The sequence below is a fragment of the Alteromonas abrolhosensis genome (assembly GCF_001953635.1).
Taxonomy (GTDB): domain Bacteria; phylum Pseudomonadota; class Gammaproteobacteria; order Enterobacterales; family Alteromonadaceae; genus Alteromonas; species Alteromonas abrolhosensis.
Genome location: NZ_MEJH01000003.1, coordinates 749,729 through 807,399, shown reverse-complemented (window position 1 = coordinate 807,399; position 57,671 = coordinate 749,729). Strand labels below are relative to the sequence as shown.

Sequence of the window (57,671 nt, the reverse complement as noted above, 5' to 3'; positions counted from 1 at the left end):
AGTTTTAGGTTCTGCACTGGCAATGGACAAAATTCATACTAAGCAAGTGTGGCAAAGTTTAGGCTTACCCACTGCAAAATATGAAATTGCTGATAAAAGGCACTTTGAAGCTGGTAAGTGCAGCGCTATAATGGATAAATTGGGGAATGAAGTCATGGTAAAACCGGCCAGAGAAGGGTCGAGTATTGGCATGGCAAGAGTGACAAGCGCTAAACAGCTCGAAACTGCCATTCAGGACGCCTTTAAATACGATAATCAAGTCCTGTTAGAGCAGTACATAGATGGCCCCGAGTTCACTGTTTCTGTATTGCAGGGACAGGCGTTGCCGTCTATTCGCATGTCTACTCCACATACATTCTATGATTATGCTGCGAAATATCAGGATAATACAACAGAATACTATTGCCCAAGCGGCTTGTCTGAAGAGCAAGAAGCACAGCTAGCAAAACTAGCATCTCGTGCTTTTGACGCTATTTCTGGCAGCGGCTGGGGTAGAATTGACGTTATGCAGGACAACCAAAGGCAATTTTATTTGCTAGAGGCGAACACAGTGCCTGGTATGACAGAAAAAAGTTTGGTGCCGAAGGCAGCCAAAGTTGCAGGACTAACATTTGACGAACTGGTACTAAGTATTCTTTCTACTAGTTTCGATGACGTTGCAAACAAGGCGTAAACGTGGCTGATACCAATACTAATCAAAAGAAGCCTGCTTCTGAAAAGGGCGGCAAAAGCAAAACGGCAGTGTGGGGCGGCGTCGCTTTCTTACTGTTTGTTATTGCAGGATTGGTATTTGGTGGACTGAAAGCAAACCAGTATTTGCAAGACGAACAGCAAATGCCGGTACAGGTTATCGATTTTTCTGGTGATTATCAGCACATCGATATTGCAAAGCTAGAGCGGTTAATACGCAAGGCGCAGCCTGGAAGCTTTTTTGCGCTTGATGTAAACGAAGTATTTGAACTTGTTGAAGCGCAGCCTTGGGTTTATCGCGCGTCAGTAAGAAAAAAATGGCCAAATACGTTAAAAATTTATTTGGTTGAGCAGCAACCTGTTGCCCAATGGAATGAAGATTTGTTGTTAAACCCCTATGGCGATACGTTTAACGACGAGGGCGTGAAGCTAGACTTACCGCGCCTTTACGGCCCGGGTGGCAGCGAAAAAACCGCCCTTGAGGGCTACAACGCCATGCATGCGCTAATTGCGACAACGGATATGACGTTAGAAGAATTATCCTTAAGCGAGCGATTTGCATGGCAAGTGCAGTTGAAAAACGGCATTAAATTGAATTTAGGACGTCAGGAGTTTATCGATAGGCTACAACGCTTTATTGATGTTTATCCGCTTCTGGCGCAACAAGAGAAGGCGGTGAAATACGTCGACCTTCGCTATGACACGGGCGTAGCAGTCGGATGGAAAGACGACAGCGCCACAGATGAAGAGAGTTAAGGAAACCATGTCAAAACCTGCTGAACGCAATTTGATTGTAGGACTAGATATCGGCACCAGCCAAGTAAAGGCCGTGGTGGGTGAATTACTAGAAGATGATCAAATCAGTATTGTTGGCGTGGGCACCCATGCATCGAAAGGCATGGATAAGGGCGGCGTTAACGATTTGAACCTGGTGGTTAAATCAGTCCAGCGTGCAGTAAACGAGATGGAGTTAATGGCAGATTGCCGTGTGTCTTCAGTTTTCATGTCTATCTCGGGACGTCACGTTAAATGCCAAAATGAAAATGGCATGGTACCGATTAATAACCAGGAAGTAACACAAGAAGACGTAGATAACGTTATTCATGCAGCGCGTAGTGTGCCGATTGCAGCAGAACGTCGTCTACTTCACGTGTTACCACAAGAATTTACCATTGATGTGCAGGAAGGGATTAAGAACCCTATCGGTATGTCAGGAGTAAGAATGGAAGCGGATGCTCACATTATTACCTGTGCCGACGATATGGCGAAAAACATGGTGAAATGTGTAGAGCGTTGTGAACTTAATGCTGATCAGCTGATCTTTTCAGCGTTGGCATCAAGTTATGCGGTACTGACTGACGACGAGCGCGAGCTTGGCGTATGTGTGGTTGATATCGGTGGTGGTACTATGGATATGGTTATCTACACTGATGGCGCTATTCGCCACACAGCGGTTATACCGGTTGCGGGTAATCAAATTACCAGCGACATCGCTAAAATATTTAGAACACCTATTAGCAATGCAGAAGAAATTAAGGTGAACTACGCCTGTGCATTGAAAGACATGGTGAGTATGGAAGACAGCATTGAAGTACCTAGCGTAGGCGGACGCCCTGCTAGAGTGATGTCTCGTCATACATTAGCTGAGGTAATTGAACCTCGCTACCAAGAACTTTTTGAGCTGGTACATGACGAAATTCGTGCCAGCGGTCTGGAAGAGCAAATCGCTGCAGGCCTTGTGCTTACAGGCGGGACCGCTAAGATGGAAGGTGCCGTGGAATTTGCCGAAGAACTTTTCCAGATGCCCGTGCGCGTGGGCAAACCCATCAACGTAAAAGGCTTGTCTGAATATGTTGATGACGCTGGATTTGCGACAGTCGTAGGACTGCTGCAATATGGCAAAGTACAATCTGATAATAAGAAGTCCAGTACGCAGAAGACCGGTGAAAGCTTATTTCATCGAGTGCAAAGCTGGTTTAAAGGTGAATTTTAATTTTATTTGGGGGCGCTATAGCTACGGCATTAAGGCTAGCAGGAAGCAATTAGCCTGAGGGAATGACCTGGCGTAGTGTTGAAAAAGACGTACAACCGGAGAGTAAGTATGTTCGAATTAATGGATAGTCACGGCGAAGAAGCCGTAATTAAAGTCATCGGTGTCGGTGGCGGCGGCGGCAATGCGGTTGAGCACATGGTGTCTCAAAGTATTGAAGGCGTAGAATTTATTGCAGTTAACACCGATGCACAGGTGCTTCGTAGCTCAAGTGCTGACGTTACACTTCAAATTGGCTCAAGTGTAACCAAAGGGTTAGGTGCGGGCGCCGATCCAAACATTGGTCGTGAAGCAGCCCAGGAAGATAGAGAAACTATTCGTCAGGCGCTAGACGGTGCTGATATGGTTTTCATCACTGCCGGTATGGGCGGTGGTACAGGTACGGGCGCCGCGCCAGAAGTGGCGAAGATCGCACGTGAAATGGGTATTCTTACGGTAGCTGTAGTAACTAAGCCGTTCCCATTTGAAGGCAAAAAGCGTACCTCTTTTGCGGAACAGGGCATTGTCGAGCTGTCGAACAACGTTGACTCGCTGATTACTATTCCAAACGAAAAACTACTTAAAGTAATGGGTCCAGGCACACCGCTTCTTCAAGCGTTTAGCGCAGCAAATGACGTATTACGCGGTGCTGTTCAAGGTATTGCAGAACTGATTACCCGTCCTGGTCTAATCAACGTCGACTTTGCAGACGTACGTACTGTTATGTCTGAGATGGGTAAAGCTATGATGGGTAGCGGCGCAGCAAGCGGTCCTGACCGTGCTGAAGAAGCTGCTGAAGCTGCGATTGCTAGCCCGCTTCTTGAAGATATCGACTTGTCAGGTGCGCGCGGTATTCTTGTGAATATCACAGCGGGTCCAGATTTCGCTATCGACGAGTTTGAAACTGTAGGTAACGCTGTTAAAGCGTTCGCATCAGAAAATGCGACCGTGGTTGTGGGTACAGTTATTGATATGGAAATGACAGATGAGCTTCGCGTGACGGTTGTTGCAACCGGTATTGGCGCAGAGCGCAAGCCTGACATTTCGCTAGTAAGCTCTGAAGGTTCTCGTCTTACTACACCAGCAAAAGAGTACGGCAGCACACACTCAAGTGAGCCACGTTCTGCAGTTGGTGGTACAGAAGGCAACCAAGCGCTGAAAGCAGACGACAGTGCGCAGCCAGAAAATGATTTGGAATATTTGGATATTCCTGCATTTCTTCGTAAGCAGGCAGATTAATTTAGCTGCCTGAAACGGAAGGGAATTATTTCGCGTTTGTGATGTCTTACTTAGTAAGGTGTACTTACACGACGTGAAAAATTCGCGTGAATGGGTTAACAAAATACGTAATCTGACAGAGTAAAATCCGTCAGATCGGGTGTTTTTTGACATGTGAGTAATAACTCACTATAATTCGCGCCCGCTTTTTTTAATAGGTAAAAGCTTAAGCAGATGATTAGACAACGTACAATCAAGCAATCGGTCCAAGAGACCGGAATTGGGCTTCATAAAGGGGAAAAGGTCACAATGACTCTCCGACCTGCGCCAGCAAACACGGGTATCGTGTTTAGGCGTGTTGACCTTGAACCACATGTTGACATACCTTCGCGTGCGAACGCGGTAGGTAATACCATGCTGTGTACGTGCCTAAATAACGAAGACGGTGTAACTATCCAAACGGTAGAACATTTAGCGTCTGCGCTTGCAGGTTTAGGTATCGATAACATTATTGTTGAAGTAGACAGTAACGAGCTGCCAATTATGGACGGAAGTGCTAGCCCGTTCGTATTCTTGCTTCAATCTGCTGGTATTGAAGAACTAAACGCGCCTAAGCAATTTATTCGTATTAAAAAGCCAGTTCGCGTTGAAGATGGCGATAAGTGGGCCGAATTAGTGCCTTACGACGGTTTCCGCGTTGATTTCCAAATTGACTTTGATCATCCTGTGATCAGTCAAACTCGTCAGCATATGGTGATGGATTTCGATTCATGCTCATATGTTAACGAAGTAAGTCGTGCACGTACTTTCGGTTTTATGCGCGACTTAGAGTACATGAATGCTAATAACCTAGCGTTAGGTGGCAGCATGGAAAACGCGGTGGCGCTAGACGAATTCCGCGTACTTAACCCAGAAGGGTTGCGCTATGACGATGAGTTCTTGAAGCATAAGATTTTGGATGCTATTGGTGATTTATACCTTGGCGGTCATAGTCTGATTGGTGAATTGCGTGCGTACAAAACAGGTCACGGCCTGAATAACAAGCTATTAAATGCTGTACTTGCGCAAAAAGAGTGTTGGGAGTTCGTGACCTACGACTCACAAGAAACAGCGCCAATTCGTTATGCTCAACCCGTGCTAGCGTAAGATTTTCAAAAAGCCGCCTTACGGGCGGCTTTTTTTCATATGGCAATTACTGAAATAAATGATACAGTAGCCGAATAATTAATATAAATTTCACCCATGTGACATAAAAACGATAGGTCGAAGGTTGTCGCCTTTGGCTAAAAACACATTCATCGTGGTATGAAGTGGTATGAAAAGAGTGGCGTGAAACAGCAATTTTCTTCGTGGTATGAAACTAACTATTACACTAGCAGGTAAAAATAAACGCTATAGGCACAGCATTAGTGTCCGTACGCTTGTGAGCGCAACCGTGCTCTCCTCTATTTTTATGCTAGTGTCGAGCCGTTCAACTGAATCGGTGTCAGAAGATATTGCCCGCGTTCGTTTGGCGCAAACTGAAGTCAATGAACGACAAAAAGACGTTGAAGCACTAAAAGAGCAAACAACGGTTAAATTACAAGCTTTGCTTTCTCACGTCGCAGAGTTATCTGCGCAGGCTACATTGCTGGACGAGAAAGGTAAGCAAATCGCAACAGAATTAGGTATGTCAGCGGCTGACCTGGACGCTTTCGTACCGGTATCGATACCGGATAACCTTCAAGACGATCCCATCCTTTACGAAATAGCCAAACTAGAGCAATCACTCGATTTGAAGTCTCAACAGTTGTCTATGCTTGAAAGTTTGGTCAGGGGTCACCATATCCACGAACAGAGCCAATTATCTGGTCGTCCGATAGAGTCGGGGTGGTTGTCTTCTTATTATGGTATGCGGGCCGACCCGTTTACTGGCGAACCTACCATGCACAAAGGGCTAGATTTCGCAGGTAAAGCAGGGGAAAACGTGGTGGCGACTGCAGCAGGTATTGTTACCTGGGCGGGTGAGCGCTACGGTTATGGCCAACTAGTAGAAATTGATCACGGTGATGGTTTTGTTACCCGCTATGGGCATAACGATACCCTAACTGTTTCAATAGGTGATGTGGTAACCAAAGGGGAACCTATCGCCAAAATGGGCAATACGGGGCGCTCTACTGGCGTTCATGTTCACTACGAAGTAATGAGAAACGGAAAACAAGTCGATCCTCTACCTTTCGTCTATAAAAAGTAGCGTAGGTAGCAGCCAGGTAATTCTCGTTGATAGTGAATTTATTAACTAAAGTCACCTAAAACGAAGAAGCATAATTTTAGAACATCGCAAAACACAACGCGCTTATCGTTGTGTTTTATACGTTTAATTTAGCTGTGCACGTTGTGCGGCGCCTCGACAAGTAGTGGAATAAAAAAGCTAATGTTTTCAAGCATCCTTCGAAAAGTATTCGGTAGTAGAAACGACCGATTATTAAAAAAATTACGCAAAAACGTAGATGCCATTAATGCACTGGAAGCAGAATTTGAAAAGCTTTCTGATGAGGCGCTAAAGGCTAAGACCGACGAATTCAAAGCGCGCATTGAAAAGGGTGAAACCCTTGACGATATTCTTGTTGAAGCTTTCGCTACTGTGCGCGAAGCGAGTAAACGCGTATACGGCATGCGTCACTTCGACGTTCAGATGCTAGGTGGTCAAGTACTTCACCAAGGTAAAATTTCAGAAATGCGTACGGGTGAAGGTAAGACGCTTACCGCTACCTTGCCAACTTACCTTAACGCCTTGTCAGGCAAAGGGGTTCACGTTGTGACCGTGAACGACTACCTTGCCCGCCGTGACGCTGAGTGGAGTAACCAGTTATTTACTTACCTAGGCATGCGCGTTGGCTGTAACGTGCCTGGCATGTCGCCACAGCAAAAACGTGAAGCTTACCAAGCAGACGTAACCTATGGTACGAACAACGAATTTGGTTTTGACTACCTTCGTGACAATATGGCATTTAGCCCACAAGACCGCGTACAGCGCCCGCTTAACTATGCGGTAGTGGATGAAGTTGACTCAATTCTTATCGACGAAGCACGTACACCACTTATTATCTCTGGTCAGGCTGAAGATAGCTCAGAGCTGTATCGCCGTATCAACACTATTATTCCTAAACTTGTTCAGCAAGAAAAAGAAGACGAAGAAGGCCAAGAGGGTGACGGTGATTACACGATTGACCTTAAAGCCAAACAAATTCACCTTACCGAGCGCGGTCAAATTCACGTTGAAGAAATCCTTCAGCAAGAAGGTATGTTACCTGAAGGTGAGTCTTTGTTTGCCGCTGGCAATATTTCACTGCTTCACCATATTAACGCTGCACTTCGTGCGCACAAGTTGTTTGCCAAAGACGTAGACTACATTGTAAAAGATGACCAAATTGTAATTGTTGACGAGCACACCGGCCGTACGATGGAAGGCCGTCGCTGGTCTGAAGGTCTGCATCAGGCAGTTGAAGCTAAAGAAGGGGTTCGTATTCAGAACGAAAACCAAACCCTTGCGTCAATTACCTTCCAGAACTACTTCCGCTTGTATAACAAGCTTGCGGGTATGACAGGTACAGCAGATACAGAAGCCTTCGAATTTAATCATATTTACGGCCTGGAAACGGTAGTTATCCCAACAAACCGTCCTATGCAGCGTAAAGACATGGCTGACCTCATCTACCTAACGGCAGAAGAAAAATACGAAGCCATTGTTGAAGACATTAAAGAGTGCGTTAAACGCGGTCAACCTACGCTTGTGGGTACTGTGTCTATCGAGAACTCAGAGCTCATTTCTCGCATTCTTAAGAAGTCGAAAATTCCTCATAAAGTGCTTAACGCTAAGTTCCACGAACACGAGGCTGATATCGTTGCTCAGGCTGGTAAGCCAGGCGCCGTAACGATTGCAACTAACATGGCGGGTCGTGGTACTGATATCGTGCTAGGCGGTAACTGGCAGGCAGAAGTTGAGAAGCTCGAAAATCCAACTGAAGAGCAAATTAAAAAGATTAAGGCTGAGTGGAAAGAAAGACACGATGCCGTGCTTGCATCAGGTGGCTTACATATTATTGGTACAGAGCGTCACGAGTCTCGTCGTATTGATAACCAGCTTCGCGGTCGTTCAGGTCGTCAGGGTGACCCGGGTTCAAGCCGTTTCTACCTGTCATTAGACGATGCACTTATGCGTATCTTTGCCTCTGAAAAAATGGGCAACATGATGAAGCGTTTAGGTATGGAGCGCGGTGAAGCCATTGAGCATCCGTGGGTAACTCGCGCCATTGAGAATGCACAGCGCAAAGTAGAAGGTCGTAACTTCGACATTCGTAAGCAATTGCTTGAATACGATGATGTGGCCAACGACCAGCGTAAAGTTATCTACGAACAGCGCAATGAGCTTCTTGATGAAGGTGATATTAGCGAGACTATCGCGGCCATTCGTGAAGATGTTATTTCAAGTGTTGTGGATGAGTACATTCCGCCACAATCTCTTGAAGAAATGTGGGACGTTAATGGGCTTGAAGAGCGTATGCGTGCAGACTTTGCCGTAGACCTGCCGATAAAAACCTGGCTTGAAAATGACGACAAGCTTTACGAAGAGAAGCTTCGCGAGCGCATTCTTGGTGAAGTAGTGGATGCCTATAAGCAAAAAGAAGCGGTAGTGGGCGAGCAGGTATTACGCCAGTTTGAAAAAGCGGTAATGCTACAAAACTTAGACAGCCACTGGAAAGAGCATTTGGCAGCGATGGACCATCTGCGCCAAGGTATTCATTTACGCGGCTATGCGCAGAAGAATCCTAAGCAAGAATACAAGCGTGAGTCGTTTGCCTTGTTCTCTCAAATGCTAGAAGCGCTTAAAGTTGAAGTGATCACCATTCTTGCGCGTGTAAAAGTACAAGCTGAAGAAGACGTGCAAAAAGTAGAAGAGCAACGTCGTCAAGCTGACGATGTACCTAAGAACTTCGAGCACGAAGAAGCGAGTGCAACACCAGAAGAAGCTAGCGACAGAGTGCGTACGCAAGTGCGCGAAGGCGCGAAAGTAGGCCGTAACGACCCATGTCCATGTGGTTCGGGTAAAAAGTATAAGCAGTGTCACGGTAAACTTAAGTAATGAAAGTGGTACATGTTGCTGTGGGCGTTATCGCCCGCGGCGATGATATATTTATTACGCTTCGCCCCGACGACGTCCATCAAGGCGGGAAATGGGAATTTCCCGGCGGTAAAGTGGAAGAGGGTGAAACCGTTCTTCAGGCGTTAAGGCGAGAGCTTGCTGAAGAAGTGGGAATTACCGTTAATCACAGCGAGCCTGTGATTGTCATTACCCACGACTACGGCGACAAGCAAGTTAAGCTAGATGTACACCGTGTGAATCATTTCACTGGTGAGCCCCATGGCAAAGAAGGACAGGCATCGCGCTGGATTAATGTGAAGTCACTCAACGCCAATGACTTTCCCGAAGCGAATATACCCATCATTAGCGCTTTACAGTAATTTCGCCCTACACACCTGACTAGTCCTGAAATAGGTTGACACTTATTTCGGTTAAAACGCCCGATGTATTTCATCGGGCGTTTTGTATTTAAGGGCCAGATGTGGCCTCCTACCATTATAGATAGCTACTGACTCTGCAACCATCTTTCTCGCTTCTTCTAAATCTCTTGGCTTATGGAGTAAGTATTCATTTTTAAGAATACCGTTTATCCGCTCTGCAAGGGCGTTTTGATAGCAGTCGTAGCCATCTGTCATTGAGCACTGNTGACTAGTCCTGAAATAGGTTGACACTTATTTCGGTTAAAACGCCCGATGTATTTCATCGGGCGTTTTGTATTTAAGGGCCAGATGTGGCCTCCTACCATTATAGATAGCTACTGACTCTGCAACCATCTTTCTCGCTTCTTCTAAATCTCTTGGCTTATGGAGTAAGTATTCATTTTTAAGAATACCGTTTATCCGCTCTGCAAGGGCGTTTTGATAGCAGTCGTAGCCATCTGTCATTGAGCACTGCACATTATGTTTTCTATGGAGTTTTTGATACTCTTCTGAGCAATACTGTATCCCTCTGTCAGAATGATGTACGAGTTTTTCTTTTGTACTTTTTTGTTTAAGCGCTCGAGTAAACGCTTGCTTTACTGACTGCGTTCGCATGTTATCGTCAACCTGATAGCCCACAATCTTCCGCGAATAAGCATCTGTAATGAGACTCACATAACTCTCTCCACTTCGCGTCGGCAAGTACGTGATATCCGCTACCCATAGCTGATTGGGTTTATCCGCTTTGAGCCCCGCTTTAATGAGGTTGGGATGGCAGCGGAACCGATGATGACTATTCGTTGTTTTGTGATAGGCACGCTTTGTCGGCACCAGTAGACGCCTTTCTCTTAGTAAATTAAAGAGATGATCCCTACCAATGTCTATTTTAACGAGCGCAAGAAGATACTGTAGTTTCCTAGTGCCGATGCGAGGTTGCATCATTCGCTCCTGACGTACGAACTGAATGACTCTATCCTCATGCGCTTCGCGCTTGACTGAACGAGCACAATGTTGGTAATAGGCCTGACGAGAAATATTCAGATAACGACAAGCTTTGGCTACAGAAACCCCGTCTATCACTTTTTCCTGGACGACTTTCTTTTGCGCTTTTTTACAACGCTAACTCCATAATCAGTTTCAAGAACATTCACGACGGCTTCAAAGAAATCAGCTTTCATTTTCGTATCAGCAAGCTCTTTCTCCAGAGCCTTAATACGCTGTTCTGGAGTGAGCTCTACTTTGGACTTATCCACGCAATTACCTCGTTTAAGAAACTTAGGTGTTCCATCCGTCCAATTTAGACGACCATGCTTACGAAGCCAAACTAAAACCGTTGAACACCCCTGAATTCCGTAGTGGTCTTGTGCTTGTTTATATGTGAATTCGCCTTTTTCAACTTGGTCTACAACAGCCAATTTAAAAGCGAGGGAATAATCGCGTTGAGTTCTTTTGCTATTTGATTTCATTACACTCTCCAAATTAAGTTTGAAAAGTGTCAACGCTATTTAGGATGGGTCANGAAACTTAGGTGTTCCATCCGTCCAATTTAGACGACCATGCTTACGAAGCCAAACTAAAACCGTTGAACACCCCTGAATTCCGTAGTGGTCTTGTGCTTGTTTATATGTGAATTCGCCTTTTTCAACTTGGTCTACAACAGCCAATTTAAAAGCGAGGGAATAATCGCGTTGAGTTCTTTTGCTATTTGATTTCATTACACTCTCCAAATTAAGTTTGAAAAGTGTCAACGCTATTTAGGATGGGTCAACCTCATCAATTAAAGCGGCCAAGTGCCGCTTTTTTCTTATACGTAAGTATAAGCTGCTAATTCATCAGCATTTTTTCTTAAAAATAATCTCGCCAACGAATAACCTTATTAGACTTTTGTACTTTGACAAAGTAGTAATTGTCACCTTATCCAAAGTTACGAATATAAGTTTTTGTTTTTATACTGGTATGTAAAAAAGTGTCATTTATGACATTTGTGTCATCACTGTACTGAATTTTGATTTTGCAAGACAGGCGTACCTTCTTCTATACAAACGTATCTCGTTTAATACATAAACGCGCCTCTTTCTCAACGATATTTGAATAGTGCATTAACAGCCATTCATATATCGAGGTTACTTATGGCGCTCAAAAAATCTACCGAACAAACAGTCGCACCTGCAGTGCGAGTTGATGCAAAGATGCGTAAAGAAGCGGAAGAGGAGCGCCGCAAAGCAAGAACACTCGCAAGGCAGCAGCAAGCTGCAGAACGAGTTGCTTCCGCTACCACTGAGCTTGCAAGTGGTATTAATCAGGCATCAAGCGCAACCGATCAGTTATCCACTGCAGTTAACGAAATTGCAGCAGGCGCCGAGGAATCGAGCAGTGCAAGCCAAGAAAGCTTAGCGGCTATCACTCAGATTTCAGGTGGTCTTGTTGCACAGCTTGAATTGGCAGGCTCGACAATGGACAAAACCAACGAGCTTCAAACTTACCTTGAGCGTGTGGTTGGCGATTTAAGCACCATGATGACCAGCGTTAAAACTGCGTCTGAGCATCAATCACGCTCAGTGGTCATGATGAGCGAGTTAGAGCAACAAGCATCAAACATCGGCGAAGCTGTCAAACAAGTTACCCGCATTGCCGATCAGACGAACTTGCTAGCGCTTAACGCTGCTATTGAAGCGGGACGGGCTGGTAAGCACGGAAAGGGATTTGCTGTAGTCGCCGATACGGTTCGCGCGCTCGCAGAAGTGTCAGACAAAAGTGCTGCAGATATAGCTAAGCAGATAGAGCGTATTCAACAGCAATCTAACAGTGTCTCTGATGCCGTTAAATCATCATCGCAAGCGGCGCTTGAGGAAGTGACCAAAGGCCAAGCGGTTACCGAGCAACTTATCACCATAAAATCAGACATGCAGAGCATTGCAGACGGTGCGGGTGAACTACAGGCACAAGTCAAATCGATGGATGCAGCGGCTAAAGAAATTCAAACTGGTTCAGAAGCAATATCGTGTGCTGCCGACGAGCAATCTACCGCAGCCCAAGAAGTGTCGTCTAATGTTTCTGAGCAGAGCGTGGCCTTGTCTCAAGCTGAACAGGCTGCGCAGTCATTAGAAATAATTACTGAAGAGCTGAAAAACAGTACAGACATTAACAAGAGTGCAGAAGAAGTGGCGTCTTCTGCAGAAGAGTTGTCAGCAACCCTTGAAGAAATCAATCGCTCATCCAGTGAAATCATGACGGCATTGACCCAAGTGAATAATGGCTCTCAACAAGCTGCAAGCTCTGTCGACCAAGCCGTCGGAAATATCGACTTGTTAAGAGAAGGCGTTGATAAAGCTTCTGCGCAGTGTGATGTGGCTTTAGAAAAAGGCAAAGCTATTACTGGATTACTTAAAGAAAACCGTGCGTTGATTGAGGGAATGGTTAGCGGCATAAACTTGGCCCTTGAAACAAGCAAAGAAAATGTGAGTGCCATCAGTGAGATGGAAGTCATGACGCGTCAAATAGATAAGGTTATCGATACTATCACCACGGTATCAGTAAAAACCAGCATGTTGGCAGTAAACGGAGCAGTAGAAGCGGCGCGAGCAGGTGAGTATGGCAAAGGTTTTGCGGTTGTGTCAGCAGATATTCAAAGCCTAGCAGATGAAGCGGCTGAAAATGTAGAGCAGATAAAAGACCTTATCAAAGCCATTCAAGACCAAACCATGAGTGTGAAAACAGACTTAACAAATGTTGCTGAAAGTGCGTCTAGAGAGGTCATGAAAGCGAAGCAAACTACGCAAGATGTCGAAAGAATCGCGAATGATATTACCGAAGTTGTTCAATATAACCAAGCAATGAAAGAGCGTGGCGAAGAAATTGCCGCGGGTGTTACACAGGCTCAGCGGGGGTTGGAGCAAATAGCGACGGCAAATGAGCAAGCAAGCAGTAACTGTCAACAGGCGCTCAACGCTGCAGATCAGCAGAGCAAAGGTATGGAAATCTTGGCCAAGTCAATTGAAGAGATTGCTTCAGTGGCAGACGAAATGCAAAACGGCTAATCCATAACGCTTGTGTCAAATAGAGGAGCTTGCCTCATGAGTAACGAAAAAACGAACAATGAGACCGCAAACGAAACAGAGCAAATGGCTGGTGGTGAAGAACAGTTTGTTTCTTTCATGGTCAACGACGAGCGTTTCACTTTTCCAATGCTCGCGGTGGGCGAAATCATTCGCGTACCAACGATGGTTTCTGTCCCCCTTGGTCCTGCGCAAATGATTGGCCTCGCAAACTTACGTGGAAACGTGTTGCCAGTTTACGACTTAAGCACAATTTTACTCGGTGTACGGGCACAAGTGAGTGATGTCACCCGCGTAGTTGTAGTGGAATCTGAACTTGGTAGCGTTGGCTTTCTGGTAGACAGAGTGCTACGTGTTTACAGCGTTTGTAGCGATGCTGTTATTGACAAAACCTCAATGACAGATTCCATCGCCTACGACTATATGCAAGGCATCATTAAACAGAGCGACCAGCCTGTAGAGCAAATCTTAGATGTATCTGCACTTGCAAAAGCGCAGGCTGTTGTTAAGCAAGATGGCAACACAATGCAGCTTTCGGGGATGAAGCATATTGATAATGACGCGCCTGTGGATGCTCAAGAGGAAGACCATTTACAGCAGTTAGTGTGTTTTTCGCTAGAAGACCAAGAGTTTGCATTTCATCTTCAAGACGTGGAAGAGATTGTGCGCGTTCCCTCCGAGATATCTCAATTGCCAGATAGTGCACCTTCTGTCTTGGGATTGGTCAACCTTCGCGGCCGCATTATTCCCATTGTCGATTTATCGAATTCCATTGGCATGATGCCTACTGAGATTAACGAGGCATCGCGCATTGTGGTAACACAGCACAGCGAGTTTGGTAGCGTTGGCTTTGTGGTAGCGAAAGTCAGTAATGTGGTATCCATCTCTGAGGCTGAACTGGAATCAGTACCCTCGGTATGCAATGACGGTGCGGAGTCAGGGCTACTTGAAGCCGTATATCGCAGCGATGGCGGCAAACGCCTGGTGTCTATTATCAACCTTTCCAACATCTACAGCCGGGCGCTGATGAGCGTATTAACCAGTCTTGATGCCGATATTCAGCAGGAGTCTCAAATGAATGATAGCAACGATATATCAATCGATGAGGATGATTGCGAGCAATACGTCATCTTTTGGATCAATGGGCAAGAATATGGCGTGAGCATTGATGATACTCAAGAAATTACGCGAGTACCTGAAAAACTCGAAAGTGTGCCGAGTACGCCAGATTACTTAAAGGGGATTGTTAATCTTCGGGGTACGGTATTACCGGTTATCGACTTGCGCAGCCGCTTAGGTTTGCCGTGTAGCGAAACCTCAGAACGTCAGCGCATTGTTGTACTTACTAAAGATAAACAGCGGACCGGCTTCATTGTTGATGGCGTCGCGGAAGTGAAGACTGTGGTTAGGCAGACAATCGAAGAAGCACCTTCGCTCTCTGAGATGCAATCTGAGTTCTTAAACCGTTTGATCAAGCTTAATGATGAGAAACGCATTATTCAAATCATTGAGCCAAAGGTTTTACTTGATGATAACGCTATTTCCAAAGCTCAAGCGCAGCGCTAGCTAATATTCGAGGTTATGTATGGCAGTAAAAGTACTTATCGTCGACGATTCCGCGTTAATGCGAAAGCTATTTACGCAACTTTTCGAGAAAGAAGGCTTTATTGTTCAAATAGCACGTAATGGCGAAGAAGCGCTAACGAAAGCTATCGAGTTCCAACCAGATTGTATTACGCTGGATATCAATATGCCGGTAATGGATGGCATGACGTGCCTGGCGATGCTTAAGAAACTCTATCCGTGCCCTATTATTATGGTGTCGTCACTTACACAAAAAGGTGCAACCATTACTTTAGAGGCGCTTGCCTTAGGTGCCAGTGACTTCGTGTTAAAAACGGGGGGGACAGTATCTCGGGACATTTCCGACATAGAAGTACCGTTAATAAATAAAATCCATGCTTTGGCCAAAACTGGCAAACCACAGCGCCCTACAATAAAACCGCCCCCAGTCGTGACACAAAAAGCTGTTCGCAATAAAAAGAGCATTCCCTTTGAAGTCGTGTTGATAGGCGTTTCCACTGGTGGTCCCAAAAAGCTTGAACATCTGGTAGCTAACTTAAGCCCCACATTCCCTGTTCCCATTGTTATTTCACAGCACATGCCTGCGTCTTTTACCAGTGCGCTAGCTAAACGCTTGGACGGCATTAGTCCGCTAAATGTGGTTGAGGTGAACACGAAGATGCCCATAAAGGCTGGCAATGTCTATCTTGCAAAAGGGGATGCCGACCTCGCCTTCTCAAAAATAGGTGGTGAAGTCTCAGCGCGTCCTGTGCCTTCAAGCCCAAGTTTTTTGTGGCATCCCAGTGTAGATCGTATGGTCGACAGCGCCCTCAATTGTTACAAGCCTTTGTCTATGCTTTGCGTACAGCTCACTGGAATGGGGTGTGACGGGGTTGCCGCTATGAGCAAAGCATTCAAAGAAGGGGCGACAACTATCGCAGAGAGTGAAGCGACCTCAGTTGTTTTTGGTATGCCAAAAGAGCTTATTGAGGCGGGCTGCGCCAGCTTCGTACTAGATAGTCCCAAGGTCGCATCTAAATTGAATGCGCTTTGTCGTTAAGAGGAGAAGTAATCATGGGTCTAAAGAAGAAAATAGCGCCTATCGCCGATATTTCCAATGACTTTGAGGAAAAGCGCGAACACCCTCGAACGAAAGAGCAACTTATTAGTGACCTGAGTTCTAGCGACAGTGATGTGCGCCGGTGGGCGGTAAGAGATTTGAGCGGCCAAAAAGACGCACTCGATGCTTTTATATACCGATTGCCACAAGAAGATGACCCAACTGTGATAGAGGCATTGTTTAGCGCACTTGAGCACGACATGACTCAAAGTCATGCCTCGCAAGTCATTACCATGCTTAAAAGCGAACATGTGCAGTTGCGAAATGGGGCCATTGAGCTTATGCAGCAAAATCCTGATATTTTTGCCGCGAATGTTAATTTGCTCATGCATGATGACGACCCAGATACTCGTATTTTCTGCGTAGACATCATTGGAGCAGTTGCTCATATAGATGCAGTGAACTGGTTACATCAATTTGCTTTAAATGACGACAATGAAAATGTTGTTGGAACCGCACTGGACAAACTCGCTGAAATTGCCGATGTGTCAACGTTAGATATCCTGCAAACCGTCGAAAGCCGCTTTCCTAACCATAGCTACATTCAGTTTGTGATTTCGCTAATTCGTGATCAAGTGAGAAATTCCGATGAGTAATGTAGCGCTAGAACAAATAGGTGCTGCCGATTTCGAACGGTTCCGCTCCATGTTTTACCGGAAAACCGGGATCCATTTCGAAAACTCGAAACGCTATTTTGTAGATAAACGTCTTCATGAACGCATGAAGGCTACAGGTCATACAAGTTTTAAGGGATATTTTACCTACATGCGGTTTCAAGCGTCGGGTGAAGAATTCCAGAATCTTGTGAATTCGATGACTGTCAACGAAACGTATTTCTTCCGTGAAGAATATCAATTTGAAGCGATGACAAGAGAAATAATGGATGAGTTAGACAGTTATCGTCCTGCTGGAGAGGATTTGCGCATTTGGTCAGTACCTTCAAGCACTGGCGAAGAGCCATACTCAATAGCGATATATCTTATCGAGTATTGGAAAGGGCTAGCACACAGAGATGTAGAGCTTATCTCATCTGATATTGACAGCAACGTGCTGGCATCAGCAAAAAAGGGGCTTTATTCCAAACGCTCAGTTCAGAACATTCCACTTCCCCTGGTGAAAAAGTATTTCAAAGAAATTAATGGGCAATTCCAGCTAAGTGATGACATCCGTGAGTCAGTGTCTTTTACCCTCGCAAATATATTATCGGCAAGCAATATGAAGCAATTCAGACATTTTGACCTCATTTTCTGCCGAAACTTGCTCATTTATTTTGATGATGAATCGCGTAAGAAGGCAGCGCAAGTGCTTTACGACGCCATGAAGCCAGGTGGGTACATTTTTTTAGGACACAGTGAATCGATGAGCCGTATTTCGTCCATGTTTAAGGTACGTAAGTTTGGCGATGTGATTGCTTATCAGAAGCCACTTGCAGGAGGGGCATAACATGAAGACAGTGATGATTGTTGATGATGCCTCTACGGTAAGATTGTTCCACAAAATGCTGGTGTCTTCACCAGATCGAATTATCGAAGAGGCGGAAAATGGTGTAGAAGCGCTTGAGAAGGCTATAGGAACAAGCGTGGACTTATTCCTTGTTGATGTAAACATGCCGAAGATGGATGGCTATCGGCTATGTAAGGAAATAAGGCTCAATGAAGCACTACGAGCAGTTCCTATTATCATGATAAGCACCGAGTCAGCCAATCAAGACGCCGAGCGAGCCTATCAATGTGGTGCGAATTACTACATGACAAAACCTGTCGATGCAGACACGTTAAAGTCGGTAGTAAGCGCAGCGATTGGAGGGGAAGCCAATGAGTGAATTACTCGACGTATTTATTGGCGAGTCGCGCGAGAATTTAGAGTCGGCGAGTCAGGAGCTTATAGCAATTCAGTCTTCAGGCCCAGCTTCAGAGCGTGTGGATAAAATCTTTCGCGACCTGCACACCATTAAAGGCTCCTCTGATTTATTTGATATTAAGCCGTTAACTCGCCTAGCTCACGCGGCAGAAGATTTACTTGATAGTGTAAGGTCGAATGAGGTCACCTACAGCGACGGCATAGGCGACTTGTTGCTTGAAGCCTTGGACCAAATTTCAATATGGTTCGACGAGCTTGAAGTAGGCTCGCAGGATTTAGAAAAGTGGAAACCAATATCGACTCAGCTAAGCGCTCAACTAAGACACTTTATCGACCCAACAGCACTGAGTAACATCGAAGAGAGCAACAACGCAGTCAACAATGAAGGTGTAGTTGCCGATGCGCAAGCATTAAGCGAAGAGCAAATAGCGCTGCTAGCAAGTTTCGGTGAAAATGCTGAATTACAATTACTTTGTAAGGCGACAGGTTCACACTGTTACTTCATCAACTACACACCCGATGAAGGCTGTTTCTTTCGCGGAGAAGACCCAATAAACGTTGCGGCAGCCTTGCCAGGGTTAAAAGCTCTTGAAATTGAAATCCCCGAATTAGCCGAAGATGCAGATATCTATAACTGTTTTACGTCAATTAAGGCGCTTGGCGCTGCTAGCGAAGATGCAGTTAAACAACATATGGCGTATTACGAGGGGCAGTACTCTTACGTCATCTTCTCCATTAAAGCGTTACAAGCTGCATGCGTTAATAAAATACAAAAATGCGTTAAGCATATCGACGACAACACCTTAACCCAAGCCATAAACGAAAGAGACATAGAGCAAGTTCATGCTAGCGCCGGACTATTGCTTGCCTCACTCAACTTTGATGACAGCGAAAATGCTAGCGCTAATAAGGCGGTGCTAAGCGTGTTAACTTCAGTCGACGAATTGAGTTTTCTTGATAACGAGAGCCGAGATGACGAGAGCTTGAGTACAGACATTAATACCAATGTGTCTTCTGAAGTCGATATAAGTAAGGCAAATGAAACAGGCGACTCGAAAGGAGAAGCGTCTAAGCCAAAAACCTTAGCGTTGCACGAACGAGCGATGCTGAAACAACAGCTTACGCTACTAAATTCGAATAACTATAAATCTGAATTAATGTTCCCTTCTATCGCAGGGCTGGTGGGCAATATTCTGGGCGCCTCATTTGAAAATGATGACGCGCTGGCGGAGGCCATTAGTAATGCGTTAGATGATGAAACAATTCAAGAGCAAGCAAATGATGAGCAGGCGCAACAAACATCGAGTGACGCGACAGCTGAGGTTACACAGCCCGCTAACGCACCAGAAACAACTGATGATACAGCCGCTCCTGTAAAAGCTGAACGCCAAGCGGTGAAAATGCTCAAGGTCGATCAGTCAAAAATAGACTACCTGATGGACATTGTTGGCGAGCTAACCGTTGCCAAAAATTCTCTGCCTTATCTAGCAAAGCAAGCTGAAGAAGAGGGAGGCAGCAAAAAGCTCAGTAAGCAAATCAAAGCCCATTTCTCCATTGTTAACCGACTAACTGAATCGCTTCAAAGTGCTGTACTTCAGATTCGTATGGTCCCGGTTTCTCACGTATTTCAACGCTACCCTCGCTTAGTGCGGGATTTAGCCAGAAAGCTCGATAAAAAAATCGAGTTATGTATGCAGGGTGAAGACACTGAGTTTGACAAAAATTTAATTGAATCACTATCTGAACCGCTCATTCACTTACTAAGAAATAGCATAGATCACGGCATAGAGTCTCCTGCAGAGCGACTTGCAGCAGGAAAACCTGAAGTAGGTCGAATCGACCTCATTGCAACACCGCTAGATGATAGCGTAATCATAGAAATTCGTGACGATGGTAAGGGCATCGACCCACACAAAATAAAGCTTCTGGCGTTTCAAAAAGGGATTATTAGTGAAACACAGCTTGAAACGTTGGACGACAACGAAGCGCTTCAGCTAATTTTTGCAGCGGGTTTTTCTACGTCCGAGCAAGAGTCAGATCTGTCAGGACGTGGCGTTGGAATGGATGCCGTAAAAACCATGGTTAGCCAGGCTGGTGGCACCATCGAAATGCAAAGTGAAGTGGGTGTAGGAAGTACCTTCAAATTGCTATTACCTCAAACCATGTCGGTAAATCGGGTAATGATGTTCGAAGTGAACGATCAAATGTTCGGTGTTGGGATGGATGCCGTTGTAGAAACCGTCAAAGTCCCTGCAGCCGATATTCAGCGTATTCGCAATGAACATGTACTGGTAATCCGAGAAAAGCTTATACCTCTATGTGATTTACGAGTAGCACTGGGTTTCGAACAAGCCGGGGAAAGACAAGAGCATTCAATTCTCGTGGTATCGACGCCCCAGGGAGAATTCGGGTTAATCATCGATAAGTTTCACGAAGGAATCGACGTCATTCAAAAGCCGCTTGAGGGTGTGCTCGCCGGATACGCTCACTTTTCGGGAACAGCGCTGCTAGGCGATGGGCGTGTGTTGTTGATTATCAATGTTCAAGAGGTACTAGCAAAATGCCTGTAGCTTATAAAAAGAAAGTCGCGGTCATGACCGGTCACTGTGAAATTGAAGAAGCTGAAACACTCTTTGCTTGGCTGAATGAAGAGACCTCCCGACAAGTCAATTTAAAAGCGTTAACTAGTGCACATACCGCTGTATACCAGGTGCTACTCGAAAAGAAACCAAAAGTGAGCGTGTGGCCTGAAGCCGATGCACTCTTTTGGCTGACTGAAATGATGCAACGCAATCAAAGTAGAGTGTGGTTCGAATGAGAGTGATCACGGTAGCTAATCGTAAAGGCGGTACGGCGAAGACCACCACGGTGGTAAATCTCGCTTATGGCTTCGCACAGGCGAACAAGCGGGTTATGGTGCTGGACCTGGATAATCAAGGCCATGTTATGCACGGGTTAAAGGCACTCGGATGCGTTCAACAAAACGACATAACTCAGCTGCCGCTCAACGCCTTTTTTAGAGCTATCGTGAAGTGTTCCGACAACATTTATGCAACCGATGTTGATACCTGTAATGCCAACACGACTGATGAAATTACGCTGGATGTTTTACGTAATTGGTGTGACTCGGAAGCGGTAACTGAACATTTCGATATTGTTCTTATAGATACGCCGCCAACATTGAGCCCGCAGTTGATGTCCGCGCTCTCGGCTGCGACCGATATCATTATTCCCGCCACACCGCTTCCATTGGCAAGTGATGGTGTTCAAAAGCTTCTCAATGCCTGTAGAAATGCTATGGCAGAACGAAAATTCAGAGCAACCAAACTCACTATTTTACCTGTCATGGTAGAGCAAAATCTAAAACTGCATAGACAGGAGTTAAATAACTGGTATGGGCGCTATGGACGAAGCAAAGTACTAAGCCCCATTAGAAAAAGCATCAAACTCGCCGAGGCATTTGCAGAAAATAAGCCTGTATTTGCCTACGCGCCCAATAGTCGTGGCGCACATGACTATCTTGAATTATGTAAACAGTTAATAGGCTAACACGAGAGGTAATGCAATGAGCGCAATACACTTAATAGATGACTCGGCCACCATGCTAATGAGCATGGAAATGTTATTAAAACGCGCAGGCTATACGGTCACAAAATCGGAAAGTGCGGAAGCGGCTATGACAGCCCTTGAATCAATCAGTCCTAAATTAATTATCACAGATTTGAACATGCCGGGCATGAACGGGATAGAGCTTATAAAAGCGTTAAAGCAGCAATCTAAATTTAGATTTACTCCCATGTTGATGTTGACCACAGAATCGCAACAAAGTCGTCGCGAAGAAGCAAAATCGGCAGGCGCAACAGGTTGGCTGGTTAAACCGGTTGAGCCAGAGCAATTGTTAGGTGTAGTAAAGCAGTTGGTGCCAACTGCATAAGGTTAGATTATGAAAGTACTTGAAAAAACAAAGCAGTATTATGAAATGGTACTCGCTGAGAAGTTTAAAGTGCTTAAGGATAAGACTAAGAATATACAGGACTCATTTTTGCTTTGGAGCGGTTTGGTAAGTGCGTCTGCATTTGGAATAGCAGTTTCGCTAAACGCCCCCATAGAATTATTTAGCGGGCATGCAGGCACCATTACCACAATCATTGGCTTCTTAAGTTTTATTACGTGGTATTCAAGAAGGCAAACAAGTGTCTTCACAGCCAGCTTTAATCGACAAGAAGACTACCTTCAGGAAACCTCAAAACAACTCAACGAGACACATGCTCAAGTCAGCGAATACGTAGCCATTTTAAAAGGGCAAATGGACGGCATTAGCGCTATCACCGAAGACGCCTCGATGGAGTTGATGAAGGCGCTATACGAAATTGAAAGTAGTATTCAAGACAGCATAGACAATGTCGAGTTAGGCCAAAAGAACGCGCTTAGCTGCAAAGAAAAAAGCGCCGATGAGTTTGAGCTTGCCGCGCAGCGTTTATCGAGTATTAAAGCCATGATAAGTACCCAGCGAGAGCAGCAGATTGCAGATACTGAAGCGATTCAAGGTGTAATGCGAGAAGTCGAGAACCTCAAAGAGTTGACGGAGTTAGTTAAAAATATTGCATCGCAAACTAATTTGCTAGCGCTAAACGCTGCTATCGAGGCAGCTCGAGCAGGAGAATACGGAAGAGGCTTTGCAGTGGTGGCAGAACAAGTGCGAATACTGTCTTCTCAGTCTTCAGATGCGGCTGAAAAAATTGAGTCAGGTATAAAGTCTGCTCTTGATGCCGCGCATCATCAAGGAGAGAAAATGCTTAATTCAACACGGTCAAATGATACGTGTGACTTACTAACGGGGTTTTCCGAATCGTTAGAAAACATTACCGCCCATTATCGGGTGCTAGAAGAGCTAAACCCCAAAATGCTGGCGTGTTTTTCACAGAGTGCGACAGAAGTGGCGTCTAAAGTGAGCGGGGCGATAGCTAAAATTCAATTTCAAGATATTATTCGCCAGCGCACCGAACACGTGAAGTTAGAGCAAGACACGATTGTTAGCTTGTTCGGGCAGTTTTCGTCTTACATCGATAATCGAGAACATTTCGACGAGTCGTTTAATTTAAGCACGAAAGAAATGTTTGAAAAGTACGTTATGGAAGATCAGCGCAAAATACATTTTGATATTAATGAGTCTTCCCCAGAAGGAAAAAATGAGTTTGAAGAGGCGCGAGAGCCTAAGATAGAACTCTTTTAATGACGGGCCCATAAGGGCCCAATAGGTTTTTTAGTTGATTCTTTTCACCACGCTGCTGGCGACTAACAATAACAAGGCAGTTTAAGTCTACAAGGTTATTCGCTCAGCCGTGGCAAACGCTACATCTAATTTGAAATAAGCGGCTTCATTAATGAAGTGAGGGTAGGTTTCGGTGTCGCCGTCCCACACAATGTCTTTGCCATCAAACGTCCTAAACACGGGCATGCCAGGCATGAGAGGCTTAAAATCATTGTCTTGTAGTGAATGATGAATCATGGCGGTACGTTTTCCATTAGCATCTAGCGGAAAAGACACGTTATCACCTAATCGAAAAGCCTCGCAGGCGGGCAATGCCTCGGTACTGATCTCGCCGTTGTTATACGCTGCACAAAAATCCAATATAGCTTCGGCCATGGTTTGCGTTAGAAGATAAACATCTTCTCGTAGCACGCCCTGTGGCTGCCCACCCACTTCTATCATTACCCCTTTTTTACCCGTGGTGCACAGGTAACCATGCTCAAGGTAGGGCTTTTCGTCCTCTACCAGGATGTTGGCTTCTGGCATTTGCTGCTTTACGTATCGGGCCAGTTGAATATGAAATTCATCCGCTTCCAGAATGATAAGCGTGGCACCCATTTCGCTGGTGGTGTTGTGGATATCAATCACCAAATCCGTATTCGAATTACCTTTAGGTCCAAACTTATTGTTAAGCGATTTAGCCAACACGGCTTCTTTGGCTGGATTGTCGACCGACAAACGCTCAAGCGTAAATTGTCGGTTTAAGTCTTCTTCTACAAATCGTACGTTTGCAGCAAGGGCGGCTTCATTGGCAATATTCAATGAAACATTAAGTTCATTAAATCGCGAAGGTAGGCCGAACTGTTGCCAGTTTCGAATAAGCTGAATACCACTGGTTTCGTTACCGTGAGTACCACCAACAAGCGCGATAGAATTAAACATGCATGTTCCTTTTTGTTTAGAGTGAGTATGAGGTAGGAAGGCGCAGCGAAGTATTGCTTAATATATTTGCTCAACGTCTTGATAAATCAATACGGATGAGTAGTGTACATTTACCTGTTACTTGTACCTAAAACACCTACCAATTACTTGGTTGCCAAGTAAGCAGATACTACACCACAGCGCTTGGTACGAGAATACGTCTAAACGGAATTTACTTAAATACTGGTGCTAGTCAGATTCTAGATAGTAGCAGGGCGCAACTAGTGCTTAAAGAAGTCATCAGATTGCTGCGCTAACATAGCCTCTATCTCTTCAACATCGATATGCTTAGGTGTTGCGTCTTCTGCAGGCTTACCCGCAATTTTTCTGTCTTCTGCTGCCCATTCACCTAAATCGATAAGCTGGCATTTTTTACTGCAAAAAGGGCGGTATTCGCTTGTAGGTGCCCAAACAACTTGTTTGGCACAAATGGGACATTTCACTTCCATACTTTACTCCAGTGAAATACGTCTTAACGGCGTAGTTTGTAGAACCTAAACTTTACCGTAGACGGGAAATAAAAAACTGACGGTTAGTTTAACAGGCAGCTAAACGAAACTGAATACTGCTTTCCACAGCGCCAGTTTGTCCTTCCTGAGGAGAAAACAGCATAAAACGAAGTGCGTAACGGTACTTGTTGCCGCTCAGCGTAGGGTAATACCCTTCATCAACGCTACATTTGACGCGAATTAATTCGTTTTTATCTTCTGCTGCACCTTGGTAAAAACCGTTGTCAGCCACCACGTTGACAAATTGACCTCGTTCGCGAATAAACGACAGGCTTACGGCAATGGCGTCGTCAAGCAAGGCTAACGTTTCAAGCCATTGTGCTATTTCAGCAAGGCGTTGTTCTAGTGGCTGCTGTAGCCAAAAATGTAGGTTAGGTAAGTCGAAACTGCACGCGCCACCAGGAATAGCAAAGCGCTGCCTAATCGCGCTAAGCAATTTATCTTCTTTTAGGGCGCTGCCAAAACGGCGGTCGGTTTTTAGCTTTTGCTTTAAAGTCAGAACCGTTTTCAAGGCTTGTTCTAATGCGGTGCTGTCTATTTTGGGATGCTTAGACCAATACACCAAATTCTTTTCATGCGCCTCAAGATCTTTGGTCAGATCTGAACGAAGATCCAACCTTTCTATAAGGTCGAGCAATTCGAAAAGTTGTTCGAAAAATACAAGTTGAAGGTGCGTATGTTCAGATTTAGCCGTAATTTTGAGTTGTCCAAGCAGCTGCTCAACACGTAAATAGTTACGTACTTTTTCCTTTAGTGGAAATTCGAAAACAGCGTGACCCATGGAACCCCTTAAAACACATAGACTTAGAGAAATTGTGCTAAAAAAATAGCAGAATAGCGAATGCCAACAAGCCTAAAGCATCAAAGCGTTTAAGCCAAGTATACTTGTTCGACAAATTTCTACTTTGACGTTATTTGGTCAAAAAAGTTCCAAAAATCAACTTCTAACACAGTGATCGCTCATTTGGGAGGGCAGGAGGCTGTGTCCAGGTTGTGGCTTTACGTCAATCTCAATATTTACAATATTGCGTCAGACAGCCCGAGTAATTTGTTATGCAAGGCTTTAACTTGCGAGGAAAGGGCATCTAAGCTGGTACTGTTGTCTAGTACATCGTCTGCGGCACTAAGGCGTTCTTCGCGAGAGGCTTGTGACGCCATAATACTTTTAATAGTAGCTTCAGAGCTGCCGTCTCGCTTTAGAGCGCGTTCAAGTTGCAGTGATTCGGGGCAATCGACCACCACCACATGATTGCACATTACCGTAAGTTTGTTTTCGACCAATAATGGTACAGACAAAATGCAATAAGGGGAGGTGGCTTCGCTAATAAGCTGCTGCATACGAGCTCGTATAAGCGGGTGAAGTAAACCGTTAAGCCATTGTTTCTCTTCAGAGTTGGCAAAGACCTTTTCGCGAAGTGCGGCGCGATCTAGGCTACCGTCTTCAAGTAAAATACGCTCGCCAAAGTGTTCAGCTATTTGCTGTAACCCTTCTGAACCTACAGCGACCACATCTCTTGCGACCTCGTCGGCGTCCACAATGTCTATACCTAGAGACGCAAAAATATCAGTGGCAGCAGATTTACCGCTACCTATTCCGCCAGTAAGACCCACTACGAAATTGTTTTGTTTTTTCATATCGCTGGCGCCTTGTTACTAAAGTACATAGTCGAGGTAGGTGGTGATAATGGTGTCTTTAAAAAGCAGCGTTAGCCAACCTGCCACAGCAAGGTAGGGACCAAAAGGAATAGCTAATGACTTCCCTTTATTTTGAACAACCATAATCAAAATTCCAGCAATAGCACCAACAAATGAAGAAAGTAAGATTATTATGGGCAAGCCCTGCCACCCGGTAAAGGCACCAAGCGCCGCGAGCAATTTGAAGTCACCATAACCCATGCCTTCCTTGCCTGTGGCAAGCTTAAATAGCCAGTAGACAGACCAAAAGCTTAAATAGCCAGCTGCTGCCCCGATGATAGCATCAGTCGTACCTACAAAAATATTTTGCGTGCTTAACAGTAATCCTAACCATAGAAGAGGCAGTGTTAACTGGTCGGGTAATAGCATCTTATCTAAGTCAATAAACAGCAGCGCAACGAGCACATAAGTAAATAACACAACCCATAGTGCTTGTGACGTGACGCCGAATTGATAGGCCGCGAGTGTACAGGCAATAGCAGTAAACAGTTCAACAAGTGGGTAGCGTATGGAGATGCCCACTTTGCACTTAGCACATTTGCCCTTTAGAAACAGGTAGCTAATAACAGGGATATTTTCCCATGCACGAATTTTGTGGCCGCAACTAGGGCATGTGCTGTCAGGCTTTATTAGGTTAAATACTTCGTCTGACGACGATGGTGTGACATCAGTCGGTGGCTCACTTTCGCTAAAGTAGCTTTGGTACTCCTGCTGCCAGCTTCGTTCCATCATAATAGGCAAGCGGTAAATCACTACGTTCAGAAAACTGCCAACCATTAAGCTTACGAAAAAAACAAGGGAATAAAATATAGCGGGGTACAGCTGGCTAAGCGTTATTATGGCGTCCATGGAGTGTGGTTCTTATCGTTCTTAATTGATGTTTATTATGTGCTGACGCTCGTTATACCACGTTACCCATCTGGAATATAGGGAGGTACATGGCCACAATCAAGCCGCCGATTACCACGCCAAGTACTGCCATGATCATAGGCTCAAGTAGGCTGGTTAAGCCGTCTACCATATCGTCAACTTCTGCTTCGTAGATGGTGGCAATTTTACTTAGCATCTCATCAACCGCGCCCGACTCTTCACCAATAGCAATCATTTGGGTCACCATGTCAGGAAATACTTGTGTAGCGCGCATAGCAACATGCATGGGAATACCACCCGCCACTTCTTTACGCATGTACAAAATGGCTTCGCGATACACGGCGTTACCCGATGCACCAGCTGCTGATTCAAGCGCTCCGATAAGCGGAACCCCCGCAGCAAAGGTGGTGGCTAGGGTTCGAGTAAAGCGCGCAATACTGGCTTTTTTTAGTATTTCGCCAATAACGGGAATTTTTAAAATGTTGCGGTCTACCGTATCACGCAGCTTTTGGCTTCGCTTATAGGTACGCATAAACATAAAGCCTGCACCGCCAATACCTATAGCAATGAAAATGCCGTAGTCTTGCACGAATCGGGAAATAGCCAGTACGAACTGGGTGAAGGCGGGGAGTTCAGCCCCAAAGCTACTAAAAATCTCCTCGAACTGAGGCACAACGAAAATAAGGAGGATAGTCGTAACAATAAAAGCAACAACCAAAACCGCAATGGGGTAAAACATTGCTTTTTTGATTTTTGATTTTAGTGCTTCGGCCTTTTCTTTATAAGTCGCAATTCTGTCGTAAATGGTTTCAAGTGCACCTGACTGCTCACCGGTGTAAACCAAATCGCAATATAAATCGTCAAAATAAAGGGGGTGCTTTCTAAGCGCTGATGAAAGTGGATTACCCGATTTAACTTCGTCAGTGATTTCACCCAAAAGTTTTCGCATAGATGCTTTTGCATGCCCTTGCGCAATCATGTCTAGCGATTGGATTAAGGTAACGCCAGCAGCAAGCATGGTAGCAATTTGGCGCGAAACGACAGAAATGTCTGAGGGTGTAATTTTTTGACCACCACCGAAAAGTGGCTTAGCAAGCTTTTTAACTTTGTTGGCAGAGATACCTTGGCGACGAAGAAGGTTCTTAGCCTCAGATAGAGAGGTTGCAGAGATTTCGCCCTTACGAGCTTGGCCGTGTCGGTCTTTCCCTTGCCAAGTAAATACTGTAGCAGCCTTTGCCATACTTTAATTTCGCCTCAAGTCTTCTACATAAGCACAAAAGCCCAGGCTAAGCTGGGCTTTTACCGCAATTTACTGATTTAGCAAAGTGTTGCTGGCTTACAAGTAGCTGTCCAAGTCACTTTACCACCGGTAACTGTCGGAGCTAGTTCGTATGTTGCAGCTGCTGTTCCATCTTTAACACCAGAATCTGTAGAAGCTGTAGCTGTAATTTTTCCGTTCAATGTTGTTAAACCAACTAAAGATGAATCTGTTGAGCTATCGATATCGGTAGGAATACCATTCTTACCGCCGTCACACTCAGCTAAAGTCGCGTCAACAGTCTGCGCGCAAATTTCAACTGCAGTCTTCGCAGCAGCCGTAGCATTGGTCACTTCAGTAAACTTCGCTTTCTGCGTGTAGTTTTGGTAAGCAGGAAGTGCGATTGCTGCAAGAATACCGATAATGGCAACAACAATCATTAGTTCGATAAGGGTGAATCCTTTTTGGTTTTTAGTATTCATGTTCATCATGGTTTTTCTCCGGGACGTGTATAACACGCTAAGTTTAAATCTAATTCAAATTGACGTTTATACCCGAGTCGTCCATTTAACGCCCCTGGTACTTGATACTCAGTATAGAATTTTATTTGTTGCTGACAAGTATAGGCGAATATACCTATGTCTAGCTTTTTCAGTATGACACGGTTCGCCATGCCTTGGCAGGCGTATTCACTTGAACTTTCGTATAAAAGTTAATGACTTAAGTGCGTATGCCTATCTATACACAAAAAACATTATCGAGAAATGACTGAACAGAAGGGGACGTAATCGTATGGCAAATCATACATCTACTTAGCGCTTTCAAATCACTATAATACCCAGAGTAAGCGGGTTACAGCGAACAAATTGTTGTTTAGCGTTTAACTATGATCACCGAGTGATGAATTTCATCAAAGTCTAACAACCTTGTAATTTAAACGTGATGTGAACCTATGGAATAACAACACAGTTGCCAATCTAGTAATCACACCACCGTTAACGTTTTTAATAGCGCTCTATCGCTTTCTTGCTTCGCTAGGACAAATTAATGCGCAAAGACAAATCAATAGCCTGAACGTGTTTAGTTAAGGCACCAGATGAAATGTAATCTACGCCTAATTTCGCGAGCGAAGCCAGTCGTTCATCAGTAATGTTTCCTGATACTTCCAGTTTACATTGACCTTTATTTAGCGCTACTGCCTGTTGGATCTGTTCGTTAGAAAAGTTATCCAGCATTACAATATCTGCACCTGCACGAAGGGCTTGTTCAAGTTCCGTTAAGTCTTCTACTTCTACTTCAACAGGCTTACCTGGCATCATTGCCTTTGCTCGGCTGACTGCCTTTTCTATATTTCCGCAAGAAAAAATGTGGTTTTCTTTAATTAAGAAAGCGTCGAACAAACCCACGCGGTGGTTTTGCCCGCCGCCGCATCGCACCGCATATTTCTGCGCATAGCGAAGACCTGGTAACGTTTTGCGGGTATCTAAAATTTTGGTGTTAGAGCCATCCAAAAATTTAGCGTAAAAAGCGGTAATAGTTGCGGTTGCCGACAGAGTTTGCAGGAAGTTAAGGGCTGTACGCTCAGCAGTTAATATAGCGCGAGCAGAACCTTCCAAACTAACCAGAACGGTGTTGGCATCAACCTTGTCGCCATCTTTCACATGCCAAGTTAGTGACACTGACTCGTCAATAAGCGCAAACGCTTGGTTTGCCCATGCGATTCCGCAAACCACGCAAGGCTCTCGCGTAATTATTGTGGCTTTTGCATTAACGTTTTCATCTATCAGGTTTGAGGTAATGTCGTTTGCGGCATTTAATTCGCCGCCAAGATCTTCAATAAGCGCGTTAGATACTTGCTCTCGAATTGCTTGCATGTCTTGTGATGTCATCTTCATCGCTATGGTCTATTTAGAGGGTACGCAATATTAACCAATCTCCGCGCTGAGTAAACTCTAATTGGCGAAGAACACTCATTCCAAGCAATATGTGGTCATCTTGCATACCGGGATTTAAGTTTGCTTTTACATCGCGCACTACAATTTCACCAATACGCAGAGTATCAATGGTCGATTCAGCAACTCTCACTACACCGTTTGCCGTGCTAGCAAGACCTTGTCGGCCAGCTCTAAGTTGTAATCTATTTGCCAGATGGGCAGGCACGGCAACATCAGTCGCGCCAGTATCTACAAGGAATACCACTTCCTCACCATTGATATAGCCAGTGGTTACATAATGACCTTGGCGATTTTGCTTAAGACGCACTTCGGTTTGTGAGCCGATCCGCTCAGATGCAGGCTCACTATTGGGGTTAATCTGCTTTTCCAGTAAATCCGAAAAAACAAAAACCAGTAGCCCAAAGCCACAAATCCATGCAAGCGCCACCATCCATTTGCCCGTTGATGTTGTCGGGTCTTGTTGTTCACTCATACATTAACCTTTTCTATAACAGCAGCGGCCATTGCTTTTTTCTCAGCCTAATTTCTTTGAATCTGAAATTAAACAGTTCGCCTTGTGCAGCGCAACACGTATAGCCCTATACACTTATATCCATATACAATGTAGGCTATAACGCAGAAAATCAATTATCGAAGCAAATACTATGGTGCTCTACAATCACGCGAGCTACACGGCAAGTCCGCATTATGATGCTCGCCCTGACAGCACAGACATCAGCCTGTTAGTAATACACAATATCTCACTTCCACCTTCACAGTTTGGTACGCCAGGCATTCGCCAATTGTTTACCGGCACACTTAACCCTGATGAACATCCCTTTTATAAAGAAATTGCTGGGTTACGAGTTTCCGCTCATTGTGTGATTTATCGAACTGGTGAAGTAGAACAATTTGTACCCTTCGAACAGCGCGCATGGCACGCAGGATTTTCTTCGTTTCAAGGGCGCAGCCGCTGTAACGATTATGCCGTTGGTATAGAACTTGAGGGCACTGATACTTTGCCATATACCGATGAGCAGTATAAAGCGCTCGGCGAACTCACTGATTTTATTACAAGACGCTATCCTCGGATCACTTTAGGGCGTATCGTAGGCCATAATGATATAGCGCCGGGGCGAAAAACTGACCCAGGTGTTGCTTTCGACTGGGCAAGGTACAGAATGCGCGTTGCTGGGTTTAAGTCATTTTAATTAACCTCGGCCGCTGATAAAAAGGAAACTCAATTCTTATGATGTTAATGAGCCTGCTGTTAGTTCTCAGCCTAGAACGGTTGATAACAAAAACACCTAATTGGCATATAGAAAAGTATGCTGGCCAATATCGCGCTTTCCTTAAAGATATGGGCTTAATTAATCTTTACGAAGAGAAGGGGAGTGAAGATGCGCGTAAGAAAGCGTCGTCCGCTGCGCTTTATTTTTACCTTCTGCTTCCCGCAATATTACTCGGTCTAATTGAATACTGGGTGCTTGGCGCATTTCTAACTTTTATAGAGCAAAGTATTGTACTGTTCGTTTGTATAGGCTGCCCCTCATTACGCGCTGTTTACAAGAACTTTCTTAATGCCGCAGACCGAGGTGACCTTCAGGCGTGTAGCATGTACACCGATCAGTTAGGTCACTGCGCCAGTCAATCAGATAGCGATGGCAGTGCCGGTGCAGAAGGTAAAAGCTTTGGGCAACACCTTACTTGGCTCAACTATCAGCATTATGCCGCAGTCATGTTATGGTTTATTGCATTTGGTGCACCGGGCGCATTGTTTTACGCCCTAAGCCGAAGTACTACCGAGGCATTATGCAGTGCTAATCATCCTTTAAAAGGGGCTGCTGGCAGATTAATGTTTGCCCTTGATTATATCCCTGTTCGCGTGACAGCCTTCGGTATGTTGATGATGGGACATTTCTCTCGCGCGTTACCTGAGTGGATAAAATATGCGCTCCAGTTTGATGTCTCAGCATATGATGTGCTTACTGAAATCTCCTCCAAAGCTGAGGTATTAACCCCTGATGAGCAGCAGCTTCAGGCTGAAAATGCAGCAGTAGAGCCAAAAGTGCTTGTAAAGTTAGCAAAACGTAATGTTATTTTTCTGCTTGTAATCACATCGGCACTTACGCTTGTAGGCAGCTTGGCATAATCATTATTTTTAACATTTACTATCCAGTAAAATTTGGGAAAGCGTTTGGTCTATTTATTAATTGTATGTAGATCAGACGCTTTGATGACTACCGTGTGTCTCTCCCTCCTCATCAGACCAGTTTGCTGCTTCTGATTTTTCTTAACAATTTCAACAATAAAGCTTAACACCCAGCAAATCGCACAGGCTTTGCTATGCTTGGGAGTATTTACCTCGAAATCGATCTGCCTTAAACTAGATAGGTAAAATGGTATTACCAATTGTGAGTGCGATTAAATTTTCTACGATTATTTTTTACATTCACCGCTGTTATAACGCCGCTATTGTTATAAAACATGGTTTAGTTAGAAGGATATGTAGAGCGCATGCGTCAGCAGCGAAAAAAACTCTCTGATGTAATTACAGAACAACTCGAGTCGATGATACTCGACGGCACGCTGTTGGCTGGACAAAAGTTACCACCAGAGAGAGAGCTTGCACTTGAATTTGACGTATCGAGACCTTCACTTAGGGAAGCCATTGGAAATCTGCAGGCTCGCGGGCTGGTAGAGCGTAAGCAAGGTGGTGGTACGTTTGTAAACCGCAACCTTAACTCAGCCATGACAGACCCATTAATGGATTTAGTCAGTCAGCGTCCTGAAACTCAATTTGATTTGCTTGAATTTCGTCATGCTCTTGAAGGAATGGCGGCGTACTACGCAGCACTTCGCGGTCAACCAGAAGACTACGAAGCATTGAAGCAAGCATTAAATGACGTACCTACACCTAAAGCGCACGAAAGCAAACGTGCCCAAGCTGAGGCGTTAGGACAGTTTTATATCATCATGGCAAGAGCATCACACAACATGGTGTTGTTGCACGTAATGAGCACCATGCAAAGCATGCTGGTGGACAATATTGAACGAAACTTTGACATGCTGGCAGCGCACCCTGAAGCGGTGGAAGACATTGCTAAACAGCGTCGCGAAATTGTAGAGGCCATTGCTTCTCGCGACCCCGAAGCTGCGCGTCAGGCATGTAATACGCATTTGGCGTTTATCGAAAAAACGCTATTAACCATTAATCAACGCGATTCCCGCGTGCAGCGCGCATTGCGACGATTAGAGATTTAGTTACTAGTCTGATTTTGTATAAATAAGGGCTAGTTAGCTATTCATTCGCAGAGGCCGGTCAGGTTTTTCCTGTGCCACTGCAAAAGCAGGTGAGCCAGATTGGGTCACTGTGAGTACAACGTAATTTAGTTTTCCTTCTTTTAGCGCCTTTAAGATTAGGGGCAATGCTAAGGGAGGATTTTCTATATAAGCAAAAAATAGGATGGCACCATGTCTGATATGATGCACCAAGATGTAGATCCTCAAGAAACTAAAGAGTGGATTGATGCGCTTGAGTCGGTTTTAGAAGAGGAAGGCGTAGAACGCGCCCACTATTTACTCGAAAAACTTATTGATAAAGCTCGTCGCAGCGGAGCGCATTTACCGTATGACGCTACTACTGCCTACATCAATACTATCCCAGCAGCGCAAGAGCCAAAAATGCCTGGTGACTTGACCATCGAAGCGCGCATCCGTGCGGCAATTCGTTGGAATGCATTGATGATTGTATTGCGTGCATCTAAGAAAGACCTAGAGCTTGGTGGCCATATTGGTAGCTTCGCATCATCAGCTATGCTTTACGATGTGGGCTTTAACCATTTCTTCAAAGCGCCGAATGAAAATCAAGGCGGCGACTTTATTTTCGCACAGGGCCATATTTCTCCAGGTATTTATGCGCGTTCTTACATGGAAGGCAACTTAACTGAAGAACAGTTAAACAACTTCCGTCAAGAGTGTGCTGGCGATGGTCTATCGTCTTACCCACACCCTCACTTGATGAAAGACTACTGGCAGTTCCCAACGGTATCTATGGGTCTAGGCCCACTTCAAGCTATCTACACAGCACGTTTCCTTAAATACCTAACTAACCGTGGTATTAAAGACTGTTCAGGTCAGCGCGTATACTGCTACATGGGCGACGGTGAGTGTGATGAGCCAGAGAGCTTGGGTGCAATCGGTCTTGCGTCTCGCGAAGGCCTGGACAACCTAACGTTTGTTATCAACTGTAACCTTCAGCGGCTAGACGGCCCGGTACGTGGTAACGGCAAAATTATCCAAGAACTTGAAGGTACGTTCCGCGGCGCGGGCTGGGAAGTAGTGAAAGTCATTTGGGGTAGCTACTGGGATGAGCTTCTAGCTCGCGATAAATCTGGCAAGCTAATTCAGCTTATGGGTGAAACGGTAGACGGTGAATACCAGAACTGTAAAGCCAAAGGCGGTAAGTACACCCGTGAAAACTTCTTCAACAAGTACCCAGAAACAGCGGCGCTTGTGGCTAACATGTCTGATGATGACATTTGGCGCTTGAACCGTGGTGGTCACGATCCAGTTAAAGTATTCGCTGCTTATCAAAAAGCCATTGATACGAAAGGTCGTCCAACGGTAATCCTTGCTAAAACGGTTAAAGGTTTCGGTCTTGGTGCATCAGGCGAAGCGCAGAACGTAGCGCACAACGTTAAGAAGATGGACGTTGAATCAATTAAGGCGTTCCGCGACCGTTTCAATATTCCAGTAGCAGACGACAAGATTGCTGACCTACCTTACTTCAAGTTTGACGAAGACAGCGAAGAAATGAAGTACCTTCGCGAGCGTCGTGAAGCACTAGGTGGATACCTGCCTTCTCGCCGCGAGCAAGCCGAAGAGCAGCTTGAAATTCCTGAGTTAAGCGCGTTCGACGCAATCTTAAAAGGTTCGGGTGACCGTCAAGTATCGTCAACCATGACGTTTGTACGTGTACTTAACGCGCTACTGAAAGACAAGAAAATTGGTAAGCGTATTGTGCCAATTATTCCTGATGAAGCCCGTACATTCGGTATGGAAGGCTTGTTCCGTCAGGTAGGTATTTACGCCAACGAAGGTCAGAAATACGTACCTCAGGACGCTGACCAGGTAGCTTATTATCGCGAAGATAAGAAAGGTCAGGTACTACAAGAAGGTATTAATGAGCTAGGTGCAATGGCATCGTGGGTTGCGTCGGGTACGTCTTACTCAACGTGTAACGCTACCACTATTCCGTTCTACATCTACTACTCAATGTTCGGTTTCCAACGTGTTGGTGACTTAGCGTGGGCAGCAGGTGATAGCCAAGCTCGTGGTTTCCTTTTAGGTGCAACAGCAGGTAGAACAACCCTTAACGGTGAAGGTCTACAGCACCAGGACGGTCACTCTCACGTTCAGGCAAACCTTATTCCTAACTGTATTACTTACGATCCAACATACGGTTACGAAGTAGCAGTTATCATTCAAGACGGTCTACGACGTATGTACGGTAATAACGAAAATATTTTCTATTACCTGACATTGATGAACGAAAACTATCAGCACCCTGCAATGCCTGAAGAAGAGGGCATTGAAGAGAAGATCATTAAAGGTATTTATAAGCTTGAGCGCGTTGAAAACGACAAGTCGAAGCTTAATGTGCAGCTGATGGGCTCGGGCACTATCTTGAACGAAGTACGTAAAGCGGCACAAATTCTATGTGACGACTACAACGTGTCTTCTGACGTTTACTCTGTGACCTCGTTCAACGAGCTAGCGCGTGAAGGTCAAGACGTAGCGCGTTGGAACATGCTAAACCCAGAAGCCGAGCAAAAAGTACCTTACATTGGTCAGGTAATTACGAAAGACGCAGGTCCTGCGATTTCTGCCACTGACTATGTGAAGAACTACTCAGACCAAGTACGTGCGTTTATCGACACTGAATACCGTTGCCTAGGTACAGACGGTTTCGGTCGAAGCGACAGCCGTGAAAACTTGCGTACTCACTTTGAAGTTAATGCGTCATACATCGTGGTGGCATCACTTTATGAATTAGCTCAGCGCGGCGACGTTGAGAAGAAAGTGGTAGCAGAAGCCATTAAGCGTTTTGATATTAACGCTGAAAAACTTAACCCACTTTACGCGTAAGCCAGATAAGGTATTTTACATATGTCAGATATTCAAAAGATTATCGTACCCGATGTAGGCGGTGACGAAGTTGAAGTTATCGAGCTATGTGTTGCCGTAGGCGACAACATTGAGGCAGATGAAGGCGTTGTTACTGTTGAAAGTGACAAAGCGTCAATGGACATCCCTGCACCGTTTGAAGGTGAGATTGTAAGCCTGTCTGTATCAGTAGGCGATAAAATTAAAGAAGGCGATGTGATTGGTGAAATGAAAGTTGCTGGTGGAGATAGTGGCAGCGCCGCTGAATCATCATCTTCAGATGAATCTTCTAAAGAAGATGCACCTAAGCAAGAAGAAGCACCAAAAGAAGAAAGCAAGTCAGACGCAGCACCTGCTGCATCTGGCAGCAGCGAAGTCATTGAAGTTGCAGTTCCAGATATTGGCTCTGACGACGAAGTAGACGTAATCGACGTATTGGTTTCAGTGGGCGACACCATTGAAAAAGAAGATGGGCTAATTACCCTTGAAACCGATAAAGCGACCATGGATGTTCCTTCAACACACGCAGGTACTGTGAAAGAAGTATTCATTAGTACTGGTGATAAAGTGAAAGAAGGCACGGTAGTGATAAAACTTGAAGTTGCCGGCTCTGGCTCATCTTCAAGTGAATCGGCCTCAAGTAAGTCTTCTGAAGCATCTGCTCCGGCTGCTCAGAAAAGTGAAAAGCAAGAATCAGCGCCAGCCGCGTCTGCAAGTAGCGAAACTATTGAAGTTGCTGTACCTGACATCGGTGAAGACGGTGAAGTTGACGTTATCGACGTGCTTGTGTCGGTAGGCGACACCGTTGAAAAAGAAGACGGTCTAATTACGCTAGAAACTGATAAAGCCACCATGGATGTGCCTTCAACGCATGCAGGTACGATTAAAGAAGTCTTTATCAAAACGGGCGACAAAGTTAAGCAAGGCACCTTGGTTGTTAAGCTAGAGACCAGCGGTGGCTCGTCTTCAAGTGCAGCTGAAAAGCCTGCTGAAGCGCCTAAGCAAGAAGAGACTAAACAAGAGTCACAGCAGGAAGCTTCACAAGGCCGTTCTCCTGTGCCTCCAGCACCAGAAGCCAAGAATACAGGTAAAGCACATGCTTCTCCTTCGGTACGCCGTATCGCTCGTGAATTTGGTGTAGACCTGACTCAAGTTAACGGCTCTGGCCCTAAAAACCGTATCTTGAAAGAAGACGTTCAAGCCTATGTGAAAGCTGAGCTTGCGAAACCTCGCACAGCAGCAGCTTCTGGCAGTGCGCCTGTGGGCGACAACGTACTTCAAATCGTGCCGGTTAAGCCTGTTGATCACAGCAAGTTTGGCGAGATTGAAGAGCAGCCATTATCTCGTATTCAGAAGATTTCTGGTCCGTTCTTACACCGTAATTGGGCGACTATCCCGCACGTTACGCAGTTCGACGAAGCAGATATCACAGAAGTTGAAGAATTCCGTAAAGAGCAAAACGCTTACCACGCGAAAATTAAGTCTGGTCTTAAGATCACGCCTTTGGTATTCGTAATGAAAGCGGTAGCGAAAGCCCTTGAAAAATACGAAGTATTCAACTCATCACTGTCTGATGATGGCGAGAGCTTAATCATTAAGAAATTTATCAACATTGGTATTGCGGTTGAAACACCGGGAGGCCTTGTTGTACCTGTTATTCGTGACGTGAATAAGAAAGGTATTGAGCAGTTGTCTCAAGAACTTATCGAAACATCTAATAAAGCCCGTGAAGGCAAGCTTAAAGCGGCCGACATGCAGGGTGGTACGTTCACCATCTCTAGCCTAGGTGGTATTGGCGGCACGGCGTTTACGCCTATTGTAAATGCTCCAGAAGTCGCCATATTAGGTGTGTCTAAGTCTGAGATGAAGCCTAAGTGGAATGGTAAAGAGTTTGAGCCGCGCTTAATGGTGCCGCTAAGCCTGTCTTACGACCACCGAGTGATCGATGGTGCGGTAGGTGCAAGGTTCTCTACTGAGGTTGCTGCAAACCTAACTGACTTGCGCAGAATCATACTTTAAATAAAAGGTCGAAAAAGTTTACAATATCAGTAACATTTCCGACGATTTTATAAGCCCATTTGGTGGCATTTAGGTTATGCTATTACACAAAAGTAATAGCATAACCCTACAAGAACAGGATTGAGGTTCACAATGAGCGAAATTAAAACGCAATTGGTGGTACTGGGCGGCGGCCCTGGCGGTTATTCAGCAGCATTCCGTGCGGCTGACTTAGGTATTGAAACAGTTATCGTAGACTCACGCGACACGCTTGGTGGTGTTTGTCTTAACGTAGGCTGTATCCCTTCAAAAGCCCTTCTTCACGTTGCTAAAGTGATGAAAGAAGCGAAGCACCTTGCTAGCCACGGTGTATCGTTTGGCGAGCCTACCATCGATCTAGATAAAATCCGCGAATACAAAGACGGCGTTGTTAAGCAATTAACAAACGGCCTTAGCGGTATGTCTAAAATGCGTAAAACCAAGCATGTACAAGGCTTCGGTAAATTCACAGGCGCAAACACCCTAGAAGTAAAAAATGGTGACGACGTTACTACTATTACTTTCGAAAAAGCAATTATTGCTGCGGGTTCTGAGCCAGTAAGCCTACCGTTCATCCCAGAAGATGACCGTGTAATCGACTCAACTGGCGCACTGGAAATGAAAGATATTCCAGAGAAAATGCTAGTTCTAGGCGGTGGTATCATCGGGCTAGAAATGGGTACTGTATACGAAGCGCTTGGCTCGAAAATCGATGTAGTTGAATTCTTAGACCAGCTAATTCCTGCAGCTGATAAAGACATCATGAAAGTGTTCATGAAAGACTACAAAGACAAGTTTAACATTATGCTTGAAACCAAAGTGACTGCGGTTGAAGCAAAAGACGACGGCTTGTACGTAACATTTGAAGGTAAGAATGCACCTGCTGAGCCAGTGCGTTACGACAAAGTACTTGTTGCTGTTGGTCGTAAGCCAAACGGTAAGCTAGTAGGCGCCGAAGCAGCTGGTGTTAACGTTGACGAGCGTGGTTTCATCAATGTTGATAAGCAAATGCGTACTAACGTTGACCACATCTTCGCAATCGGTGACCTTGTAGGTCAGCCAATGCTTGCGCACAAAGCAGTTCACGAAGGTCACGTTGCAGCAGAAGTTATTGCTGGACAGAAGCACTACTTCGACCCACGTGCTATTCCTTCAGTAGCGTACACTGAGCCAGAAGTTGCTTGGGTTGGTCTAACTGAAAAAGAAGCGAAAGAGCAGGGCGTAAGCTACGAAACAGCGACCTTCCCTTGGGCTGCTTCAGGCCGTGCAATTGCATCTGATGCAACTAACGGTATGACCAAGATGATCTTTGATAAAGAAACGGGCCGCGTTATCGGTGGTGCAATGGTTGGTACAAACGCCGGCGAGATGCTTGGCGAAATCGGCCTAGCTATTGAGATGGGTGCTGACGCTGAAGACGTAGCATTAACTATCCATGCTCACCCAACGCTTAATGAATCAATTGGTCTTGCGTCTGAAATCTTCGAAGGAAGCATTACTGACCTACCAAATCCAAAAGCGAAGAAAAAGAAGTAAACTAGCTTCTTCTAAAATTGCTTTAAAAACCCGCTTTTAAGCGGGTTTTTTTGTATTACACTTTAACTTCAAACAGATGTGTTTCAAAACCCATACCATTCTGAACAAGCATGTTAGGCACAAGAAAAATTAAGTGGTGATAGATGCCAACAAAGATTAAAGCCCCATTAAAAGTACAGGTGAAGTTTGGGGAATACAGCGCTGAACTTAAAGGCAACATTATTCGCCTAGATGGAAAGGGAGTAGTAACAAAAGCGCTTTTTCAACGCTATCATGAAGATGTCAAAAAACTCGCCTTACCTTTAGGTGAACAGCCTTGAGGATTTTTGATTTTCGTGCAAGCTTGTGCTTTTGTAACTCGCGATGCAGACATACCCGCTTTGGTCAAAAGTCAGTTTGAACGCGTATATGCAGCGTCTAACTTAGCATGTTATTTCAGTGACTCTGAAAATGAAGCGCTTGCATGGTTAGCCGCGCTTGGATGCTCACTAGATAAAGACAGGTAACGGTGTCCAGATTTCTTACACTTGTCAAAATTTTTAATTTCTCCTAAATTTTTTTTTCTTTATTTTCAATGGATTGAAATTTTGGCGTTCTTTGTGCTAATTGTTCGTTAGCAATTTTTTAACAAGGTAGTCATTTTAAACAATAAGGACGTAAAATTATGAAAAAAAATTTGTTAGCAAGCACTTTAGGGTTAGCTCTAACCCTTACCGGCACCGCATCGGCGAATATAATCATGACGGGAGATTATGTTCTTACTCAAGTAAGTAATGATGGTACCCTAGGTAATCGCGGCTTCAACCCTGGGCTTGTTTATGATAGTACAGGGCTAGGTAATTTTGATTCGAATTTTGACTACTTAGCGCCAGGCACTCCCCACGAAGCTTTTGGTATTCGCTACAATACTGTAACCGGCTCTTCTGGGTTACTAGGTAATAGCAACTCAGCTTCTGGTGATGTTACAAGTGGTGATGATTTTTCTCTCGTCTCGCTTACGGACATGACTCCCGGCTCTTCTTTTGATAATCACGTTCGTTGGAGTGGTACTAATAGCGTAATCAATATCGTACACGACTTTTTCTTTAACGATGATGAAGAACGAGTGAATATCAAAACTACGATTGAAGCGCTTGTTGATATTACCGACCTGTTGTTCGCTCGTGCAATTGACCCAGATCCTGATTCAAGGGCGCACGGAACGTCAGCGACTAACAATCAACGTGGCATCGACAACAACGGTGATGGTGACGCGCTTGATTCTGGCGATGTTGCTGTTGAAAACTTTGTCGGCTCTCTCGGCTCTGTAAGTGGTACTCCTCTTGGCTTGTTTGCAAATACCTCGTTCACGCAAAATACAGGTATTGTAGGTGCTTGCTGTAGCGTTTTTGACCCTCTTACCTATCTTGCTGGTGGAAACTTGGGCGATAGTTCAACCGGTGATAATGGAATAGGCATCGCCTTTAGCTTAGGTGATTTGTTGGCTGGAGAACAAGTATCTGTTGACTATGCCTACGTAATGGCTGGTTCTTTGGCAACTATAGACCTACCGGATGATGACGATTCAACAACTGTGCCTACGCCGTCTTCAATAGGTTTATTTGGGCTTTGCTTGTTAGCACTGACGCGTCGTTTCAAACTCAGAAAATAAAGTCAAACCTTACAATACAAACGCTGTCTATCGACAGCGTTTGTATTATTTCTTGATAGTTAGCATTGAGATAGACTTTTCGGTGCTAAAGCTATTCGATTATGCTGTTTCTTTTCCTGCTATGATTTTTGCTTCTTCATCATTACTCGGAGTTTGTAAATGCGCGGGCGAAAATTCCTCACAGCCCATATCTCGCTGGTCCATAAAGCGCTTAACCGTTTCCGCACAGTATGCTTTTCTGCAGCATTGAGAGAGCAGCATTTCATGGCGTTGTACTCGTTCGCGAATAAATTTAACTACCAGTCCTCTAAGCCACTGCAAGCCCGCGTCTTGGTCTTGACGCTTATGCCACATGACAGACAAAGGTGAGCTTACAATCTCTATCGGTGTTTCAAACACAGCCAGTTCACCCGAAAAAATCTCTTTTTCCATCACTAAAGACGGCGCAACACAGATTAAGTTACTGTCTTTAAGTAGCGGCGTAGCGTTGTAAAACTGATTTACAGACATTGCCACGCGGCGTTTAAGGCCCAAATTCGCCAGTACCTGATCTGTCGGACCAGTCACATCCCCGGTCACCGACACTAGAAGGTGGTCTGCAGCAACAAAGTCTTCTAAGGTCAATTGAGATTTTGCTAAAGGATGATCGGGGCGCATTACGACAACCCAGCTTGGGTCGAGAACATGTTCAGCGCGAATAACCGAGCCAGGCTCCTGATATTTAGAGAAAGTGAGCTCTGCTTCAGCATCTTTGAGTATTTTATCGGTTTCCATGTCGTAATTAGGAATAGCATGGATATTAATACCTGGCGCTTCGTTCTCGATAACTTTTCGAAGCGGCCCCCACACCATGGAAACAATGCTGTCAGTCGCTGCAATACGAAAGGTGCGTTTAGCCGTTGCCGGATTGAAGTCTGTAGGGTTAACGGCGACTTCTAGCTCGCCTAACGGGCCTTGAATCTGACTCCACAAATTTTTAGCGAAGGAGGTAGGTTGAATACCACGCCCGTCTTTTACAAAAAGCTCATCGTTCCAAGCGGTGCGCATACGAGAAAGTGCGTTAGAGACCGCCGGCTGTGTCATTGACAGCCTGTCAGCTGCACGGGTAATTGCCCCTTCAGTCATGATGGCATCAAAAATCATTAATAGATTCAAATCGTGTGGACGCATGGTTCTCTCCGCTGTCTGTTGTCGTTCAGCCCGATCCTCAATATATAACATCATGTGATGTGTTGCATATAAAAAGATAATTATTTTTATTGTTGGATGGTGTGCATAATGCGCTTCATCAAACTTTAGTTTAATTTTTAAGAGAATCTTGCAATGAAAACTTTTACCCGTTTATTGGCAATAGTAAGCCTAACTGCGCTAGTCGCTGCGTGTGGTGATGATGAGCAGGATCCAAGTCAATCGATGAGCGCGAATGCAAATGCTGGAGTGCCTGTGGATGTGGCTACGGTGGTGTCTCAACGTTTAACCGAATGGGATAATTTTACAGGTCGCCTAGAGTCTCCGCAAATTGTTGCGCTTCGCCCACGGGTGTCGGGTTATATAGACTTTGTTGCATTTGATGAAGGCGAATATGTTGAACAAGGGCAAACCTTATTCTTGATAGATAACCGTACTTTCAAAGCAGAAGTCGACAGGTTAACAGCGCAGCTTGAAGAGGCGAAAAGCCGAGTGCAACTGGCTGAGCAAAACTACAACCGTGCTTTTAAATTGCGTAAAACTCAAGCCGTGTCCGAAGAGGTGCTTGATGCACGCTTAGCCGAGAAGAATCAGGCATTAGCCAGCCTAAGCCAAACTCAGGCAGCGCTTGACGTTGCGCGCTTAAATCGCGGGTTTGCTCGTGTTGAAGCTCCAATTTCAGGGCGTATTTCTCGCGCTAATATCACAGAAGGTAACTTTGTTACCGCTGGTCAAACCGAGTTAACTCGTATTGTATCGACCGACCGTTTGTATGCGTATTTCGATATTGATGAGCAAACTTACCTTAACTACTTAACTGACAAGGCAAATGCATCAAGTGCAGTTAGCGATCAACCTGTAGCTATGCGGTTGGCAAATGAATCTGATTACAACCACTGGGGTCAAATTGACTTCATCGACAACCAAGTGAATGCCAGTACAGGTACTTTGCGTGTTCGTGCCGTATTCAACAACGAAGAAGGCAGGCTAATTCCAGGCTTGTTTGCGCATTTGAAACTGGCAGGCGATACCGATGAACAGGGTATTCTTATCAAAGAAAAAGCCATAGGCACAGATCTTAACAACAAGTTTGTTCTGGTTGTGAACGACGACAGTAAAGTGGAATACCGTGCAGTTAAACTAGGTGACAAAGTGGGTAGCATGCGCATTATCACAAGTGGCCTGAATGCTAACGACACCATTGTGGTTGATGGCTTACAGCGTGTACGCCCTGGCGCCCAGGTTGCTCCTAACGAAGTACCTATGGGTGATGAAGATGCACTTGCTAATTTATCAAGCTGGCAGTCGCGCGTTGATACCGCAACCCAAGTAACGCAAAACATGTCTCAAGTCGAAGATGTTCTATCTGGTGGTTCATTTACCGCAGGTACAGCGACAGCAGGTCTTAAGTAATGAATATTTCGCAATTTTTCATTAGCCGCCCGATTTTCGCGGGCGTGCTGTCCCTACTTATTTTTATAGGTGGTGCCATTGCAGTTTGGCAACTGCCTATTACAGAGTACCCAGAAGTGGTACCGCCTACTGTGGTGGTTACGGCAAGTTATCCTGGTGCAAACCCTGAAGTAATAGCTGAAACGGTTGCAACACCGCTAGAGCAAGAAATTAACGGGGTTGAAAATATGTTGTACATGTCATCACAGGCAACCAGTGATGGCCGTATGACGTTAACCATTACCTTTGGTATTGGTACTGATCCTGACGAAGCGACTACGCTGGTTCAAAACCGCGTAAATCGCGCAACACCGCGTTTGCCTCAGGAAGTACAGCGATTAGGTGTGGTTACTGAAAAATCTTCGCCAGATTTAACCATGGTAGTGCATTTAACATCGCCGGATAAACGCTATGACATGCTTTACCTTTCAAACTATGCCGACCAGTTTGTTAAAGATGAACTAGCCCGAATTAATGGAGTAGGGCAAGTGCGCTTATTCGGTGCAGGTGAATTCAGCATGCGCGTTTGGCTAGACCCTAACAAATTAGCTGCGCTTCAACTAAATCCGGGGGATGTCGCCGCTGCTATCGCCGATCAAAACCAACAGGCTGCAGCGGGAAGTCTGGGTGCTCAGCCCACAGGTACGAGTGAATTTCAGCTACTTATTAACGTACGCGGTCGTTTAAAAGACGAAACCGAATTTGAAAATATTATCGTTAAGTCGGGCGAAAATGGTGAAATAACGCGCCTAAAAGATGTCGCGCGTATTGAGCTTGGGGCTGATAATTACGCGCTTCGCTCGCTTTTAAACAATAACCCAGCAGCGGCAATTCCAATCTTTCAAGCGCCAGGCTCTAATGCAATTCAAATATCTGACGATGTGCGTGCGCGCATGGCGGAGCTTTCTAAGGCGTTTCCTGACGGCTTGGAATATGACATTGTTTACGATCCTACGGTATTTGTAAGGGGCTCAATTGAAGCTGTAGTGAATACACTTTTTGAAGCGATATTACTTGTTGTTCTTGTAGTGGTGTTATTTCTTCAAACTTGGCGAGCTTCTATTATTCCCTTAGTAGCAGTACCCATATCACTGGTAGGTACGTTCGCGTTCATGCAGTTAATGGGTTTTTCACTTAACGCGTTGTCGCTATTTGGTTTAGTACTGGCTATTGGCATCGTCGTAGATGACGCCATTGTTGTGGTTGAAAATGTCGAGAGAAATATTGCCGAAGGTAAGTCGCCTTTTGATGCTACTGTTCAGGCAATGAAAGAAGTGACTGGGCCTATTATTGCCACCACGTTAGTATTGGCAGCGGTTTTCATTCCTACCGCATTTATGAGTGGTTTGACCGGGCAGTTCTATAAGCAGTTTGCGCTTACTATCACTATTTCAACAGTTATATCAGCGATTAACTCACTTACGTTAAGCCCTGCTTTATCAGCTTTGCTATTGAAGCCTCATGGAAAAGCCAACGACTGGCTAACTCGTGGTATGGATAAAGTGTTCGGTCGCTTTGTATTTAAGCCATTTAACCGTGTGTTTGAACGTGGTTCAAAGCGTTATACAGGTGCAGTGGGCGGGTTAATCCGTAAAAGCGGAATTGTATTGGTGTTGTATGCTGGCCTGATTGCACTCACCTACAATCAATTCGCCACCACACCCACAGGTTATGTGCCAGGCCAAGACAAACAATACTTGGTTGCTTTCGCGCAGCTTCCTAACGCAGCAAGTTTAGACAGAACAGAAGAAGTGATCAGGGAAATGTCTCGTATTGCCATGGAGCACCCTGGCGTGTCAGATGCCGTTGCTTTCCCGGGCCTAAATATCAATGGTTTTACCAATAGCCCTAGTTCTGGAATTTTATTTACACCGCTTAAGCCGTTTGATGAGAGACAGTCACCAGAATTATCCGCTGGCGCCATTGCAGCCAAACTAAATCAGCAGTTCGGCTCGATTAAAGGCGCTTACGTGGCTATTTTTCCACCTCCACCGGTGATGGGCTTAGGCACAATAGGAGGCTTCCGTCTGCAAGTGGAAGATAGAGGGAACCTAGGTTTTGAAGAGCTTGAGCGTGTAACGCAAGAAGTGATAGGTAAAGCGTGGGCACACCCAGCGCTAACCGGCTCATTCACTAGTTTTACCGTCGCGGTGCCACAACTTGATGTGGACGTAGATCGTGAAAAGGCAGTAAGCCAAGGCGTGAATATCGATACGTTATTCACCACATTACAAGCCTACTTGGGTTCGTTATATGTCAACGACTTCAATTTATTTGGTCGTACCTACCAAGTAAACGTGCAGGCAGACGCGCAATACCGTCAAGAAATAGGCGATATTACCCAGTTTAAAATTAGAAATAGCCAAGGAGAAATGATTCCACTAGGTTCTTTTCTAGACGTTCAACATAGCGCCGGCCCAGACCGTGTAATGCACTACAATGGCTACGTTACCGCAGAAATTAACGGTGCTCCTGCGCCTGGTTATTCATCAGATCAAGCGAAAGCGGCTATCGAAGAAATCCTGGCTGAAACCTTGCCGTTAGGAATGACCTACGAATGGACAGAATTGACTTACCAACAAATATTGGCCGGTAACGCCTCTGCGTTTGTGTTTCCTCTCGTAGTGCTTTTGGTGTTCTTAGTCTTGGCTGCGCAATATGAGAGCCTACGCTTGCCGCTGGCGATTATATTGATTGTTCCAATGACCTTATTGAGCGCGCTTATCGGTGTACAAATTTACGGTGGCGACAACAATATCTTCACCCAAATCGGGTTGATCGTGTTGGTTGGCCTAGCTACGAAGAACGCCATTCTTATTGTTGAATTCGCCAAAGAGTTGCAAGACAGTGGCATGGATGCACTTTCAGCAATCAAAGAAGCAAGCCGCCTACGTCTTCGCCCAATCTTAATGACGTCAATTGCATTCATTATGGGTGTGTTGCCTATGGTTATCTCTACAGGAGCGGGTGCAGAAATGCGTCAAGCTATGGGAGTAGCGGTATTCTCAGGCATGATTGGTGTCACTGTGTTTGGACTTATCTTAACCCCGGTATTTTATTACCTCATACAGCGTAAAGGTTAACTCTCCCGTCTACCCAAGCGTTGCCCTCTTAAGGGGCTCTTTAGGCCACTCATATGAGTGGCCTTTTTTTGCCACCATTGGTCAGCATTCTTCTCGTTTTACGTAGCTGTAAAGCTTATATTCGCTTATATCCTAAAAGTTACGTGAAAGCACAACAGATAAAATGGAGATTAAAATGAAGGTAGGTGCGGCAATAGTGATGGCGTTGGGCATGGTCATTGCGGTGTCTTTATTTGGCGTTCAGGTATCTTCTGCCATGAACGATATGCAAACATGGGATAGGGTAGTCACCGTAAAAGGGCTGTCGGAGCGAGAGTACATCGCAGATCAGGTTATTTGGCCTATTCAATTTGTAGACGCGGGCAACGATTTACCTCAGCTGTACGAGCACATTGAGAAAAACAGCCTAAATGTGGCTAAATTCCTAGAAGAAAAAGGGATAACTGCTGAAAGTATTACGATAGGTAAGCCTGAAATCAACGATAAACTAGCACAGCAATATGGAAGTAGCGAAAAAGCGCCATTTCGCTACAGCGCTATTCAAACCGTTACAGTATTTTCAGACGATGTTGAAAAAGTGCGAGAGCTTATGCAGCAAATAGGCGAGCTGATTAAAACCGGTATTGTATTATCAGACCAAAGCTATCGCGCGCAGCCTGACTACGTGTTCACGCGCTTAAATGACGTAAAACCTGAAATGATAGAAGAGGCTACGTTAAACGCACGTGAGGTTGCGGAAAAGTTTGCTAAAGATTCGAAAAGTACCTTAGGCAAGATTAAGCGTGCTAACCAAGGGCAGTTTAGTATTTCAAGTCGCGACAGTCATCATCCGCATATTAAGAAAGTGCGTGTGGTTTCCACCATTGAATATACGTTAATTGATTAGTTTAACAGGCTATAGGGTAGGGTCTAACGGTCAACATGTCCTATTTCGTGCTATGCTATGAGTTAATTATGTGAGCCTGCTAGTCGTATTTGCTCAGTGCTTAGGCAGTCAGGCTTAAGTAATCGAAATGCTTTACTGCTAATGTCTAGTGGTTAGATATTAGAACATGCGTTTTAATTTATATGGATAAAGCTAAAGCGTGGCCACTGCTGCTTGCCTGAAAAGTCACAGTGCATGGTATTCGTTTCACCTTTTACAGGTTATGCCATAGACATGACGGAACAAAAATCACAATCCCAACAGTTGGAATTTTTCGAAATTCCTAGCCCTTGTATTGGTGTGTGTGAGTCCGGACCAAGAGGCTTCTGTAAGGGGTGTTATCGAAGTCGTGATGAGCGTTTGTACTGGCTTAAGGTTGACGACGCAACAAAGCGCAAAATTATTAGTGCATGTGCTCGGCGTAAAAAAGCAGTGCTTATGCGCGCTCGTAAGCAAGAGCAAAAGGAGCTGGGTGAAGCAAACGGACAATATATGTTGTTTGACGACCCTTCAAGTTCAGAATGAGCGGCCTTAAGTTTGATAAAAAGAATAGACTGAGAGTTTTTAGATGTCGTTAGATAAGTATGTTTCGTATGCCGCGAAATCATTCACGTTACCCGATATTTGTGTGCGCTTACGTTCAACGTTAGACGATCCCCGTTCCAGTGCAGAAGACATTGGTGAACTTATAAGTGCAGATCCTTCCCTTACCGCGAAGGTTCTAAGGCTTGCCAATAGTTCGCTATTCCGTTTCCCGTCGCAAGTAGAATCAGTTTCCAAAGCCATCAGTGTGATCGGCGGAGAAGCTTTGTACAATTTGGTTATTGCCGAAACGGCCAGTACGGCATTTAAACGCTTCGATACTAAATTGATAAGTTTAGATAGGCATTGGTATGCGTCTGTGTATTGCGGCATGGTCGCAAAAAGCCTTGCGATGCGACTCAATGTTCGTGGAGCAGAACGCTTCTTTGTAATGGGCATACTGCAAAACTTAAGTGAATTAGTGGTGGCAAAACGTGAACCTAAGCGCTACCAAGCTTATTTGGCCTTAGATAAAAAGGAATTGCCACATATCAACCAGTTGGGGCAATTCGGTTTTACGTTTGCGCATTGCAGCGGTATCATACTCGAAAATTGGCACTTACCTATTGGGTTGTACTATCCGGTAATGTTCATGAATGATGACGCTAAGCACAAGTCTGACATAGATATTTGTGTGTTATCTCTGGCTAGTCGCATAACCGTCAGTCAGTTGGATAAAGAATGTTATGCGGACATTGAACTTTTTACCCCTGAGATAGCCAATACAGTAAGTCTCGACATGGAAGTGATAAGCAATTCAATTGAGTACGCCGAACAAGAAACGGCAAAAATTGTGTCGCTTATTCACTGAGCTTTCGGTGCAACATTTCCGTCACTTTACTGATAATTAGCAAGATGTAGTAAAGCTCATCCAGAGGATTGGTATAACAAGCGTCGTACTAAGACGTAATCTAAAAACCATAACGCTAAACGTAAATCAGATTATGTTCAAAAAAATCTTCCGGCCAAGCTTTGTTGTTGGCATTGTTTGCTGTTGCGTGTGTGCGCCCGCAAGTGCAAGGGACCTTATTCAGACCCTTTATCATGCTGACTTCACACCCGACACCGATGACGAAATTCCACGTTTTACCCTTGATGGGGAACTCGGTATTCTGGTCAACACAGGCAATACGTCAGCAGCTAGCGTCAAAGCTGCGGTCAACTCTGATCATGAGACGGAAAATTGGAGCAGTGTCTACTTTGCAGAATTGCTCTACAAAGAGAGCGGTACTCCTACTACAGAGCGTGATGTCAGTGCTCAGCGCTTTTTTACCAGTGCGCAATTTGACTATAAGCTTCTTACTCCCGGTCGTCGCCTTTTTATGTACGGCGATTATGAAGATGATCAATTTACCGGGTATGATCACCGCGCCTCGCTCGCAGCCGGCTGGTCTCAGCGCCTTTGGCGAAATGAAGACAGTGAATTTCGTTACAGCATTGGACCTGGCTACAGTTTTATCGAGGCCGAAGAAGACAACGAAAGTGTAGTGAATGACGGTATCATTGTGCGTGCATCTGCCGAGTACAAATACCGCTGGAGCTCAGGGGCTAAGCTCAGGCAGTTTGTTAGCACGGAAGCGGGTGAGGAAAATACGAAATCACGTTCTGAAACTTCGCTTTCAGCCAACGTTTTTGGATCGTTGGCCATGAAATTGTCTTTCATACTCAATCATGAAACCGACACCGCAGAAGATGTCGCTGCATTAAGTACAGAAACCTCCGTCGCGCTGGTCTATCAATTTTTTTAGTTAATTAGTGTAATTTAACGGGTAATCCTTGTGTTTTTACCGCGTTCGCATTGACTGAGAGGTTTGAAAATGTACACTGCGCAGCATTGTTCTTAGTGTTCGCAATCCAGCGGCACTATCTAGCAGATCTCTTTTTTAAAAAATCGTGTTGTACCGCCCTGCTGTTCAAAGGGTATCGAGTACAGCAAATGGACCGATAATCAATAGGATTGTTCAATGAAAAAGCAAGTGCTTGTATCTTTAGTTGCAATTACTCTTTCACCTGCCGTTTTTGCTCAAGATGACGAAGTTAAACCTTTTACAATGGAAGGTGAACTTGGATTTATCTCAACGTCAGGTAACACTGAAACGACTTCCATCAGTGTGGGTATTCAGGCTCACCAGGAACTAGAGAAATGGAGCAACGATTACGTTCTAAAAGGACTATACAAAGAGGAAACGGTTCAACAAGAGAATGAGGCAGGTCAACAAGAAGACTTTGAGTTTACTTCAGCCCAGAAGTTCTTTGGCTCAGCGCAAGGTAACTACAAGCTAGAAAATCCTGATAACCGTTTATTCGGCTTCGCTTCTTATGAAGACGACCGTTTTAGCAACTTTAATTACCAATCTACTATTGCTGCTGGTTGGAACCAGAAAGTGCTTGAAAACAAGCGCCATACTCTTGAATACTCAATTGGTCCTGGTTACTCGTTCATTGAAACCCAAGACGGCGAAAACCTAGATAGCGTAATTGTTCGTGCATCTTCAGCTTACTCTTGGAAAATTTCTGATACTGCTAAATTTACCCAAACCGTGAGTACGGAAGTGGGTTCTGATAACACGAAATCACGTGCTGAATCAGCCCTAACTGCTACGATTAGCGGTAACCTTTCTATGCGTCTTTCTTTCAAACTTGACCACAACACCAATGTTGATGAAGACGTTGAGAAGTTAGACACAGAAACTGCGGTAAGCTTAGTTTATAACTTCTTCTAAGCCCTGAAAGAGCGCTTGCCCAGCAGAAGGTTGGGGGAAGCGCTTCACTGTTTTACTGTAAATTAAACTTTAGAGTAAAAACGGTGAGCTGAGTTCACGTATAAAAAAAACGCTGCACATTGTGCAGCGTTTTTTTGTTTTGGCCTAACGCACTAATCTTAGTGAAGAATACGCGTTTTAATCGTACCATCAATTTGCTGAAGTTCTGCTAGCGCTTCATAACCGCGGTCTTCTTTAACATCTACCACCACATAACCAATTTCAGCGTTAGTTTGTAGGTACTGAGCTTCAATGTTGATGCCTTTTTCTGCAAACGCTTGGTTAATTTGCGTAAGAATACCAGGCTGGTTTTTGTGTACATGAAGTAAGCGCGAACGGCCAGTGTGCTCTGGCAGTGATACTTCAGGGAAGTTAACCGCTGAGAGTGTAGAGCCATTATCGCTGTACTTTGCCAATTTGCCTGCCACTTCAATTCCAATGTTTTCTTGTGCTTCTTGCGTGCTACCACCTACGTGCGGGGTAAGAATTACATTGTCAAATGCGCGAAGCGGAGACTCAAATTCTTCAGTATTCGACTTAGGCTCAACTGGGAATACATCAATGGCAGCGCCGTTAAGATGGCCGCTTTCCAATGCCTTAGCAAGAGCATCAATGTCAACCACAGTACCACGAGATGCATTGATAAGAATGCTGCCTTTTTTCATTTGAGACAGTTCTTTTTCACCAATCATATCTTGAGTTTGTGGGGTTTCAGGAACGTGAAGTGAAACTACATCAGATGTATTAAGTAGCTTTTCTAGCGACTTTACTTGCGCTGAGTTACCTAGTACAAGCTTGTCTTCAATATCAAAAAATTGAACACGCATACCCAAGTGCTCAGCAAGAATACTAAGCTGTGTTCCAATGTGGCCGTAACCGATGATACCAAGCGTTTTTCCACGTGCTTCGTAAGAACCTACCGCGGTCTTTTCCCATTCGCCACGATGAGCCTTGGCGTTCTTGCTTGGTACTTGGCGAAGAAGAAGAATAATTTGGCCAAGTACAAGTTCCGCAACCGAACGAGTATTTGAAAATGGTGCATTAAACACGGGAATGCCGCGACGTTGTGTGGCTTCAAGATCTACTTGGTTGGTACCAATACAGAAACAACCAATGGCCACGAGCTTTTGCGCTGCTTCAACCACTTTCTCTGTAATTTGTGTGCGCGAGCGAATACCAACAAAGTGGGCGTCTTTAATCTTCTCAATTAACTCGTCTTCAGGAAGAGAAGTTTTAAGAAATTCAATATTGCTATACCCATTGCTCTTTAGTGTTTCCAAAGCACTTTGGTGAACACCTTCCAACAACAAAATTCGGATCTTATCCTTCTCTAATGAAACTTTGCTCATGAACTCGCTATCTCTCACTGATGTAATTTGGTTTGCTGGCGTTGCCAGGCTAAGACTCACACGAACCTATGGGTAATAAACACGCCAAGACGCTACCCCCAGCGCTGCAATTACATCGCAGCATTGCCCTGAAAGCCTTGGCTTAGCATAACTGCTACCAAGCTTTTTATAATCACGTTGATTGCTTTTGTTACTGAGTAACCGCGCCTCAACTAACGTAATATTCAGATGTCTAGCGCTCTTATAAGAAAGGACATCTAGACGTCTAAACGGAAATTAACAGAAAATGCTTTAAGTTGAAAGTAGTATTTTGTATAGCTTTTCACCGTTTCGGAATATCACGAAAAACAGACGCGATTTCTATCATGCACGCGCTAGGGCAAATGCTTTCAACTAATGAAGCTTACACAAGCGCGCTGTCTAAAAACCGATAAAAATACTACTGCGCTGTGGTTTGCGCTCAATAATCACTTAAAGGTTTCAACCCCATTGTTTGTGGCACTCAGCACAATATCAGCCCCTCGCAGAGCGAAAATACCGTTAGTCACCACACCTGGAATATTATTGATTTTTTGCTCAAGTTCACGAGGGTTGAGTATCTCAAGGTTATGAACATCTAAAATAACGTTGCCGTTATCTGTCACAACACCTTGTCGGTACTCTGGGTCGCCACCAAGTTTTACTAGCTCGCGAGCTACAAAAGAGCGAGCCATGGGAATAACTTCTACTGGAAGTGGGAACGAGCCTAATACAGGTACCCGTTTGCTCTCATCTACAATACACACAAACGTGGTCGCGGCACCGGCCACAATTTTCTCACGGGTGAGTGCTGCACCTCCGCCTTTGATCATATGCTTGTGTTCGGTTACTTCATCAGCCCCATCGATATAAACCGATAGATTGCTTACCTCATTTAACTCGAATACTTCAATGCCAAGGGCTTTTAAGCGCTCGGTGGAAGCTTCTGAGCTAGAAACCGCACCTTCAATTTTGTGCTTAATTTTACCGAGTTCTTCAATGAAGAAGTTTACGGTAGAGCCTGTACCTACACCGACAATGCTGTCTGCTTCAACATATTCGATGGCTGCTTTAGCTACGGCCTGTTTTTTTGCGTTCTGATCCATGGTCACTCTCCGACTTATTTTGTTTTGAAGTGTAACTTATAAGCGCACGTGAACCCACAAGTTCATATGTTCAATTTGTTATACTGATTATTACTATTTCGTAAACTGCAGTATGCGAGATGGCGTCACGATGGCATCAAGGGGCACATCCCATGGCGCGACAGGAAGCGAATCGACTTCTTGAATGTCGTGCGCAATGCCCACCAACTTAGGCGCTTGTTTAGTTAAAGACGAATAGTGGTCAAAAGCTCGTTTTGTAAAACTGAGCGTGCGGTCGTAATAACCTCCGCCCATGCCCAAGCGGTTTCCGTTTACGTCAAACCCTACAAGCGGCATAAGAATTACATCACAATGCGTAACGGGAACAACGTTTTCACACGACAAAACAGGCTCTTCAATGTTGTACTTGTTTTTAACCAAAGGAGAATGCGTATCGTAGGTTAAAAACAGCAGGTGGCCTTTGCACACCGGGTGTAATACAGGTAAAGCGAACTTTTTGTTTTGTGAAGACTGCCAAACAGTTTCAATGGCGTATTTTAAATTCACTTCGCCATCGTTAACTAAATATCCCGCAATGGTAGCGCTATTATCGAAAAAGGGCAGAGCACTTAGTTGAACAGCAATGCGCTTAGCCGCTTCTTCATGTTGTTCTTGGGTTAACGCACGACGTGCTTCACGAAGCTGCTTTCGAAGAAGCGAGCGGGCCTGCATTGTGTGCTGTGATACGCTTGCCACCCTGCTGATTTGAGAAGCCCTTGGCAACGAGCTCGAAAAAGCTTTTTGAGATACCGCCGATGCTGAAGTTATCTCTGTCATCGTAGTTTTGCTAGATGCTATTGGAGTGGTCGCATCGCGATTGGAGTATGGAGATGACATAGCGAAAGTGTGCTCCTAGCCTAAAAACATAATGACCTATACTATCACGCTTGGAAGCTAAGGCTTTATAGACCTGCCCAAAACTGCTCCGTCGCTATGGTTGCCAAAAGCGCTCAGCGGTCTTTTTGCCCTAAGTAGTGATTAAGCACACGCACCAATTCACTACTATCTATCGGTTTAGTGAGTACGTCATCAAGACCTTGTTCTCGCAAATATTCAGGCTGGGTAATGACATCGGCCGTCAATGCAACAATAGGCAAGTTTGGCTTAAACCCCTTTATTTTTACTGTTGCTTCATCGCCTTGAATACCTGGCAAATTAAGATCCATAAGTACTAAGTCGACGGGATTAGACTTGGCGTATTCAACGCCTTCCTCGCCAGTGCTTACCACAGAAAGCGACACGCCCAGTTTTTCGAACAAGGTTTGAATAACCACTTGGTTTATATGGTGGTCTTCAACTACCAATACATTTACTGAGTTATCTATGTTTACTTGGGCAACAAAGCTACGCGGTTGTGCCTCAACGAACTGGTTTGCGCTTAGGGCGTCGGCAGGTAAGGTCACACTTATTCGGGTACCGTGATTCAACTTGCTACTAACTTTAATAGACCCGTCCATGAGCTCGACAAGGCGCTTTGATATATTCAAGCCTAAGCCGGTTCCACTTATCTGACGGGCATTTTCCATTCGCTCGAAAGGTGTAAAAAGCCGCTTTTGATCGTCATCGCTCATACCAATGCCTTGATCAATGACATTAAATATTACTTTGCCACTTTTGTATTTTACCTGCGCTTTTACTGACTTGCCGTGACTAGTGAACTTAATCGCATTCGACAGCAAATTAAGCGCAATTTGACCAAATTTGGTGTCATCGAAAAACAACGAGTCGGGCACAGCGCCATCAATACTGGTGCTAAATACGATACCGCTGTCTTCAGCGCGGATCTTAGTAAGCGAAAATAAGTGGGTGAAAAAGTCTTTGGTATTCACCGCACGTGGCATCACACGCATTTTCCCCGCTTCTATCTGCTTTATATCTAAAACAGAATTTACTATTTCTAAAAGCCTTTCACCGCTTTGGCTTACATGAGAAAGCGGGGTGGTAAATGACGAGGGCAAATTTAACTTTTGGGCTTCGCCTTCAAGCAACTGACTAAACGTATTTATGGCATTAAGCGGCGTTCTAATTTCGTGGCTTACGTAAGAAAGAAAGTCAGACTTGAATTGACTGGTGCGCTCAAGCTCTCGGTTTTTCCGCTTTAACTCTAAATGTGCTACTACCGATTTACTTAAGGTTTGGAGCGAGGCTTTTTGTGTTTCGGTTAGCTTGCGTGGTTTGCTATCAATGGCGCACAGCGTGCCAATTGCATGACCAGACGGGGTAATCAGTGGTGCGCCGGCATAAAACCGAATATCAGGCGCGCCAGTCACCAGCGGGTTATCGTGAAACCGGGGGTCTAACGTAGCGTTAGGTATTTCAAACACATCGCTTTGCAAAATAGCGTGTGAGCAAAACGCGATGTCTCGTGATGTTTCTTCTGCGTCTAAACCTACCCGTGATTTAAACCATTGGCGGTTTGGATCAATGAGGCTGATAAGCGCAATAGGGGTTTCACAAATTTGAGAGGCCAGGGCTGTAAGGTCATCAAAGAGTTGTTCAGCTTCAGTATCGAGTACGTCGTAGCTGAGTAGTTCGGCAAGACGTTCATCTTCATTTTGAGGGAGGGGCGCCGCTTTCATAACCGTTGAGTTTAAACCTAGCTGTAAATAAAAAAGGGATTGTTTATTAACAATCCCTTAAACATATCATAGAGCGTAGGTGTCTATGAATAGTTGTTCCAGCTTTTTGTGGTCAACTTTAGTCGCTACCTTTATGGTATTTGCTTCATTCCATAGTGGACTCGGTGTTGTACCTTTAGGCGCAACTACAGTTTGCCCTCTATCTAGTGTCCCTGTTCCAACGCGAACGTGACCTTCAGTCAGTTCAAATAGCTCAGGGTGGCGAAGGTGGGCAATCGGGAATGCATCGTGGAAGAAACACACGCGATCTTCACGGTTTTGCGAGTAGAAATCCATGTAGAACTGGGCGCTTTCTTTCACAAAACCACCAAGGGTATTGTTTTTCTCTTCAAGCATTTCAACAAAGGCTGGCGAGAACGGCGTGAAGTTTGTTACGTCCAAACCAAACATGGTCAGTTCCCAGTCTGCCGCAAACACGATTTCCGCCGCGTGCGCATCATTCCAAATGTTTGCTTCAGCTACCGGCGTAACGTTACCTGGTACAAACGCCGCACCACCCATAATGCTAACGCCTTTCACCAACTTAGGCAGTTCTGGCTCAAGACGAAGTGCAAGTGCCAGG

51 protein-coding genes and 2 pseudogenes (2 of these 53 running past the window's edge) are annotated in these 57,671 nt (G+C 44.9%); 35 read left to right on the top strand and 18 right to left on the bottom strand.

The window, feature by feature from the left end; all coding sequences use genetic code 11:
• The 8 genes from BGK61_RS05625 to mutT all read left to right on the top strand — a co-directional run.
• Positions 1 to 673, top strand: partial view of a D-alanine--D-alanine ligase gene (locus BGK61_RS05625; protein WP_014999268.1) — the 3' portion only. The gene continues 311 nt to the left of window position 1, outside the view; the window shows 673 of its 984 coding nt (coding positions 312-984); the start codon falls outside the window, past its left edge; its stop codon occupies positions 671 to 673.
• A 2-nt stretch (positions 674 to 675) separates the two neighbouring features.
• Positions 676 to 1,446, top strand: a complete 771-nt coding sequence (locus BGK61_RS05620) for a cell division protein FtsQ/DivIB (RefSeq protein ID WP_014999267.1) — start codon at positions 676 to 678, stop codon at positions 1,444 to 1,446.
• Between the two features lie 7 nt (positions 1,447 to 1,453).
• A complete protein-coding gene (ftsA, locus tag BGK61_RS05615) occupies positions 1,454 to 2,683 on the top strand; it encodes a cell division protein FtsA (protein WP_014980043.1) in 1,230 nt (409 codons plus the stop codon).
• Between the two features lie 108 nt (positions 2,684 to 2,791).
• The gene (ftsZ, locus tag BGK61_RS05610; protein WP_014999266.1) at positions 2,792 to 3,958 is read left to right on the top strand and encodes a cell division protein FtsZ; all 1,167 of its coding nucleotides are present in this window, start codon (positions 2,792 to 2,794) and stop codon (positions 3,956 to 3,958) included.
• Between the two features lie 213 nt (positions 3,959 to 4,171).
• Positions 4,172 to 5,083, top strand: a complete 912-nt coding sequence (gene lpxC, locus BGK61_RS05605) for a UDP-3-O-acyl-N-acetylglucosamine deacetylase (RefSeq protein WP_014999265.1) — start codon at positions 4,172 to 4,174, stop codon at positions 5,081 to 5,083.
• Positions 5,084 to 5,291: 208 nt separating this feature from the next.
• Entirely contained in the window at positions 5,292 to 6,170 is an 879-nt protein-coding gene (locus tag BGK61_RS05600; protein WP_076010828.1) for a M23 family metallopeptidase, read from the top strand.
• A gap of 180 nt (positions 6,171 to 6,350) precedes the next feature.
• Positions 6,351 to 9,059, top strand: a complete 2,709-nt coding sequence (secA, locus tag BGK61_RS05595) for a preprotein translocase subunit SecA (RefSeq protein ID WP_014999263.1) — start codon at positions 6,351 to 6,353, stop codon at positions 9,057 to 9,059.
• On the top strand, positions 9,059 to 9,439 hold the full coding sequence (mutT, locus tag BGK61_RS05590; RefSeq protein ID WP_076010829.1) for an 8-oxo-dGTP diphosphatase MutT: 381 nt from the start codon (positions 9,059 to 9,061) through the stop codon (positions 9,437 to 9,439). The genes secA and mutT overlap by 1 nt, the downstream gene beginning before the upstream one ends.
• A gap of 51 nt (positions 9,440 to 9,490) precedes the next feature.
• Here mutT and BGK61_RS19880 read toward each other — a convergent pair.
• The 3 genes and pseudogenes from BGK61_RS19880 to BGK61_RS05570 form a co-directional block, all read right to left on the bottom strand.
• Positions 9,491 to 9,703, bottom strand: a pseudogene (locus BGK61_RS19880) (integrase core domain-containing protein); the annotation flags it as partial.
• 36 nt (positions 9,704 to 9,739) lie between these two features.
• A protein-coding gene (locus BGK61_RS05580) for an IS3 family transposase (RefSeq protein WP_108721586.1) occupies positions 9,740 to 10,944 on the bottom strand; the annotation gives its coding sequence in 2 pieces (ribosomal slippage) (positions 9,740 to 10,572 and positions 10,572 to 10,944; 1,206 coding nt in all).
• A 69-nt stretch (positions 10,945 to 11,013) separates the two neighbouring features.
• Positions 11,014 to 11,193, bottom strand: a pseudogene (locus BGK61_RS05570) (IS3 family transposase); the annotation flags it as partial.
• Between the two features lie 414 nt (positions 11,194 to 11,607).
• On the opposite strand from BGK61_RS05570, the gene BGK61_RS05565 reads away from it, so the two are divergent.
• From BGK61_RS05565 to BGK61_RS05515, 11 genes are read left to right on the top strand one after another with little or no spacing between them, the layout of a single operon-like run.
• On the top strand, positions 11,608 to 13,515 hold the full coding sequence (locus BGK61_RS05565) for a methyl-accepting chemotaxis protein (protein ID WP_076011332.1): 1,908 nt from the start codon (positions 11,608 to 11,610) through the stop codon (positions 13,513 to 13,515).
• A 36-nt stretch (positions 13,516 to 13,551) separates the two neighbouring features.
• Positions 13,552 to 15,099 carry a chemotaxis protein CheW gene (locus tag BGK61_RS05560; protein ID WP_076011331.1) on the top strand — a complete coding sequence of 516 codons (1,548 nt, stop codon included), beginning with the start codon at positions 13,552 to 13,554 and terminating at the stop codon, positions 15,097 to 15,099.
• 19 nt (positions 15,100 to 15,118) lie between these two features.
• Complete coding sequence (cheB, locus tag BGK61_RS05555) at positions 15,119 to 16,156, top strand: chemotaxis-specific protein-glutamate methyltransferase CheB (protein WP_076011330.1); 1,038 nt, start codon at positions 15,119 to 15,121, stop codon at positions 16,154 to 16,156.
• Positions 16,157 to 16,170: 14 nt separating this feature from the next.
• A complete protein-coding gene (locus BGK61_RS05550) occupies positions 16,171 to 16,812 on the top strand; it encodes a HEAT repeat domain-containing protein (protein ID WP_076011329.1) in 642 nt (213 codons plus the stop codon).
• Positions 16,805 to 17,659 carry a CheR family methyltransferase gene (locus tag BGK61_RS05545; RefSeq protein WP_076011328.1) on the top strand — a complete coding sequence of 285 codons (855 nt, stop codon included), beginning with the start codon at positions 16,805 to 16,807 and terminating at the stop codon, positions 17,657 to 17,659. The genes BGK61_RS05550 and BGK61_RS05545 overlap by 8 nt, the downstream gene beginning before the upstream one ends.
• 1 nt (position 17,660) lies before the next feature.
• Positions 17,661 to 18,038: a response regulator gene (locus BGK61_RS05540; protein ID WP_076011327.1), complete on the top strand. Its 378-nt coding sequence runs from the start codon at positions 17,661 to 17,663 to the stop codon at positions 18,036 to 18,038.
• The gene (locus BGK61_RS05535; protein ID WP_076011326.1) at positions 18,031 to 20,646 is read left to right on the top strand and encodes a chemotaxis protein CheA; all 2,616 of its coding nucleotides are present in this window, start codon (positions 18,031 to 18,033) and stop codon (positions 20,644 to 20,646) included. Before BGK61_RS05540 ends, BGK61_RS05535 begins: the two co-directional genes overlap by 8 nt.
• Positions 20,637 to 20,894 (top strand): hypothetical protein, encoded by a 258-nt coding sequence (locus tag BGK61_RS05530; RefSeq protein WP_076011325.1) that lies wholly within the window; start codon positions 20,637 to 20,639, stop codon positions 20,892 to 20,894. Before BGK61_RS05535 ends, BGK61_RS05530 begins: the two co-directional genes overlap by 10 nt.
• The gene (locus BGK61_RS05525) at positions 20,891 to 21,625 is read left to right on the top strand and encodes a ParA family protein (protein WP_076011324.1); all 735 of its coding nucleotides are present in this window, start codon (positions 20,891 to 20,893) and stop codon (positions 21,623 to 21,625) included. Before BGK61_RS05530 ends, BGK61_RS05525 begins: the two co-directional genes overlap by 4 nt.
• A 16-nt stretch (positions 21,626 to 21,641) precedes the next feature.
• On the top strand, positions 21,642 to 22,010 hold the full coding sequence (locus BGK61_RS05520) for a response regulator (RefSeq protein WP_076011323.1): 369 nt from the start codon (positions 21,642 to 21,644) through the stop codon (positions 22,008 to 22,010).
• A gap of 9 nt (positions 22,011 to 22,019) precedes the next feature.
• Complete coding sequence (locus BGK61_RS05515; RefSeq protein WP_076011322.1) at positions 22,020 to 23,309, top strand: methyl-accepting chemotaxis protein; 1,290 nt, start codon at positions 22,020 to 22,022, stop codon at positions 23,307 to 23,309.
• 87 nt (positions 23,310 to 23,396) lie between these two features.
• On the opposite strand, the gene BGK61_RS05510 is transcribed toward BGK61_RS05515, so the two are convergent.
• The 9 genes from BGK61_RS05510 to BGK61_RS05470 all read right to left on the bottom strand — a co-directional run bounded on the left by BGK61_RS05510 (position 23,397) and on the right by BGK61_RS05470 (position 31,067).
• The gene (locus BGK61_RS05510) at positions 23,397 to 24,269 is read right to left on the bottom strand and encodes an aspartoacylase (protein ID WP_076011321.1); all 873 of its coding nucleotides are present in this window, start codon (positions 24,267 to 24,269) and stop codon (positions 23,397 to 23,399) included.
• A gap of 260 nt (positions 24,270 to 24,529) precedes the next feature.
• Positions 24,530 to 24,757: a DNA gyrase inhibitor YacG gene (yacG, locus tag BGK61_RS05505; protein ID WP_014950407.1), complete on the bottom strand. Its 228-nt coding sequence runs from the start codon at positions 24,755 to 24,757 to the stop codon at positions 24,530 to 24,532.
• 88 nt (positions 24,758 to 24,845) lie between these two features.
• Positions 24,846 to 25,598, bottom strand: a complete 753-nt coding sequence (gene zapD / locus BGK61_RS05500) for a cell division protein ZapD (protein ID WP_014999260.1) — start codon at positions 25,596 to 25,598, stop codon at positions 24,846 to 24,848.
• 236 nt (positions 25,599 to 25,834) lie between these two features.
• Positions 25,835 to 26,452: a dephospho-CoA kinase gene (coaE, locus tag BGK61_RS05495; protein ID WP_076011320.1), complete on the bottom strand. Its 618-nt coding sequence runs from the start codon at positions 26,450 to 26,452 to the stop codon at positions 25,835 to 25,837.
• 18 nt (positions 26,453 to 26,470) lie between these two features.
• A complete protein-coding gene (locus tag BGK61_RS05490; RefSeq protein WP_076011319.1) occupies positions 26,471 to 27,361 on the bottom strand; it encodes a prepilin peptidase in 891 nt (296 codons plus the stop codon).
• Between the two features lie 52 nt (positions 27,362 to 27,413).
• Positions 27,414 to 28,622: a type II secretion system F family protein gene (locus BGK61_RS05485; protein ID WP_076011318.1), complete on the bottom strand. Its 1,209-nt coding sequence runs from the start codon at positions 28,620 to 28,622 to the stop codon at positions 27,414 to 27,416.
• 77 nt (positions 28,623 to 28,699) lie between these two features.
• Positions 28,700 to 29,131, bottom strand: a complete 432-nt coding sequence (locus BGK61_RS05480) for a pilin (protein ID WP_076011317.1) — start codon at positions 29,129 to 29,131, stop codon at positions 28,700 to 28,702.
• Between the two features lie 543 nt (positions 29,132 to 29,674).
• Positions 29,675 to 30,529 (bottom strand): carboxylating nicotinate-nucleotide diphosphorylase, encoded by an 855-nt coding sequence (gene nadC, locus BGK61_RS05475; protein ID WP_076011316.1) that lies wholly within the window; start codon positions 30,527 to 30,529, stop codon positions 29,675 to 29,677.
• Positions 30,530 to 30,548: 19 nt separating this feature from the next.
• Positions 30,549 to 31,067, bottom strand: coding sequence for a retropepsin-like aspartic protease family protein (locus BGK61_RS05470; protein ID WP_014999254.1), 519 nt, complete (start codon positions 31,065 to 31,067; stop codon positions 30,549 to 30,551).
• 172 nt (positions 31,068 to 31,239) lie between these two features.
• Between BGK61_RS05470 and ampD the strand changes: the two genes are divergently transcribed.
• The 9 genes from ampD (at position 31,240) to BGK61_RS05430 (ending at position 41,966) form a co-directional block, all read left to right on the top strand.
• Positions 31,240 to 31,785: a 1,6-anhydro-N-acetylmuramyl-L-alanine amidase AmpD gene (gene ampD / locus BGK61_RS05465; protein ID WP_076011315.1), complete on the top strand. Its 546-nt coding sequence runs from the start codon at positions 31,240 to 31,242 to the stop codon at positions 31,783 to 31,785.
• Positions 31,786 to 31,823: 38 nt separating this feature from the next.
• Positions 31,824 to 32,726 (top strand): beta-lactamase regulator AmpE, encoded by a 903-nt coding sequence (ampE, locus tag BGK61_RS05460; RefSeq protein ID WP_076011314.1) that lies wholly within the window; start codon positions 31,824 to 31,826, stop codon positions 32,724 to 32,726.
• Positions 32,727 to 33,091: 365 nt separating this feature from the next.
• The gene (gene pdhR, locus BGK61_RS05455) at positions 33,092 to 33,838 is read left to right on the top strand and encodes a pyruvate dehydrogenase complex transcriptional repressor PdhR (protein WP_014999251.1); all 747 of its coding nucleotides are present in this window, start codon (positions 33,092 to 33,094) and stop codon (positions 33,836 to 33,838) included.
• Between the two features lie 210 nt (positions 33,839 to 34,048).
• Positions 34,049 to 36,724 carry a pyruvate dehydrogenase (acetyl-transferring), homodimeric type gene (gene aceE, locus BGK61_RS05450; protein ID WP_014999250.1) on the top strand — a complete coding sequence of 892 codons (2,676 nt, stop codon included), beginning with the start codon at positions 34,049 to 34,051 and terminating at the stop codon, positions 36,722 to 36,724.
• A gap of 21 nt (positions 36,725 to 36,745) precedes the next feature.
• Complete coding sequence (gene aceF, locus BGK61_RS05445) at positions 36,746 to 38,761, top strand: pyruvate dehydrogenase complex dihydrolipoyllysine-residue acetyltransferase (protein WP_076011313.1); 2,016 nt, start codon at positions 36,746 to 36,748, stop codon at positions 38,759 to 38,761.
• Positions 38,762 to 38,893: 132 nt separating this feature from the next.
• On the top strand, positions 38,894 to 40,315 hold the full coding sequence (lpdA, locus tag BGK61_RS05440; protein ID WP_014999248.1) for a dihydrolipoyl dehydrogenase: 1,422 nt from the start codon (positions 38,894 to 38,896) through the stop codon (positions 40,313 to 40,315).
• Between the two features lie 143 nt (positions 40,316 to 40,458).
• Positions 40,459 to 40,635 carry a hypothetical protein gene (locus BGK61_RS19585; RefSeq protein ID WP_167369494.1) on the top strand — a complete coding sequence of 59 codons (177 nt, stop codon included), beginning with the start codon at positions 40,459 to 40,461 and terminating at the stop codon, positions 40,633 to 40,635.
• A gap of 15 nt (positions 40,636 to 40,650) precedes the next feature.
• A complete protein-coding gene (locus BGK61_RS05435) occupies positions 40,651 to 40,821 on the top strand; it encodes a dihydrolipoamide dehydrogenase (RefSeq protein WP_076011312.1) in 171 nt (56 codons plus the stop codon).
• Positions 40,822 to 40,979: 158 nt separating this feature from the next.
• Positions 40,980 to 41,966, top strand: coding sequence for a hypothetical protein (locus tag BGK61_RS05430; RefSeq protein WP_076011311.1), 987 nt, complete (start codon positions 40,980 to 40,982; stop codon positions 41,964 to 41,966).
• A gap of 99 nt (positions 41,967 to 42,065) precedes the next feature.
• On the opposite strand, the gene BGK61_RS05425 is transcribed toward BGK61_RS05430, so the two are convergent.
• A complete protein-coding gene (locus tag BGK61_RS05425) occupies positions 42,066 to 43,136 on the bottom strand; it encodes a LysR family transcriptional regulator (RefSeq protein WP_076011310.1) in 1,071 nt (356 codons plus the stop codon).
• A 153-nt stretch (positions 43,137 to 43,289) separates the two neighbouring features.
• Between BGK61_RS05425 and BGK61_RS05420 the strand changes: the two genes are divergently transcribed.
• From BGK61_RS05420 to BGK61_RS05390, 7 genes are all read left to right on the top strand, one after another.
• A complete protein-coding gene (locus BGK61_RS05420) occupies positions 43,290 to 44,567 on the top strand; it encodes an efflux RND transporter periplasmic adaptor subunit (RefSeq protein ID WP_014999246.1) in 1,278 nt (425 codons plus the stop codon).
• A complete protein-coding gene (locus BGK61_RS05415; RefSeq protein ID WP_014999245.1) occupies positions 44,567 to 47,689 on the top strand; it encodes an efflux RND transporter permease subunit in 3,123 nt (1,040 codons plus the stop codon). The genes BGK61_RS05420 and BGK61_RS05415 overlap by 1 nt, the downstream gene beginning before the upstream one ends.
• A gap of 175 nt (positions 47,690 to 47,864) precedes the next feature.
• On the top strand, positions 47,865 to 48,575 hold the full coding sequence (locus tag BGK61_RS05410; protein WP_014999244.1) for an SIMPL domain-containing protein: 711 nt from the start codon (positions 47,865 to 47,867) through the stop codon (positions 48,573 to 48,575).
• A 273-nt stretch (positions 48,576 to 48,848) separates the two neighbouring features.
• Positions 48,849 to 49,139, top strand: a complete 291-nt coding sequence (locus tag BGK61_RS05405) for a DUF1289 domain-containing protein (RefSeq protein ID WP_044557038.1) — start codon at positions 48,849 to 48,851, stop codon at positions 49,137 to 49,139.
• A gap of 43 nt (positions 49,140 to 49,182) precedes the next feature.
• Positions 49,183 to 50,007, top strand: coding sequence for an HDOD domain-containing protein (locus BGK61_RS05400; RefSeq protein ID WP_076011309.1), 825 nt, complete (start codon positions 49,183 to 49,185; stop codon positions 50,005 to 50,007).
• A 133-nt stretch (positions 50,008 to 50,140) separates the two neighbouring features.
• Positions 50,141 to 50,944 (top strand): DUF481 domain-containing protein, encoded by an 804-nt coding sequence (locus tag BGK61_RS05395; protein ID WP_076011308.1) that lies wholly within the window; start codon positions 50,141 to 50,143, stop codon positions 50,942 to 50,944.
• Positions 50,945 to 51,160: 216 nt separating this feature from the next.
• On the top strand, positions 51,161 to 51,919 hold the full coding sequence (locus BGK61_RS05390; RefSeq protein WP_076011307.1) for a DUF481 domain-containing protein: 759 nt from the start codon (positions 51,161 to 51,163) through the stop codon (positions 51,917 to 51,919).
• Positions 51,920 to 52,077: 158 nt separating this feature from the next.
• Here BGK61_RS05390 and serA read toward each other — a convergent pair whose 3' ends face one another.
• The 5 genes from serA to BGK61_RS05365 form a co-directional block, all read right to left on the bottom strand.
• The gene (gene serA, locus BGK61_RS05385) at positions 52,078 to 53,307 is read right to left on the bottom strand and encodes a phosphoglycerate dehydrogenase (protein WP_014977209.1); all 1,230 of its coding nucleotides are present in this window, start codon (positions 53,305 to 53,307) and stop codon (positions 52,078 to 52,080) included.
• A 467-nt stretch (positions 53,308 to 53,774) separates the two neighbouring features.
• Complete coding sequence (gene rpiA, locus BGK61_RS05380) at positions 53,775 to 54,431, bottom strand: ribose-5-phosphate isomerase RpiA (RefSeq protein WP_014999239.1); 657 nt, start codon at positions 54,429 to 54,431, stop codon at positions 53,775 to 53,777.
• 93 nt (positions 54,432 to 54,524) lie between these two features.
• Positions 54,525 to 55,307 carry a 5-formyltetrahydrofolate cyclo-ligase gene (locus tag BGK61_RS05375; protein WP_234349454.1) on the bottom strand — a complete coding sequence of 261 codons (783 nt, stop codon included), beginning with the start codon at positions 55,305 to 55,307 and terminating at the stop codon, positions 54,525 to 54,527.
• 113 nt (positions 55,308 to 55,420) lie between these two features.
• Positions 55,421 to 57,049, bottom strand: coding sequence for an ATP-binding protein (locus BGK61_RS19790; RefSeq protein WP_076011306.1), 1,629 nt, complete (start codon positions 57,047 to 57,049; stop codon positions 55,421 to 55,423).
• Between the two features lie 66 nt (positions 57,050 to 57,115).
• A protein-coding gene (locus BGK61_RS05365; protein ID WP_076011305.1) for a nucleoside hydrolase crosses the window boundary here: on the bottom strand, positions 57,116 to 57,671 show its 3' portion. 386 nt of this gene lie beyond the right edge of the window; the window shows 556 of its 942 coding nt (coding positions 387-942); its start codon lies off the right edge, out of view — the gene reads right to left on this strand; the stop codon is at positions 57,116 to 57,118.

Coding starts and splice junctions, on each gene's coding strand:
- ftsA (WP_014980043.1), top strand. CDS start 1,454: ATGTCAAAACCTGCTGAACGCAATTTGATTGTAGGACTAGATATCGGC.
- ftsZ (WP_014999266.1), top strand. CDS start 2,792: ATGTTCGAATTAATGGATAGTCACGGCGAAGAAGCCGTAATTAAAGTC.
- lpxC (WP_014999265.1), top strand. CDS start 4,172: ATGATTAGACAACGTACAATCAAGCAATCGGTCCAAGAGACCGGAATT.
- BGK61_RS05600 (WP_076010828.1), top strand. CDS start 5,292: ATGAAACTAACTATTACACTAGCAGGTAAAAATAAACGCTATAGGCAC.
- secA (WP_014999263.1), top strand. CDS start 6,351: ATGTTTTCAAGCATCCTTCGAAAAGTATTCGGTAGTAGAAACGACCGA.
- mutT (WP_076010829.1), top strand. CDS start 9,059: ATGAAAGTGGTACATGTTGCTGTGGGCGTTATCGCCCGCGGCGATGAT.
- BGK61_RS05565 (WP_076011332.1), top strand. CDS start 11,608: ATGGCGCTCAAAAAATCTACCGAACAAACAGTCGCACCTGCAGTGCGA.
- BGK61_RS05560 (WP_076011331.1), top strand. CDS start 13,552: ATGAGTAACGAAAAAACGAACAATGAGACCGCAAACGAAACAGAGCAA.
- cheB (WP_076011330.1), top strand. CDS start 15,119: ATGGCAGTAAAAGTACTTATCGTCGACGATTCCGCGTTAATGCGAAAG.
- BGK61_RS05550 (WP_076011329.1), top strand. CDS start 16,171: ATGGGTCTAAAGAAGAAAATAGCGCCTATCGCCGATATTTCCAATGAC.
- BGK61_RS05545 (WP_076011328.1), top strand. CDS start 16,805: ATGAGTAATGTAGCGCTAGAACAAATAGGTGCTGCCGATTTCGAACGG.
- BGK61_RS05540 (WP_076011327.1), top strand. CDS start 17,661: ATGAAGACAGTGATGATTGTTGATGATGCCTCTACGGTAAGATTGTTC.
- BGK61_RS05535 (WP_076011326.1), top strand. CDS start 18,031: ATGAGTGAATTACTCGACGTATTTATTGGCGAGTCGCGCGAGAATTTA.
- BGK61_RS05530 (WP_076011325.1), top strand. CDS start 20,637: ATGCCTGTAGCTTATAAAAAGAAAGTCGCGGTCATGACCGGTCACTGT.
- BGK61_RS05525 (WP_076011324.1), top strand. CDS start 20,891: ATGAGAGTGATCACGGTAGCTAATCGTAAAGGCGGTACGGCGAAGACC.
- BGK61_RS05520 (WP_076011323.1), top strand. CDS start 21,642: ATGAGCGCAATACACTTAATAGATGACTCGGCCACCATGCTAATGAGC.
- BGK61_RS05515 (WP_076011322.1), top strand. CDS start 22,020: ATGAAAGTACTTGAAAAAACAAAGCAGTATTATGAAATGGTACTCGCT.
- BGK61_RS05510 (WP_076011321.1), bottom strand. CDS start 24,269: ATGTTTAATTCTATCGCGCTTGTTGGTGGTACTCACGGTAACGAAACC.
- yacG (WP_014950407.1), bottom strand. CDS start 24,757: ATGGAAGTGAAATGTCCCATTTGTGCCAAACAAGTTGTTTGGGCACCT.
- zapD (WP_014999260.1), bottom strand. CDS start 25,598: ATGGGTCACGCTGTTTTCGAATTTCCACTAAAGGAAAAAGTACGTAAC.
- coaE (WP_076011320.1), bottom strand. CDS start 26,452: ATGAAAAAACAAAACAATTTCGTAGTGGGTCTTACTGGCGGAATAGGT.
- BGK61_RS05490 (WP_076011319.1), bottom strand. CDS start 27,361: ATGGACGCCATAATAACGCTTAGCCAGCTGTACCCCGCTATATTTTAT.
- BGK61_RS05485 (WP_076011318.1), bottom strand. CDS start 28,622: ATGGCAAAGGCTGCTACAGTATTTACTTGGCAAGGGAAAGACCGACAC.
- BGK61_RS05480 (WP_076011317.1), bottom strand. CDS start 29,131: ATGATGAACATGAATACTAAAAACCAAAAAGGATTCACCCTTATCGAA.
- nadC (WP_076011316.1), bottom strand. CDS start 30,529: ATGACATCACAAGACATGCAAGCAATTCGAGAGCAAGTATCTAACGCG.
- BGK61_RS05470 (WP_014999254.1), bottom strand. CDS start 31,067: ATGAGTGAACAACAAGACCCGACAACATCAACGGGCAAATGGATGGTG.
- ampD (WP_076011315.1), top strand. CDS start 31,240: ATGGTGCTCTACAATCACGCGAGCTACACGGCAAGTCCGCATTATGAT.
- ampE (WP_076011314.1), top strand. CDS start 31,824: ATGATGTTAATGAGCCTGCTGTTAGTTCTCAGCCTAGAACGGTTGATA.
- pdhR (WP_014999251.1), top strand. CDS start 33,092: ATGCGTCAGCAGCGAAAAAAACTCTCTGATGTAATTACAGAACAACTC.
- aceE (WP_014999250.1), top strand. CDS start 34,049: ATGTCTGATATGATGCACCAAGATGTAGATCCTCAAGAAACTAAAGAG.
- aceF (WP_076011313.1), top strand. CDS start 36,746: ATGTCAGATATTCAAAAGATTATCGTACCCGATGTAGGCGGTGACGAA.
- lpdA (WP_014999248.1), top strand. CDS start 38,894: ATGAGCGAAATTAAAACGCAATTGGTGGTACTGGGCGGCGGCCCTGGC.
- BGK61_RS19585 (WP_167369494.1), top strand. CDS start 40,459: ATGCCAACAAAGATTAAAGCCCCATTAAAAGTACAGGTGAAGTTTGGG.
- BGK61_RS05430 (WP_076011311.1), top strand. CDS start 40,980: ATGAAAAAAAATTTGTTAGCAAGCACTTTAGGGTTAGCTCTAACCCTT.
- BGK61_RS05425 (WP_076011310.1), bottom strand. CDS start 43,136: ATGCGTCCACACGATTTGAATCTATTAATGATTTTTGATGCCATCATG.
- BGK61_RS05420 (WP_014999246.1), top strand. CDS start 43,290: ATGAAAACTTTTACCCGTTTATTGGCAATAGTAAGCCTAACTGCGCTA.
- BGK61_RS05415 (WP_014999245.1), top strand. CDS start 44,567: ATGAATATTTCGCAATTTTTCATTAGCCGCCCGATTTTCGCGGGCGTG.
- BGK61_RS05410 (WP_014999244.1), top strand. CDS start 47,865: ATGAAGGTAGGTGCGGCAATAGTGATGGCGTTGGGCATGGTCATTGCG.
- BGK61_RS05405 (WP_044557038.1), top strand. CDS start 48,849: ATGACGGAACAAAAATCACAATCCCAACAGTTGGAATTTTTCGAAATT.
- BGK61_RS05400 (WP_076011309.1), top strand. CDS start 49,183: ATGTCGTTAGATAAGTATGTTTCGTATGCCGCGAAATCATTCACGTTA.
- BGK61_RS05395 (WP_076011308.1), top strand. CDS start 50,141: ATGTTCAAAAAAATCTTCCGGCCAAGCTTTGTTGTTGGCATTGTTTGC.
- BGK61_RS05390 (WP_076011307.1), top strand. CDS start 51,161: ATGAAAAAGCAAGTGCTTGTATCTTTAGTTGCAATTACTCTTTCACCT.
- serA (WP_014977209.1), bottom strand. CDS start 53,307: ATGAGCAAAGTTTCATTAGAGAAGGATAAGATCCGAATTTTGTTGTTG.
- rpiA (WP_014999239.1), bottom strand. CDS start 54,431: ATGGATCAGAACGCAAAAAAACAGGCCGTAGCTAAAGCAGCCATCGAA.
- BGK61_RS05375 (WP_234349454.1), bottom strand. CDS start 55,307: ATGTCATCTCCATACTCCAATCGCGATGCGACCACTCCAATAGCATCT.
- BGK61_RS19790 (WP_076011306.1), bottom strand. CDS start 57,049: ATGAAAGCGGCGCCCCTCCCTCAAAATGAAGATGAACGTCTTGCCGAA.